The 56,179-nt window shown below is 54.4% G+C and carries 53 protein-coding genes and 2 pseudogenes; 23 read left to right on the plus strand and 32 right to left on the minus strand.

All coding sequences use genetic code 11. From position 1 onward, the window contains the following. Nucleotides 1–202, plus strand: a pseudogene (locus ACWR1S_RS23515) (alpha/beta hydrolase); the annotation flags it as partial. A 115-nt stretch (nt 203–317) separates the two neighbouring features. Here the strand turns inward: ACWR1S_RS23515 and ACWR1S_RS23520 are convergent. The 3 genes from ACWR1S_RS23520 to ACWR1S_RS23530 form a co-directional block, all read right to left on the minus strand. Next, nucleotides 318–911: an HAD family hydrolase gene (locus ACWR1S_RS23520; protein ID WP_454565183.1), complete on the minus strand. Its 594-nt coding sequence runs from the start codon at nt 909–911 to the stop codon at nt 318–320. Beyond that, nucleotides 908–1,777 carry an acyl-CoA thioesterase II gene (gene tesB, locus ACWR1S_RS23525; RefSeq protein ID WP_277759395.1) on the minus strand — a complete coding sequence of 290 codons (870 nt, stop codon included), beginning with the start codon at nt 1,775–1,777 and terminating at the stop codon, nt 908–910. The genes ACWR1S_RS23520 and tesB overlap by 4 nt, the downstream gene beginning before the upstream one ends. Nucleotides 1,778–1,888: 111 nt before the next feature. Continuing rightward, complete coding sequence (locus ACWR1S_RS23530; RefSeq protein WP_454565184.1) at nt 1,889–2,458, minus strand: GNAT family N-acetyltransferase; 570 nt, start codon at nt 2,456–2,458, stop codon at nt 1,889–1,891. A gap of 82 nt (nt 2,459–2,540) precedes the next feature. On the opposite strand from ACWR1S_RS23530, the gene ACWR1S_RS23535 reads away from it, so the two are divergent. Both ACWR1S_RS23535 and ACWR1S_RS23540 read left to right on the plus strand, forming a co-directional pair. Continuing rightward, nucleotides 2,541–3,461, plus strand: a complete 921-nt coding sequence (locus tag ACWR1S_RS23535) for a histone deacetylase family protein (protein WP_454565185.1) — start codon at nt 2,541–2,543, stop codon at nt 3,459–3,461. Nucleotides 3,462–3,740: 279 nt separating this feature from the next. After that, complete coding sequence (locus tag ACWR1S_RS23540; protein ID WP_454565186.1) at nt 3,741–4,976, plus strand: TIGR03862 family flavoprotein; 1,236 nt, start codon at nt 3,741–3,743, stop codon at nt 4,974–4,976. A 187-nt stretch (nt 4,977–5,163) separates the two neighbouring features. Here ACWR1S_RS23540 and ACWR1S_RS23545 read toward each other — a convergent pair whose 3' ends face one another. Continuing rightward, a complete protein-coding gene (locus ACWR1S_RS23545; RefSeq protein WP_093434676.1) occupies nt 5,164–6,501 on the minus strand; it encodes a DEAD/DEAH box helicase in 1,338 nt (445 codons plus the stop codon). Between the two features lie 52 nt (nt 6,502–6,553). After that, entirely contained in the window at nt 6,554–7,489 is a 936-nt protein-coding gene (gene yedA, locus ACWR1S_RS23550; RefSeq protein ID WP_454565187.1) for a drug/metabolite exporter YedA, read from the minus strand. A 163-nt stretch (nt 7,490–7,652) separates the two neighbouring features. Here yedA and ACWR1S_RS23555 point away from each other — a divergent pair, with 163 nt between their 5' ends. Beyond that, nucleotides 7,653–8,105, plus strand: coding sequence for an Lrp/AsnC family transcriptional regulator (locus tag ACWR1S_RS23555; RefSeq protein ID WP_454565188.1), 453 nt, complete (start codon nt 7,653–7,655; stop codon nt 8,103–8,105). A 133-nt stretch (nt 8,106–8,238) separates the two neighbouring features. Here the strand turns inward: ACWR1S_RS23555 and ACWR1S_RS23560 are convergent, their stop codons facing one another. From ACWR1S_RS23560 to ACWR1S_RS23570, 3 genes are all read right to left on the minus strand, one after another. After that, complete coding sequence (locus tag ACWR1S_RS23560) at nt 8,239–8,844, minus strand: 3'-5' exonuclease (protein WP_454565189.1); 606 nt, start codon at nt 8,842–8,844, stop codon at nt 8,239–8,241. Nucleotides 8,845–8,879: 35 nt separating this feature from the next. Then, a complete protein-coding gene (locus tag ACWR1S_RS23565) occupies nt 8,880–9,359 on the minus strand; it encodes a LabA-like NYN domain-containing protein (RefSeq protein WP_454565190.1) in 480 nt (159 codons plus the stop codon). Nucleotides 9,360–9,497: 138 nt separating this feature from the next. After that, on the minus strand, nt 9,498–10,256 hold the full coding sequence (locus ACWR1S_RS23570; protein ID WP_454565227.1) for a DUF2076 domain-containing protein: 759 nt from the start codon (nt 10,254–10,256) through the stop codon (nt 9,498–9,500). A 178-nt stretch (nt 10,257–10,434) separates the two neighbouring features. Here ACWR1S_RS23570 and ACWR1S_RS23575 point away from each other — a divergent pair, with 178 nt between their 5' ends. From ACWR1S_RS23575 to ACWR1S_RS23585, 3 genes are all read left to right on the plus strand, one after another. Then, complete coding sequence (locus ACWR1S_RS23575; RefSeq protein ID WP_454565191.1) at nt 10,435–11,109, plus strand: YciC family protein; 675 nt, start codon at nt 10,435–10,437, stop codon at nt 11,107–11,109. 75 nt (nt 11,110–11,184) lie between these two features. Beyond that, the gene (locus ACWR1S_RS23580) at nt 11,185–12,264 is read left to right on the plus strand and encodes an endonuclease/exonuclease/phosphatase family protein (protein ID WP_454565192.1); all 1,080 of its coding nucleotides are present in this window, start codon (nt 11,185–11,187) and stop codon (nt 12,262–12,264) included. A gap of 51 nt (nt 12,265–12,315) precedes the next feature. Next, nucleotides 12,316–13,236 carry a hypothetical protein gene (locus ACWR1S_RS23585; RefSeq protein ID WP_454565193.1) on the plus strand — a complete coding sequence of 307 codons (921 nt, stop codon included), beginning with the start codon at nt 12,316–12,318 and terminating at the stop codon, nt 13,234–13,236. Between the two features lie 148 nt (nt 13,237–13,384). On the opposite strand, the gene ACWR1S_RS23590 is transcribed toward ACWR1S_RS23585, so the two are convergent. The 4 genes from ACWR1S_RS23590 to ACWR1S_RS23605 all read right to left on the minus strand — a co-directional run bounded on the left by ACWR1S_RS23590 (nt 13,385) and on the right by ACWR1S_RS23605 (nt 18,016). Further along, nucleotides 13,385–14,221 (minus strand): ABC transporter ATP-binding protein, encoded by an 837-nt coding sequence (locus ACWR1S_RS23590; RefSeq protein ID WP_454565194.1) that lies wholly within the window; start codon nt 14,219–14,221, stop codon nt 13,385–13,387. Further along, nucleotides 14,209–15,012 (minus strand): ABC transporter permease, encoded by an 804-nt coding sequence (locus ACWR1S_RS23595; RefSeq protein ID WP_454565195.1) that lies wholly within the window; start codon nt 15,010–15,012, stop codon nt 14,209–14,211. The genes ACWR1S_RS23590 and ACWR1S_RS23595 overlap by 13 nt, the downstream gene beginning before the upstream one ends. A gap of 10 nt (nt 15,013–15,022) precedes the next feature. Then, nucleotides 15,023–16,009, minus strand: a complete 987-nt coding sequence (locus ACWR1S_RS23600) for an ABC transporter substrate-binding protein (RefSeq protein ID WP_454565196.1) — start codon at nt 16,007–16,009, stop codon at nt 15,023–15,025. Nucleotides 16,010–16,525: 516 nt separating this feature from the next. Beyond that, a complete protein-coding gene (locus tag ACWR1S_RS23605) occupies nt 16,526–18,016 on the minus strand; it encodes an aldehyde dehydrogenase (RefSeq protein ID WP_454565197.1) in 1,491 nt (496 codons plus the stop codon). Between the two features lie 221 nt (nt 18,017–18,237). On the opposite strand from ACWR1S_RS23605, the gene ACWR1S_RS23610 reads away from it, so the two are divergent. Next, nucleotides 18,238–19,152 carry a LysR family transcriptional regulator gene (locus ACWR1S_RS23610; RefSeq protein WP_454565198.1) on the plus strand — a complete coding sequence of 305 codons (915 nt, stop codon included), beginning with the start codon at nt 18,238–18,240 and terminating at the stop codon, nt 19,150–19,152. Between the two features lie 52 nt (nt 19,153–19,204). On the opposite strand, the gene ACWR1S_RS23615 is transcribed toward ACWR1S_RS23610, so the two are convergent. The 3 genes and pseudogenes from ACWR1S_RS23615 to hrpB form a co-directional block, all read right to left on the minus strand. Next, the gene (locus tag ACWR1S_RS23615) at nt 19,205–19,981 is read right to left on the minus strand and encodes a hypothetical protein (RefSeq protein WP_454565199.1); all 777 of its coding nucleotides are present in this window, start codon (nt 19,979–19,981) and stop codon (nt 19,205–19,207) included. Further along, entirely contained in the window at nt 19,971–20,381 is a 411-nt protein-coding gene (locus ACWR1S_RS23620; protein WP_454565200.1) for a hypothetical protein, read from the minus strand. The genes ACWR1S_RS23615 and ACWR1S_RS23620 overlap by 11 nt, the downstream gene beginning before the upstream one ends. Before the next feature lie 465 nt (nt 20,382–20,846). Further along, nucleotides 20,847–22,985: pseudogene (gene hrpB / locus ACWR1S_RS23625) on the minus strand (ATP-dependent helicase HrpB); the annotation flags it as partial. Between the two features lie 89 nt (nt 22,986–23,074). Between hrpB and ACWR1S_RS23630 the strand changes: the two are divergent. The 9 genes from ACWR1S_RS23630 to ACWR1S_RS23670 all read left to right on the plus strand — a co-directional run bounded on the left by ACWR1S_RS23630 (nt 23,075) and on the right by ACWR1S_RS23670 (nt 34,848). Next, nucleotides 23,075–25,363, plus strand: a complete 2,289-nt coding sequence (locus tag ACWR1S_RS23630; RefSeq protein ID WP_454565201.1) for a hypothetical protein — start codon at nt 23,075–23,077, stop codon at nt 25,361–25,363. Further along, nucleotides 25,347–27,422 carry an integrase gene (locus tag ACWR1S_RS23635; protein WP_454565202.1) on the plus strand — a complete coding sequence of 692 codons (2,076 nt, stop codon included), beginning with the start codon at nt 25,347–25,349 and terminating at the stop codon, nt 27,420–27,422. Before ACWR1S_RS23630 ends, ACWR1S_RS23635 begins: the two co-directional genes overlap by 17 nt. After that, complete coding sequence (locus ACWR1S_RS23640) at nt 27,419–28,024, plus strand: hypothetical protein (RefSeq protein WP_454565203.1); 606 nt, start codon at nt 27,419–27,421, stop codon at nt 28,022–28,024. Before ACWR1S_RS23635 ends, ACWR1S_RS23640 begins: the two co-directional genes overlap by 4 nt. Beyond that, nucleotides 28,021–29,436, plus strand: a complete 1,416-nt coding sequence (locus ACWR1S_RS23645; protein WP_454565204.1) for a tyrosine-type recombinase/integrase — start codon at nt 28,021–28,023, stop codon at nt 29,434–29,436. Before ACWR1S_RS23640 ends, ACWR1S_RS23645 begins: the two co-directional genes overlap by 4 nt. Before the next feature lie 364 nt (nt 29,437–29,800). Beyond that, on the plus strand, nt 29,801–30,070 hold the full coding sequence (locus tag ACWR1S_RS23650; protein ID WP_145162332.1) for a hypothetical protein: 270 nt from the start codon (nt 29,801–29,803) through the stop codon (nt 30,068–30,070). A gap of 19 nt (nt 30,071–30,089) precedes the next feature. Beyond that, nucleotides 30,090–31,487, plus strand: coding sequence for a hypothetical protein (locus ACWR1S_RS23655; protein WP_145162335.1), 1,398 nt, complete (start codon nt 30,090–30,092; stop codon nt 31,485–31,487). 59 nt (nt 31,488–31,546) lie between these two features. Continuing rightward, nucleotides 31,547–32,353, plus strand: a complete 807-nt coding sequence (locus ACWR1S_RS23660; protein WP_181643721.1) for a DUF4238 domain-containing protein — start codon at nt 31,547–31,549, stop codon at nt 32,351–32,353. A 754-nt stretch (nt 32,354–33,107) separates the two neighbouring features. Next, a complete protein-coding gene (locus ACWR1S_RS23665; RefSeq protein ID WP_454565205.1) occupies nt 33,108–33,344 on the plus strand; it encodes a hypothetical protein in 237 nt (78 codons plus the stop codon). 40 nt (nt 33,345–33,384) lie between these two features. Continuing rightward, the gene (locus ACWR1S_RS23670; protein WP_454565206.1) at nt 33,385–34,848 is read left to right on the plus strand and encodes a YecA family protein; all 1,464 of its coding nucleotides are present in this window, start codon (nt 33,385–33,387) and stop codon (nt 34,846–34,848) included. A 333-nt stretch (nt 34,849–35,181) separates the two neighbouring features. Here the strand turns inward: ACWR1S_RS23670 and ACWR1S_RS23675 are convergent, their stop codons facing one another. Then, nucleotides 35,182–36,162, minus strand: a complete 981-nt coding sequence (locus ACWR1S_RS23675; RefSeq protein ID WP_454565207.1) for an Abi family protein — start codon at nt 36,160–36,162, stop codon at nt 35,182–35,184. Between the two features lie 892 nt (nt 36,163–37,054). Between ACWR1S_RS23675 and ACWR1S_RS23680 the strand changes: the two genes are divergently transcribed. After that, nucleotides 37,055–39,652 (plus strand): AAA family ATPase, encoded by a 2,598-nt coding sequence (locus tag ACWR1S_RS23680; protein ID WP_454565208.1) that lies wholly within the window; start codon nt 37,055–37,057, stop codon nt 39,650–39,652. Nucleotides 39,653–39,775: 123 nt separating this feature from the next. Here ACWR1S_RS23680 and ACWR1S_RS23685 read toward each other — a convergent pair whose 3' ends face one another. Next, nucleotides 39,776–40,072: a hypothetical protein gene (locus ACWR1S_RS23685; protein WP_454565209.1), complete on the minus strand. Its 297-nt coding sequence runs from the start codon at nt 40,070–40,072 to the stop codon at nt 39,776–39,778. An 87-nt stretch (nt 40,073–40,159) separates the two neighbouring features. Here ACWR1S_RS23685 and ACWR1S_RS23690 point away from each other — a divergent pair, with 87 nt between their 5' ends. Continuing rightward, nucleotides 40,160–41,209: a hypothetical protein gene (locus ACWR1S_RS23690; protein WP_454565210.1), complete on the plus strand. Its 1,050-nt coding sequence runs from the start codon at nt 40,160–40,162 to the stop codon at nt 41,207–41,209. Nucleotides 41,210–41,211: 2 nt separating this feature from the next. Here ACWR1S_RS23690 and ACWR1S_RS23695 read toward each other — a convergent pair whose 3' ends face one another. Further along, nucleotides 41,212–41,568, minus strand: coding sequence for a hypothetical protein (locus tag ACWR1S_RS23695; RefSeq protein ID WP_217384357.1), 357 nt, complete (start codon nt 41,566–41,568; stop codon nt 41,212–41,214). Between the two features lie 272 nt (nt 41,569–41,840). Here ACWR1S_RS23695 and ACWR1S_RS23700 point away from each other — a divergent pair, with 272 nt between their 5' ends. Next, nucleotides 41,841–42,605 (plus strand): SIR2 family NAD-dependent protein deacylase, encoded by a 765-nt coding sequence (locus ACWR1S_RS23700; RefSeq protein WP_454565211.1) that lies wholly within the window; start codon nt 41,841–41,843, stop codon nt 42,603–42,605. Between the two features lie 422 nt (nt 42,606–43,027). Then, nucleotides 43,028–44,821: a retron Ec67 family RNA-directed DNA polymerase/endonuclease gene (locus tag ACWR1S_RS23705; protein ID WP_454565212.1), complete on the plus strand. Its 1,794-nt coding sequence runs from the start codon at nt 43,028–43,030 to the stop codon at nt 44,819–44,821. Nucleotides 44,822–45,129: 308 nt separating this feature from the next. Here ACWR1S_RS23705 and ACWR1S_RS23710 read toward each other — a convergent pair whose 3' ends face one another. From ACWR1S_RS23710 to ACWR1S_RS23725, 4 genes are all read right to left on the minus strand, one after another. Then, nucleotides 45,130–45,666, minus strand: coding sequence for a hypothetical protein (locus tag ACWR1S_RS23710; protein WP_454565213.1), 537 nt, complete (start codon nt 45,664–45,666; stop codon nt 45,130–45,132). Continuing rightward, a complete protein-coding gene (locus ACWR1S_RS23715) occupies nt 45,659–46,831 on the minus strand; it encodes a DUF3800 domain-containing protein (protein WP_454565214.1) in 1,173 nt (390 codons plus the stop codon). The genes ACWR1S_RS23710 and ACWR1S_RS23715 overlap by 8 nt, the downstream gene beginning before the upstream one ends. Before the next feature lie 61 nt (nt 46,832–46,892). After that, nucleotides 46,893–47,261: a hypothetical protein gene (locus ACWR1S_RS23720; RefSeq protein WP_086792951.1), complete on the minus strand. Its 369-nt coding sequence runs from the start codon at nt 47,259–47,261 to the stop codon at nt 46,893–46,895. 101 nt (nt 47,262–47,362) lie between these two features. Then, nucleotides 47,363–47,698: a hypothetical protein gene (locus tag ACWR1S_RS23725; RefSeq protein WP_454565215.1), complete on the minus strand. Its 336-nt coding sequence runs from the start codon at nt 47,696–47,698 to the stop codon at nt 47,363–47,365. Nucleotides 47,699–48,165: 467 nt separating this feature from the next. On the opposite strand from ACWR1S_RS23725, the gene ACWR1S_RS23730 reads away from it, so the two are divergent. Then, complete coding sequence (locus tag ACWR1S_RS23730; protein WP_454565216.1) at nt 48,166–48,606, plus strand: hypothetical protein; 441 nt, start codon at nt 48,166–48,168, stop codon at nt 48,604–48,606. A 542-nt stretch (nt 48,607–49,148) separates the two neighbouring features. On the opposite strand, the gene ACWR1S_RS23735 is transcribed toward ACWR1S_RS23730, so the two are convergent. The 4 genes from ACWR1S_RS23735 to ACWR1S_RS23750 all read right to left on the minus strand — a co-directional run bounded on the left by ACWR1S_RS23735 (nt 49,149) and on the right by ACWR1S_RS23750 (nt 51,578). After that, complete coding sequence (locus ACWR1S_RS23735) at nt 49,149–49,955, minus strand: hypothetical protein (RefSeq protein ID WP_454565217.1); 807 nt, start codon at nt 49,953–49,955, stop codon at nt 49,149–49,151. 324 nt (nt 49,956–50,279) lie between these two features. Next, nucleotides 50,280–50,669, minus strand: a complete 390-nt coding sequence (locus tag ACWR1S_RS23740) for a hypothetical protein (RefSeq protein WP_454565218.1) — start codon at nt 50,667–50,669, stop codon at nt 50,280–50,282. A gap of 2 nt (nt 50,670–50,671) precedes the next feature. Further along, nucleotides 50,672–51,142 carry a hypothetical protein gene (locus ACWR1S_RS23745; RefSeq protein ID WP_454565219.1) on the minus strand — a complete coding sequence of 157 codons (471 nt, stop codon included), beginning with the start codon at nt 51,140–51,142 and terminating at the stop codon, nt 50,672–50,674. A gap of 40 nt (nt 51,143–51,182) precedes the next feature. Next, a complete protein-coding gene (locus tag ACWR1S_RS23750) occupies nt 51,183–51,578 on the minus strand; it encodes a DUF6957 family protein (protein WP_454565220.1) in 396 nt (131 codons plus the stop codon). Between the two features lie 157 nt (nt 51,579–51,735). Between ACWR1S_RS23750 and ACWR1S_RS23755 the strand changes: the two genes are divergently transcribed. Continuing rightward, complete coding sequence (locus ACWR1S_RS23755) at nt 51,736–52,191, plus strand: helix-turn-helix domain-containing protein (protein WP_454565221.1); 456 nt, start codon at nt 51,736–51,738, stop codon at nt 52,189–52,191. Between the two features lie 43 nt (nt 52,192–52,234). Here ACWR1S_RS23755 and ACWR1S_RS23760 read toward each other — a convergent pair whose 3' ends face one another. From ACWR1S_RS23760 to ACWR1S_RS23785, 6 genes are all read right to left on the minus strand, one after another. Then, nucleotides 52,235–53,275 (minus strand): DUF4062 domain-containing protein, encoded by a 1,041-nt coding sequence (locus ACWR1S_RS23760; protein WP_454565222.1) that lies wholly within the window; start codon nt 53,273–53,275, stop codon nt 52,235–52,237. An 89-nt stretch (nt 53,276–53,364) separates the two neighbouring features. Then, nucleotides 53,365–53,913, minus strand: coding sequence for an SH3 domain-containing protein (locus tag ACWR1S_RS23765; RefSeq protein ID WP_454565223.1), 549 nt, complete (start codon nt 53,911–53,913; stop codon nt 53,365–53,367). 50 nt (nt 53,914–53,963) lie between these two features. Then, nucleotides 53,964–54,437: a hypothetical protein gene (locus ACWR1S_RS23770; protein ID WP_454565224.1), complete on the minus strand. Its 474-nt coding sequence runs from the start codon at nt 54,435–54,437 to the stop codon at nt 53,964–53,966. Then, entirely contained in the window at nt 54,434–54,643 is a 210-nt protein-coding gene (locus ACWR1S_RS23775) for a hypothetical protein (protein WP_127649286.1), read from the minus strand. Before ACWR1S_RS23775 ends, ACWR1S_RS23770 begins: the two co-directional genes overlap by 4 nt. A gap of 477 nt (nt 54,644–55,120) precedes the next feature. Next, nucleotides 55,121–55,363, minus strand: coding sequence for a hypothetical protein (locus ACWR1S_RS23780; RefSeq protein WP_454565225.1), 243 nt, complete (start codon nt 55,361–55,363; stop codon nt 55,121–55,123). Nucleotides 55,364–55,799: 436 nt separating this feature from the next. Then, the coding region (locus tag ACWR1S_RS23785; RefSeq protein WP_454565226.1) for a helix-turn-helix domain-containing protein at nt 55,800–56,179 on the minus strand (380 nt) is incomplete at its 5' end.

Consider the following 56,179-nt stretch of genomic DNA (forward strand, 5'->3'; position numbering starts at 1 on the left):
CAACCATCCGGCGCTGGACAAGCGTTGTGAAGCCGAGGCGCAAGGTGCGTATCGCCTGGAGCGTGGCAAGTTTTACTTCGGCTATTTGCTCCGTCGGCATCCGGAAGGGGTGAATCAGCGGCTGGTCGAGGTGCCCGGGGTCGGGCATAACGGCGATGGGATGCTGACCTCGCCGGAGGGGCAGAAGGCGTTGTTCGAATAAGTTTTGTGCTGATTGATCTGACGCCATCGCGAGCAGGCTCACTCCTACAGGGGAACGCATTCCAATTGTAGGAGTGAGCCTGCTCGCGATGAGGCCCGCTAAAGCACCCAAGATTTCAGGCCAGAAGCATCCGCCGCAACTCGACACAATCCTTCGCATGCCAATCGGTCAGTTCGGGCCACGGGTTATCCGGCAGGTTCACCAACACCGTCCGCGCCCCCGCCGCCCGCCCGCAATCCAGATCAAAGCGGTAATCACCGACCATCACCATCGCGCTCGCCGGCACGTCCCAGGCCTCAGCCAGCTTCAGCAAACCACCCGGGTGCGGTTTCGGCGGTGCTTCATCGCGGCCCAACACATCGTCTACCGCAAAGCAGTCGGCCAGGCCAATCGCTTCCAGCGTCACGTGCGCCAGTTCCCGCGCGTTGCGGGTCAGAATGCCGAGGCGATAACCGCGCGCATGCAGGTCACGCACCAGCTCCACCGCCCCGGCGGCCGGGGTCGAGCCCAACGCTAGATCGCGCTCGTGCTCCAGCAACCAGGCATGTTTCGCCGCTGCCTCATCCGCCGGCAATGCCGCAAGATGAGTGAGGATGTCGTCCTCCGGCGGAATCGCCAGCGCCACGCGAATCGCCGCAAAATCATGCACGGCAACGGTCAGCGTGCCGTCCATGTCGAACACCCAGTGCTTTACCGCTTTCAGGCTCATGCCCAGTCCTTGCGATGACGGATCAAGCCTTCCTGCGTCACCGAAGCGACCAGTTGTCCGGCGCGGTTGTACACGCTGCCACGGGAGAATCCGCGAGAATTGCCAGCCCACGGACTGTCCATCGCGTAGAGCAACCAGTCATCGGCGCGCAGATCGTTGTGGAACCACAGCGCGTGATCGAGGCTGGCGACCTGCATGTCTTTCTGCCAGACCGATTTGCCATGGGGCAGCATCGAGGTGGTCAGCAGGCCAAAGTCCGAGGCGTAGGCCAGCAAGTATTTGTGCAGCGCCGGAATATCAGCCAATGCGCCGTCGGCACGGAACCACACGTACTTCACCGGATCGGCCGGTTGCGGGTTGTACGGGTCTTTTTCAGTGACCGGGCGCACTTCGATCGGTTTCGGGCACAGCAGTTTTTCACGCATGTGTTCGGGGATCAGGTGCGCGCGTTGCTGGGTCAATTCCAGCTCCGACGGCAGGTTTTCTGGGCCGACCACCACCGGCATCTGGCTCTGGTGCTCAAAGCCTGCCTCGTCGTATTGAAACGAAGCGCTGCAGGTGAAAATCGGATGGCCCTTCTGGATCGCCGTGACCCGACGGGTACTGAAGCTGCCGCCATCGCGCACGCGATCAACCGAATAAACCACCGGCAACTTGGCATCGCCCGGACGCAGGAAATAGCCGTGCATCGAGTGCACATGGCGCGTTTCTTCAACGGTCTGACTGGCCGCCGACAGCGACTGACCGAGCACCTGACCACCGAACAACTGACGGAAACCCAGGTCCTGGCTACGGCCACGGAACAGGTTTTCTTCGATCGGTTCCAGGGTCAGCAGGTCGACCAGATCTTCCAACACTTGGCTCATTCAGACTCTCCTCACACAAAGCACTATGCCGCGCAGTCTTGGCTGCGGCGGCCGATTCAGATTCTGGCGCGGGCCAATGATATGGCGGCCATTGTAAACGTCCGTGTCGGCTTATCCATGCAAGGTTTGCAGCCATTGCTCCCGAGTGATGCGGTACAGCACATGCCGGCGTAACGGATGATCGACGGCCAGCTTCGGGTGATCGAAATCATCTTCCGGGGCGTGATGCATGCCGATCGCCTGCATGACTTTCTCCGACGGCAGATTGGATTGCGCGGTGAAGGAGACGATCTCCTTGAGCGCCAAGCGATCAAAGCCGCAGCGTAGAGCGGTCCACGCCGCTTCACTGGCGTAACCCAGCCCCCAATGTTCCTTGGCCAGGCGCCAGCCGATTTCCACCGCAGGGGTGAACGACGCATCGAAACCGACCACGCCGAGCCCGGTGAAACCGATGAATTCGCCGCTGTCCTTGCGCTCCAGCGCCCAAAGGCCAAAACCGTGCTCGGCAAAATGCCCGCGAATCCGACCGATCAGCGAAGCGCTTTCCAGTCGGCTCAACGGCGCCGGAAAATAACGCATGACTTGAGGATCGGCGCACATCGCGGCAAATGCCGGCAAATCCTCGTCCTGCCACTGGCGCATCAGCAAGCGCGCGCTCTCGAGTTCCAGTATCGGCTCCATCGTGCCCCTCCGTTTCCATGCCGCAAGTCTACATCGCTGGTAGGATCCTTCACTCTTTCCTACGTTCCTACATGAAACCGCCATGCCACTGCCGCTGATCTACCACGAAGACTACAGCCCCGAGTTTCCGGCGGATCACCGCTTCCCGATGGACAAGTTTCGCCTGCTGCGCGATCACCTGGTCGACAGCGGCCTGACCCGTGATGCCGATTTGCTGCGCCCGGAAATCTGCCCCAACGACATCCTCGCCCTCGCCCATGACCGTGCGTATATCGAACGCTACATGAGCGGCGAGTTGTCCCGCGAAGACCAGCGGCGTCTTGGCCTGCCGTGGAACGAAGCGCTGGCGCGGCGTACGGTGCGCGCGGTCGGCGGCTCGATTCTGGCGGCGGAAAAAGCCCTGGAGCATGGACTGGCCTGTCACTTGGCGGGCGGCACTCATCACGCGCATTACGACTACCCGGCGGGGTTCTGCATTTTCAATGACCTGGCGATCATCAGCCATTACCTGCTGCAAAGCGGTCGCGTGAATCGGGTGCTGATCTTCGATTGCGATGTGCATCAGGGCGACGGCACCGCGCGGATTCTCCATGACACACCGGAGGCGATTACCGTTTCCCTGCACTGCGAGAAGAATTTTCCTGCACGCAAAGCCGAAAGTGACTGGGACATTCCACTGCCCAAAGGCATGGGCGACACTGACTATTTGAAAGTGGTCGACGACACACTCAATTATTTGCTGCCGCTGTATCAACCGGACCTGGTGCTGTACGACGCCGGCGTTGATGTGCACAAAGACGACGCCCTCGGTTATCTGCAGCTCACCGACGAAGGCGTCGCCGCCCGCGATGAAAGCGTGATGCGCCATTGCCTGGGGCGCGATATTCCGGTGATGGGCGTGATTGGCGGCGGCTACAGCAAGGATCGCCACGCCCTCGCCCGCCGCCATGGCATCCTCCATCACAGCGCGCAGCGCGTGTGGCGTTCACACGGATGTCATTGAGTTGTGCTGCGTTACCCACAATCGCTGTGGAACGGCCTGTGGATAACCTGAGTGAAAGGGACTACAGGCCATACCGCTCATGGCCTGCAGCGCACTGATCATTTTTCAACCAACATTCTGAGCCAACACAAATCCTGTAGGAGTGAGCCTGCTCGCGATAGCGTCAGCACCTTCAACATTTTCTTGGCTGACACACCGCTATCGCGAGCAGGCTCACTCCTACAAAAGATCTGCGCTGTTAGAATGCGCGGCTTATCCCGCCATACCGCAGCGCATGCCATGACCCAGAATTCCGCCTCCTCCCCCGCTCACGTCGTCATCATCGGCGGTGGCCCCGCCGGCCTGATGGCTGCCGAAGTGCTGAGCCAGGCCGGAATCCGCGTCGATCTTTACGACGGCATGCCCTCGGTGGGCCGCAAATTCCTGCTGGCCGGCGTCGGCGGCATGAACATTACCCACTCCGAAGCCTACCCGGCGTTCCTCTCGCGTTACGCCGAGCGCGCCCCGCAGATCGCACCACTGCTGCGCGGGTTCGACGCTGATGCGTTGTGCACGTGGATTCATGATCTCGGGATCGAAACCTTTATCGGCAGCTCCGGCCGCGTATTCCCCACCGACATGAAAGCCGCCCCGCTACTGCGCGCCTGGCTCAAACGCCTGCGCGACAGCGGCGTAGTTATCCACACCCGCCACCGCTGGCTCGGCTGGGATGAACACGGTGCGCTGCGCATCGCCAGCCCGGAAGGCGAAATCACCGTCAAGCCCGACGCCACGCTGCTTGCCCTCGGCGGCGGCAGTTGGTCGCGCCTCGGTTCCGACGGTGCGTGGATGCTCGCACTGGAGCAACGCGGTGTAGGACTGGCGCCGTTGCAGCCGAGTAATTGCGGCTTCGAGGTGCAGGCCTGGAGCGATTTGATGGTCAGCAAATTCGCCGGCGCACCGCTGAAAAACATCGCCATCGGTTTGAACGACGACGTTCCGCGTTTGGGCGAATGCGTGATCACCGCGAGCGGGATTGAGGGCAGTCTGATTTATGCACTGTCGGCGCCGATTCGTGAGGCGATCAACCAATATGGCGCGGCGGTTATTCACATCGATCTGCTGCCCGGCCGACCTGTGGATAAATTGCAGACGGCGTTGAGCAAGCCACGTGGCTCGCGGTCGATGGCCAAGCATCTGCACAGTCAGGTCGGGATTGATGGGGTGAAGGCAGCGTTGTTGCGTGAACTGACGGATGCGGCGACCTTCGCCGATCCGGCGCTGTTGGCGCGGGCGATCAAGGCGCTACCGCTGACGTTGCTAAAAACCCGACCATTGGAGGAGGCGATCAGCAGTGCTGGCGGCGTGACGTTTGAGGCGATGGATGAGCGCTTGATGCTCAAGGCGTTGCCGGGGGTGTTTTGTGCAGGCGAGATGCTTGACTGGGAAGCGCCGACGGGTGGCTATTTGCTGACGGGGTGTTTTGCCAGTGGGCGGGCGGCGGGGTTGGGTATTGTGCAGTGGCTCGAGAGCTAAACCCTCACCCCAGCCCTCTCCCAGAGGGAGAGGGGGCCGACCGAGGTGTCTGCCGCTATACATCGACCTGAAAAAACGAGTCGATTATGGATTCGGTAAAGCTCTCTCAGGTCGGCGTAACTTCAAAGCATCCCCCAATCAGTCCCCTCTCCCTCCGGGAGAGGGCTAGGGTGAGGGGCTTTTGACCTTAAGGCTTACGCTTACGCGGCCCGGTATTAAACACCGGCACTTTACGCACAGGCTTGACCGAAGGCTCCGGCGCCTGCGTCTCGCCGCTGTCGACCCACTTGCCCAGATTGCGCTTGCCGCCACCACCCGAAGCTTTCGGCTTCTTGGGTTTCTTCGGCTTCTTGATCACCTGACCACTGGCATCGGTGTCCGGCACACGATGCTCAGGCTCAAAGTCCGGCTCGTTCTGACGCTTCAAGGTCTGGCGCGTCAGCATTTCAATCGCCGACAACATGTTCACTTCATCCGCACAGACCAGCGAGATCGCCTCGCCCGTCGCGCCCGCACGGCCGGTACGGCCGATACGGTGAATGTAATCCTCAGCCACAATCGGCAGATCGAAGTTGATCACCAACGGCAGATCTTCAATATCCAGACCCCGCGCCGCCACATCAGTCGCGACCAAAATCTGCACTTCACTGAGTTTGAAACGGTCCAGCGCACGCTGACGGGTTGCTTGCGGCTTGTCGCCGTGAATACCGTCGGCATTCACACCGAGGCCCTGGAGTTTTTCCACCAGCGCATCGACACCGTTGCGGGTTTTGGCAAACACCAGCACCTGCTTCCACTTGTTCTTGCGCATCAGGTGCACGAACAGTTCGGCCTTGCGTTTCTTGTCTACCGTCACGATCCACTGCTTTACGGTGTTGGCAGCAACGTTACGCGGGCTGACTTCGACGGTCAGCGGATCGTTGAGCATCTGCCCGGCCAGCAGGCGGATGTCATCGGAGAAGGTCGCGGAGAACAGCAGGGTCTGGCGCTTTTTCGGCAGCATGCGATAAATGTTCGCCAGTTCTTCGGAGAAGCCCAGGTCGAGCATACGATCGGCTTCATCCAGCACCAGAGTCTGCAACTGATCGAGTTTCAGCGCGTTCTGACGGAACAGGTCGATCAGACGACCAGGCGTGGCGACCAGCACATCGACGCCGCCGCGCAGCTTCATCATTTGTGGGTTGATGCTGACGCCGCCGTACACCGCGTACGTGCGCAGCGGCAGGTTTTCAGCGTACTGGCGCACAGACTCATGAACCTGCTCGGCCAGCTCGCGGGTCGGCACCAGAATCAGCGCACGCGCCGAATTGGCGGCGACTTTCGGCCCTTCCATGGCGAGCAACTGCAGCAGTGGCAAGGCGAAACCGGCGGTTTTGCCGGTACCGGTCTGGGCCGCTGCCATCAGGTCACGACCGGCCAGCACGGCCGGAATGGCTTGCGCCTGAACCGGCGTCGGGGTCTGGTAGCCGAGCGTCTCGAGAGAGCGCAGCAAGGGTTCGATCAGGCCAAGGGTGGCGAAAGTCATGGGAGTACCGTAGGAAAAAATGACGCGGGCATGCAATGCCGCGCAGTTTACCCTAATTCGTACGCGTTTCTTTAGGAACGGCGGTCGGCGCCACGACTGGCGGCTGTGCCGGACGGCGCCACTGCGGCAAGCCAATCAACACCACCGCGCTGATGATTACCAGCATCGCCAGCGCTTCTTCGATACCGATGGTCTCGCCAACAAACACGATCCCCAGCAACACCGCCACCGCCGGGTTGACATAGGCATAACTGGTCGCGGCTGCCGGACGCACATGCTTGAGCAGGTACATGTAGGAATTGAAGGCGATGATCGAGCCGAAGAAGATCAGATAGGCCAGCGCCAGCCAGCCTTCAACCGGCGGCACGGCTTGCAGGTGCTCGCCGCTGACAGCGCTGCCGATCAGCAACACCACACCGCCGACCAGCATTTCCACCGCGCTGGCCATCGCGCCCTGCGGCAACGGCAGATGTCTGCTCCACACCGAACCGAACGCCCAGGTTGCCGCCGCGAAAATCAGCAATGCTGCGCCCATCGGACTCGATTGCAGGTTGGAACCCATATTGAGCATGGCGATGCCGATAATTCCCAACGCCACCCCGGCCCATTCCAGACGGGTATTGCGCGCACCCCAGAAATATCCACAGAGCAACGTAAACAACGGCACCGTCGCCACCGCCAATGCCGCTACCCCCGAAGCCACGCCGGTATGCTCGGCCACACTCACCGCGCCGTTACCGAAACTGAGCAGCAAAATCCCGATGATCCCCGCCGCTTTCCACTGCGCCCAGGTCGGCGCCGGTGCCCCGCGCCAGCGCAGGAAGGCGTACATCAGGCTGCCGGCAATCACAAAGCGCACCCCGCCGAGCATCAGCGGCGGCCAGTATTCGACGCCGATGCGGATCACCAGATAGGTCGATCCCCAAATCACGTACAACGCAAAAAACGCGGCGATCAGCGGCAAGGAAAAACGGCGCAAGGCAGGCATGGGCAGCTCGAAAGTCAGGCTTAGGGGATGGATTATTCTAGAAAGGCTGACGAGCAAAAATAAGTTACAAAACCTGTTTATAGCGCCGGTACACTTTGGAAATCACGGAGATCGGTGGAATAAACCACGATTTCGAAAGTCTGGCATTTTCAGGAAATTTCCCTTGGACAAATACGACCGCATGCTGCTCAGCGCGCTTCTCGAAAACGGTCGTGCGTCCTACGCCGATCTGGCGCGCAAAGTGAACCTCTCCGCCCCCGCCGTCGCCGAGCGCGTGGCCAAGCTCGAGGCAGCCGGGGTGATCACCGGGTATGAAGCGAAAATCGACCTGTCGAAAATCGGCCTGCCGATCCAGTGCATGATCGAATTGCGTCTGCACCAGAATGGCAGTCAGAAGGTCTACGACGAACTGGTAAAAATCCCGCAACTGACCGAGTGCTTTCGAGTCACGGGCGATCCGTGCGTGATGATGAAGGGCGCAGTGGGCTCGATGACGGAGCTGGAGGAGTTGATCAATCGGGTGGCGAAGTTTGGCTTCAGCAAGACATCCATCGTGCTGTCGAGCGCCATCGAAAAGCGCGTGCCGTTAGGCCATATCGAAAGCAACGGCAAATAGTTCGGATCAACACAGATCCAATGTAGGAGTGAGCCTGCTCGCGATGGCGGCGCATCAGTCGAAACAAATGTTGACTGACACACCGTCATCGCGAGCAGGCTCACTCCTACAGGGTTCTGTGTTGGGCTGGGGATCAGCGATAGCGTTGCAGGTGTTCGCTGACTTTCGCGGCAGGGACTTTCTGCAGTTTGCACAGCAGATCATGCGATAGCTCGCGTACGCCGTGCTTGTCGCGCAATTGCTCAGCCAGATGCGCCATCAGGTTGGCCGCCATCTCGGCATCGGCCATCGCCCGGTGAGCCTGGCCGGTGTGCGGCAGGTGCGCAAACGTGGTGAGCGTACCGAGCTTGTGATTCGGCGCCGCCGGCATCAAGCGCCGCGCCAGCAACAGCGAGCAGGCAAAATTCTGCAACCGCGTACGTTTGATCCGCCCCAGCTCAAAATCCCAGAACTTCTGGTCGAACGAGGCATTGTGTGCGACCAGCGGCGTGCAGCCGACAAACTCATTCACCTCGTTCATCACCTGCTCTGCCGATGGCGCGTTGCGTAGCATGGCGTTGCTGATGCCGGTCAGTTGTTCGATGAACGCGGGGACGCGCACGCCGGCGTTCATCAGGCTCTGGTAACGCTCGACGATGCGGCCGTTTTCCAGCATGACCACGGCAATTTCCGTAGCGCGGCAGCTGCTGTTCGGCGAGAGGCCGGTGGTTTCAAAGTCGATGACTGCAATGCGTTCCAAACCGGGTTCAACTCCGTACAAATCAATTCTTCAGCTTAATTTTTTAACAGCAGCGCGCCTTCGATCGGCACGTAACGGCTGGCGGCGCGAATCAGCGAGTTGGCGGTCAGGCCGAGCACGCCGTAGGCGACGGCTTGAACCCCGTGTTTGCTGATGATGCGTTCCAGCAGCATGTCGAAATCACCGTCACCGGAAGCCAGGACGATTTCGTCGACGTGGTCGGCGGCGTCCATGATGTCGAGGGTGATGCCCACGTCCCAGTCGCCCTTGGCCGAGCCGTCGCTGCGCTGGATATAGGGTTTGAGTTTCACGGTGAAACCGAGGTTGCGCAGGATCTGCTGGAACTGCTGCTGCTTGCTGTCGCCACGGTCGATCGCATAGGCGTAGGCCTCGACGATCTGCCCGTCCTTGCTGATGTCCGCCCACAATGCGGCGTAGTTGAAGTGACAACCATAGGCCTGACGCACGGTGTAGTAGAGGTTCTGCACGTCGGCGAACACTGCGATTTTTTTCACCGGAGTTCCTGTGGGCGCGCAAGCGCACGAAGCGGGATCAGGCGCAGGGCCCGAAAAAGGCGCTCAGTATGCCAGTCCGAAGGAAGGTTCCGCGAATAATCGGCCCGAAGCCCCAAAGGACTCCGGACGAATGGTGAATCAGACGAAGGAATCGTCGTCATCAAAGAACGATGAGTTGTCGTCGCTGTAGTCGGTGTCGGTGAACCCGCCCTGATCATTGCCAGAGACGCCGCTATCGGCCACACGCTGATCATCGCCCCAGCCACTGTTGCTCTGGTCGGCGACCTGCGCCGGCTCTTCCTTGATCACTTCAACGATTTCTTCCGGCTGCTGATTGTGATGAAAGAGGCTGCTGATGCCTTGCGCCAGCATCACGCCACCGGCCACACCCGCGGCGGTTTTCAAGGCGCCACCGAGGAAGCTGCTGCCGGCCGCCGGAGCAGCTTGCTGCGCATAGTTAGGCGGCGCTGCGCCGAAGTTCTGTTGGGGTGCTGGAGCGCCGAAGCTCTGCTGCGGGGCCGGTTCGCGCCAGCCGCCAGTGGACGATGGGGCCGCGCTCTGGGTCGGCGCCGGACGCGGGCTGCCACCAAAAATGCTCGACAGGAAACCACCGCCGCCGCTTGGCGCCGGGGCGGCACTCTGCGCCTTGGCCGCTTGCAGTTCGGCCTGCAACTGCTGGACTTGTTGCGTCAGTTGCTTGTTCTGCTCATCGAGGCTCTTGAGCGCAGCCTCTTGCACCAGAATCGCCTGGGTCATGAAATAACCTGCCGCCGGCTGGCGGGTCAGGTGTTCCTTGATCCGCGCCTCAGCCTGGGCATCACGCGGGGCTGCCTCCGTTTCGGCCTGTTGCAGCCGGGAAAACAGTCCATCGATCAGGGTTTGCTCTTCGCTGTTCATGGCGACCTCGTAGATTGCCGGGGATAACATTGCCCTCGTCCACGTTGGCCGAGGTGCTCTCCTGTAATGGAGACGGTGACAAAACGTTTCAATGACCTTTACCGAATGTTTACGTTTGTGTCGCGCCAGCCATCATCGGTTAAAGTGAGCCACTGTTTTCGACCTGCGATACCGACTGATGAATGCCCTCGAAGTGCTGCGCGACTCTTTGTATTTTTTCAAACGCCATTTGGGCAGCATCGTGCAGTTGTGCCTGCCGCTGGTGATTTTCGAAGCGTTCCTGCAACAAGTGGTCGATCACGCCACCGGGCCGGAAAATTTCTCGGCCATCAGCGTTGTCGTCGGCCTGCTGGTGTATCCGCTGTACACCGCCGCCCTGATCCTGTTCCTCGATGCGCGCAGCCGTGGCGAGTCGCCGCGCAACCGAGATCTGCTGGCGATGGCCGCGACCCTGTGGCCACGCTTCGCTCTGCTCACGGCGCTCAATACTTTGTTGATTCTGCTGGGCCTGTCGCTGTACTTCCTGCCGGGCCTGATGCTGATGGTGATGCTCGCGTTCGGCGAATACCTGCTGGTGCTGCGCGGCATGGGGCCATTGCAGGCGATGAAAGAAAGCCTGCGCCTGACCCGTGGGCATTTCTGGCGAATCCTGCTGTGCATTCTCTGTGTGATGACGCCACTGTGGTTGCTCAAGGGCGCAACGCTGGCGGTGTACCCCGAGCCGCAAAACCCTGTGATCGCGATATTGATCGACAGCGCTCACAGCTTCCTGCAACTGTTTACCAGTGTGGTGTTGTTCCGCCTGTTCATGCTGATCAGCGAATTGCCCGACAAACGTGACAGAGTAATCTGACCGCTCTGCGCTTGGGCTTCGAGACGACCGTCAGGTATGCTCGGGGCCACTTTCTGTAACGCTATAAGCCGAGCCATGACCCGTCTACTGCGCTACACCCTGTTGCTTTTCGTGCTCGCCATCGCCCTGATCGGCGGGCTGCTGTTCAGCCTGACCTGGCGCCCCGACACTCGCGAAACATTGCCGGTCAGTTGCACCGGAACGCCACCGACGCTGGTGCCGGGCCAGGCGCTGAAGGTCATGACCTGGAACGTGCAGTACCTGGCCGGCAAGCGTTACGTGTTCTGGAATGATCTGGCCCAGGGCAACGATGAAGCGCCGACCCCGGAAGACATGGCCTTCAGCCTCGACGAAGTGGCGCGGGTGATCCGCGATGAGCAGCCCGATGTGGTGCTGCTGCAGGAGCTCGATGACGGCGCCAAGGCCAGCGATTATCAGGACCAGCTCAAGCTCTTGCAGGAACGGGTCGCCGACCTGTACCCATGCAACGCCAGTGCGTTTGACTGGAAAGCCGAATTCGTCCCTGATCGACACATCTTTGGCAGCGTCGGCCGGCAACTGGCGACGTTGAGCCGCTATCGCATAGAGCACGCCGAGCGCCTGCAATTGCCAGTGGCTGCCGCCAACTTCATCAGCCGCCAATTCCAACCGAAAGACGCCCTGCTCGCCACCAAACTGCCCCTGAGTGACGGCGGGCAACTGACCGTGTTCAACACCCACCTTGAACGCGCCAGCCAACCCGATGACACCGCGCAGGCACAAGTGACCGCCGTGGCCAAAGTGCTCGACAAGTACGAGAGCCAAGGCCTGCCGTGGTTGATCGGCGGTGACTTCAATCTATTGCCGCTCGGTCAGTACCGCCGCCTGCCTGCCGAACAGCGCACGCCCTACTCCGCCGACAGCGAACTGCATCTGCTGTGGGACAAATACCCGATGATCCCGACCAACAACGAAGCCAGCGGCATCGACCGGGCGCAATGGCTGACCCACTACCCCAACGATCCTGGCCTGAACGGCCCGGATCGCACGGTCGACTATCTGTTTTACAGCCCGAAGATCAAGCGGGTGGAAGCGATGGTGCGCCAGGACGATACCTTGCGCATCTCCGATCACTTGCCGGTGATTGCGCGCTTCCTGCTGCCGGCGGCGCTCTAGGCAGGGCCAAGGAATATCGACCCGTTGCCCGAATTGACGATATGGAATCCCATGAAAATCTTATTGGTGTGCAAGGACATTGGTGGTTACGCGCGCAAACTGGCGGACTATCTGATGATCGACAACGACGTGTGTTTTATCGATACGTCATCGATGCAGAACAGTTTTGAGCGGGCGCCGAAGATCCTGCGCCGCCCGCTGAAACGCTGGGCGCAGTTACGCCAGTTCAACAAAGCCATCGCTGCGCATGGACGTTTCGACGTCGCACTCATCATCAACCCGGCCCAGATCGATGCAAACCAGTTGGCCGCCGGACTCAAGGTCTCCGACCACAAGATCGCCTACCTCTACGACAGCTTCAGTCGCTGGCCGATGACCCGCGAAGCGCTTGCCGGTTATGACGAGGTGTTTTCCTTCGACCCGGAAAATGCCGAAAGCTACGGGCTGAAAAAACTCTACAACTTCATTTACGACGACTACATCGCGGACGGAGAGCCCGGTGAGTACTCGGCGTTTGTGGTGATGGCGGGCAAGGATCGGGTGCCGGCACTTGCCGGTCTGGCAGAGGAATTCGATCGCCTCGGGGTGACCGATTACAAGTTTCTGGTCCAGTCCAAACCAGTTCCGGGGGCGCATCCGGGCATCACCTTTTTCGAGCAGAGAATGTCACTGGAGTCCGTCGGCGAGCTGGTCAAGCGCTCGCGGATCATTCTCGACATTGCCAAGCCCGGTCAGGCGGGATTGAGTTTCCGGTTCTTCGAAGCCATGGCCTCACGCAAAAAAGTCATCACCACCAACAAGAGCGTGGTCGACTATGACTTTTTCAACCCGGCGAACATTCTGGTGATCGATGAGGCCAATCCGGTGATTCCGGAACGGTTCATTACGGATCCGTATGTCGACGTGCCTGAACACATCTACCAGAAATACACCCTGCAGGGATGGGTCAAAACCGTGTTTGCCCAGCAGTGAAATCACATCGCCGGCTGCCCCACCACGCAACCCTGTGGGAGCGAGCCTGCTCGCGAAAGCGGTGTGTCAGGCACCCTATTTATCGACTGACACTACGCCATCGCGAGCAGGCTCGCTCCCACAATGGTCAGGTGATATGACCGTTGGATCAATGCACCTCTTCCAGGTCGTCATGCAGCAACCCGAAGATCTGTCGTTTCATGTCGATGAACGAGCGGTCCATGACCATGTCCAGTGAGCGTGGACGTTCGATCGGTACGTCGAGAATCTGTTTGATCCGCCCCGGTTTGGCGCCCATCACATAGACCCGGTCGCCGAGCAGAATGGCTTCGTCGATGTCATGGGTGACGAACAACACGGTTTTCTTGCTGTTGCCCCAGACGCGCAGCAACAACTGCTGCATCTGCAAACGTGTCTGGCTGTCGAGGGCGCCGAACGGTTCGTCCATCAGCAGAATCTGCGGGTCATTGGCCAGTGCGCGGGCAATCGCCACGCGCTGCATCATCCCGCCCGACAGTTGCTTGGCGTAGTTGTCGGCGAACCCGGCGAGGCCGACTTCGTTGACGTAGTAATCGACAATTTCCTTGCGCCGCGCCGCCGGCATGCCACGGCGCTTAAGGCCGAACTCAACGTTTTGGCGCACGGTCAGCCACGGGAACAGCGTGTAGCTCTGAAAGACCATGCCGCGATCCGCACCGGGGCCCTGCACCTGCTGGCCACCGACGTATATTTCACCGGAAGTCGGCTCGGCCAGACCAGCGGTCAGGTACAACAGGCTCGATTTACCGCACCCCGAAGGTCCGACCAGCACCGCAAACTGCTGATCCGGCACCTCGAACGACACTTCTTCAAGCGCAGTGAATGTGCCGCCGTCAGGCTTCTTGTAACGCAGGCTGACTTTGTCCACCTGCAAGCGTGGCGCTGCTTGCGCCGGTGCCGCGACAGGTTCGATAAAACGATGATTGGCAGCAGTCACTGAGCCCATGCGGCAACCCTCAAACGAAGAAAGCGGAACAGTTGATCGGTGACCAGCCCGAGCAGGCCGATGATCGCGATGGCGAGAAAAATCACATCCACCTGAAAGCCGCGCATAGCCTTCAGGCTCAAGTAGCCCAAACCACTGGAAGCGGCGACCAGTTCAGCCACCACCAGATACGTCCAGGCCCAGCCCATCGTTACCCGTAGGGTATCGAGCACACCCGGCACCGAGGCCGGCGCGATCACATGCAACACCGCATCGCGGCGGTTCGAACCCAAGGTGTAAGAGGCGTTGATCAGATCCTTGGAAATGCCCTTGGACACGTCGGCGATCATCACCAGTTGCTGGAAGAACACGCCGAAGATAATCACCGAAACACGCTGCTCCAGACCGATACCGATCCACAGGATGAACAACGGCACAAACGAGGTCACCGGCAGGTAACGAATGAAATTCACCAGCGGCTCAAGGAACGCCTGGACAATACGGAAACTGCCCATCAGCAACCCCAACGGCACCGCCACCAGCGACGACACGATGAAGCCGACCATCACCACTTCGACACTCGCCCAGACATGCGTGCCGAGGGTGCCGTCGCGGCCCAGGCGCACGGCGGCTTCAACCACCGCGCCCGGCGTCGGCAAAAACATCCCCGGCACGATGCCGCCGTAAGACAACCCGGCCCATAAGCCGACCAACAAGACCCAGGCCAGAGCGCTGGCGCTCCATACCACTTGCACCGGCAAAGCGGTTTTTGGCGTAAGGCTGCGGCTCAGCCATGAATTGCGCTTGAACATGGCAAACCTCCTAGAGCGGGCTGACGAAACGGTTGTCGACCAGCTCGTCGTTGCTGACGTTGTAGGGTTTGCCCTGCAGTTCGCTGGCGGTTTCGTTGGCCAGTTTGATCAGTGGTGCGCTGTCACCCGGTTTGCCCGGCGAGCCGAGCAGTTTCTCGCTCATGGCTTGATCGTAGAAACGCACGCCTTGTGCGGCGGCGGCCAGTTCCTTCGGATCGGACAGGTAACCGCCGACGCCTTTGGCCATGATTTTGTAAGCGTCTTCCGGATGATCCTTGGTGTACTGCACGGCTTTGTACAAACCGGCGACCAGCGCTTTGACGTCTTCCGGTTGCTTCTCGATAACGCTGCAATTAAGCGCGACCACGTCGACGATCACACCGGGGGTGCTGCTGCTGTCAATCAGCACTTTGCCTTGCTGCTTGTCGCGGACCATCGACAGATGCGGTTCCCAGGTCACGGCGGCGGGCACGCGACCGGCGATGAACGCGGTGGCGGCATCGTCAGCGGTCATGTTCTGCACGGTGATGTCGCTCATCTTCATGCCGTTCTTTTTCAGCAGGTACGAGAGCCAGAATTGGGAAGTCGAGCCCTCGTTGACCGCGACGGATTTGCCCTTGAGCTCTTGCAGGCTCTTCACATCCTTGCCGACCAGTACACCGTCGCCGCCATGGCTGTCATCCAGCGCCGCGACCGCTTTGAAGCAGAACTGCGGACGGTACTTGAGCACCTCATCGATGGTCGACGCCGAGCCGGACAATTGCCCGGAGGCCTGCGCGGCCATGTACATCGAGGCCTCTTCGACCACTGGCAATTCGACGGTCAGGCCGTTTTCCTTGAAGTAGCCCAAGTCCTGAGCCAGATAGAGGGTGCCGTAGCCGACCCACGTGGTGTGGCCGATGGACAGGGTGCCGGCCTGGGCGCTGGTCGCGACCGTGGCGGCAAGGGCGGTGATTGCCAGAGGATGAGTGAGACGAATACACAAGGACTTGATCATGGAGCACTCCCGACGCTGTTGATTTAGTTTTGTCATGGGCAGTACGGTCGCCGGCCGTTGTGCAGTTGCTGCCGTTGGTCTCTCGCGGACGCTTGGGCGGACAACATTCGGCTGGCGGGCAAGATCGATGGTGGCCCATGTGCGCGGTGAGGAAAATCAGGAAATTGTTGGCTGCAAATGATGAAAAAACTGGCTAGTGCGCACTGCTAAAGGGCGGGGTTGGCGGGGATGCTCAAGGAGGGTGCAGAGCGGGGATTTTCGGTGACTGGGCGAATGTCATCGCTGGCAAGCCAGCTCCCACAGGGATATCCGGTGTACTTCGGATTTTTGGGCAACACTGAACCTGTAGGAGTGAGCCTGCTCGCGATAGCGTCAGGTAAGTCGATAATTTGTTGACAGACCCACCGCTATCGCGAGCAGGCTCACTCCTACAATGATCTCGGATTTGCCCCGTATTTTGTGAACACCGCGGAAACCTGTGGGAGCTGGCTTGCCAGCGATGGGGGCGACTCGGTGTTAGCGCAACTGGAACCAGGTGGTTTTCAGTTGGGTGTATTTGTCGAACGAGTGCAGTGACAAATCGCGGCCAAACCCCGATTGCTTGCCGCCGCCGAAAGGCACTGTGACATCCAGCGCATCCACCGTGTTGACCGATACCGTACCCGCGCGCAACTGCCGCGCCACTCGATGGGCGCGGTTAAGGTCATCGGTCCACAGCGACGCCGCCAGCCCGTAGACACTGTCGTTTGCCAACCGCACCGCTTCCTCTTCACTGTCGAACGGCACGACCGCCAACACCGGGCCAAACACCTCTTCGCGAAACAGCGGCATGTCAGCTGTCACACCGGTAAAAATCGTCGGTTCAATAAAGTTGTCCGACCCGTTAAACCGCCACTGCTGCCCACCACAAACCCGCGTTGCCCCCGACTGCTCGGCACTGCGAATGAAGTGCATGATGCTCGCCGTCTGCTTGTGATCGACAATCGCGCCAGCGCTGCTCTGCGGATCCAGCGGATCGCCCGGCAACCAGCGTTCAGCCTGCGCTTTCAACCGCTCGACAAACTCATCATGAATCGAGCGCTCCACCAGCAACCGCGAATTGGCCGAGCAGACGTCACCCTGATTGAAGAAAATCCCGAACGCGGCTTTCTCCGCCGCCAGATCGAGATCCTGACAATCGGCGAACACCAGATTGGCGCTCTTGCCACCGCACTCCAGCCACACTTGCTTTAGGTTGGATCGAGCTGAATATTCCATGAAATATTTACCGACCTGGGTCGAGCCGGTGAACACCAGACAATCGACATCCGCGTGCAAGCCCAACGCCTTGCCAGTCTGTTCGCCAAGCCCAGGCAACACGTTCAGCCCCCCCGGCGGCAGACCCGCCTCCAGCGCCAGCTCGGCCAGGCGCAACGCCGAGAATGGCGACTGCTCGGCCGGTTTGAGGATCACTGAATTGCCCGCCGCCAACGCGGGCGCGAGCTTCCACGCGGCCATGTCCAACGGAAAATTCCACGGCACTACCGCCGCGACTACACCGAGCGCTTCACGGCTGATGGTCGCCAGCACATTCGGCGCACTGGGCGCGACTTGATCGTAGAGTTTGTCGATGGCTTCGGCGTACCAACGGAACACCCCGGCAGCGCCCGGCACGTCGATGTTGTAGGCATCCATCACCGGTTTGCCCATGTTCAGCGAGTCGAGCAACGCCAGTTCTTCGCGGTGCGTCATCAACAAATCGGCCAGACGCAGCAGCACTTGCTTGCGCTCGGCTGGCGAACGCTGCGACCAGGTGCCAGCCTCGAACACCTGCCGCGCATTGCGCACCGCCGCGTCGACATCCTCCTCGCCACACGCCGCTACATTGGCCAGACACTCGCCTGTCGCCGGGTTGATCGCGGCAAAAGTCTGCCCCGATTGCGCAGCGCAATGTTGGCCGTCGATCACGGCCTGATCGGGAAACTTCAATGCAACGGCGCGGCGCTGCCACTCTGCAAGCTCGAACACGACGGATGCTCCTGAGACGTTATTGTGCCTCGATGGTCGCTCAGGCCCGCACGGGCTAAAAATAGTAAAAATATCTTCGCAGGCAATAAAAACACTGGGCAATGACTTCCCCCAAATACCGCGCAGGTGGCTATGGTTGAGGGATAACAACATCGTCGCGCAACGGACGTGGCGGCGCACAAATTGCTTGGAAGTCGAGTCCGCTCGTCCTGAGGTTTGCCGTGGCCGCCTACAATTTGCGTCAGTTGAAATACTTCATCACCACCGTCGAATGCGGCAGCGTTGCCGAGGCCTCGCGCAAGCTGTACATCGCACAGCCGGCGATCTCCACCGCGATCAAAGGCCTGGAAGACAGCTTCGGCGTCCAACTACTGATCCGTCACCACGCCCAAGGTGTGTCGCTGACGCCAAGCGGTGCGCGGTTTTTTCGCAAGGCTCAAGAGTTGCTGCGCATGGCCAAGGAGTTCGAACAGAACGCCCTCGCCGACAACGACGTAGTCGCCGGGCAGATCGATATCGGTTGTTTCGAAACGGTTGCGCCGCTGTACCTGCCGCAGTTGATTGCCGGATTCTCGGCGCTGTATCCGGGGGTAAAAATCCGCATCCGCGACGGCGAGCAGCAGGAGTTGGTGCAAGGCCTGACTTCGGGTTCGTTTGATCTGGTCATCCTCTATGAACACGAACTCGACGCGACCATTCAGACCGAACCGCTGATGCCGGCGCAACGGCCGTATGCGCTATTGCCGGCGGATCATCGTTTTGCCCAGTACAAGCAGGTTTCGCTAAGGGATCTGTGTCTGGACCCGATGATCCTGCTTGATGTGCAGCCGAGCCGAACCTACTTCGTCAGTCTGTTTGAAGAGCTGGGCCTGACGCCGCGCATCGAATTCAGCTCACCGTCGATCGAGATGGTGCGGGGCATGGTCGGCCAGGGTTTCGGCTTTTCGATCCTGGTCACCCGGCCGCATTCGGAATGCACCTATGATGGGAAGAAAGTCGTGTGTGTGGACATCGTCGAAGATGTCACCGGTTCGGGTTTGGTCGCTGCATGGCTCAAGCGCGGGCAACTGACCAAACCGGCGCAGTTGTTCGCTGATTATTGCCGCGAACAACTGACGAGCAAGACCCACGCCTGATTTACAAAAGCCGCGCGATTTGGCCTAGGCTGTAAACTTCCGAGGCATTTCGCTAAATCAGTTGATCATCCGTTTTAGCTGGAGTCGAAACTTTCGCTTTCGCGGACAAGAGCTTCGTATAATAAACATACAGCTTTACATTTAATTCCTCATGATTTCTATACGTTAGTATCCTCTCGCTTTGAAGATCAAACGCTACATTCTCGAGCGTTTCCGACACCAACACTATATTTTTACCTAAGCTATGAGCGATCCCCAACTCATAGTGCACATTTGGATTTCTACCATTAATATTTGCAATTACAAAAGGCGAAACAAGCATTTGCTCAATAATATGCTTTAAAATATTACCAGACTTAAACACTTCATCCCCTCGCACAGCGACAAGATGATTAAGAGCACACGCGGACTTAATAGCGAGATATGTAGACTCATACATATCATGAAACGGAGTCAATACAAAAACTTGATTAGGCACAACCCTTAAGTTTTCAACCTCAATACCTAATTCTTCCAGAAAATGATACGGATTTATTTTTGGCGAACCACTGGACCTATCGTATTCCGCAGGCAATCGTGAATTCCCATCCAACACTAAGTGGTTAACTTCCTTCCACCTATCAGAGTTGGACTGCATCCTTTGTGTTAACTGATATATTTTTTCTTCAAAGGACCGTCGCATGATATCCATCTCAACCCTTCTAGTATCCTCATTATAGAAAGACTTACTGCGTCTAAAATACAGTATGCAGAACAGGGAAATAATAGAAATCAAAACAGATGCGATTGCAGCATACAAAACTGCTTCCGGTACAAAATCAGCCGACATTTTGTTTACCCACCAGTAGTGAAACTGCGAAAATCGCCATGAGAATAGTAAAAAAGAAATTCAAAATCGTACCAAACGTAATTCCTAACAAATCCCAACCATCAAGATTACCTCGATCCAAAACTAGCATCGACTTTCTCCAAACCGCGATAGCTACGACTTTCAACAAAAAAAACAAGAGAAGAAAAAACATCAGCTTCGATAAGCTACCGCCCTCTCCCACCAAGATCATGAAGCTAATTAAAGTGGAAACTCCGAAAATAGAAATATCAACAGGAACCTCCATTGCCGCCCGCCACACATCCAACAAGTTGCATGCTCTACCTATTACTAATTTCAAAACAAAAACTATAAACAACAAAGCGATGGGGAGTATCGCCGTGTAAGTAGCGGGGGTCATCCGAGGTTTCCCTATCCGATGTTAAACCAACTCAAGAAAGTCCTAAACAATCCATTTGGCCATCACCCTAAATGGGAAACAGGCATAGCATTGTGCCACCAAACGTACCGAAACGCTCGTTTGATGTGGGTAGCGAATCCAAGGGTCGACAAGCCCTCACACTTTTCCCACCACAATCTTCATTTTTTCCCCACACCAGTTGGCTGGCCCCAATAGTGATATCTCTCTAGCTAAAGAAGAAAAACCAAGGACTTCTTTAAGGCACACAATCAAAGGCGTCTGATAAGGGCGGGAAATCAGCACAACAGACCGTAGAGGGCCAAGGCGAAAACGTTGCCGGCACGAAAGCTTGGAAATCCATCAACACAGCCCAACTAGCCTTTGCGCTTGGCTGAGCGTCGCGCCGTCACCATCTGTACCAACTGACCATTTCTTGGATCAGGGATCACAAACCGCTTTGACTTATTATGTGCCGCGCGGTTTGGCCCGCGCAGTTGCCTCCGCCACCAACGGATCATCCGGCCAATAATGCTTCGGATAGCGGCCCTTCAAATCCTTCTTCACCTCGGCATAGGTGCTGCGCCAGAAGTTGGCCAGATCCTGCGTCACCTGTACCGGCCGCCGCGCCGGCGACAGCAGATGCAACTTGACCACCTGCCGCCCGCCGGCAATTCGTGGCGTATCGGCAAGCCCGAACAACTCCTGCAAACGCACGGCGAGAATCGGTGGGAACTCACTGTAATCCAGACGAATCGACGAGCCCGACGGCACGCTCAAATGATGCGGTGCCAGCTCATCAAGCTTCTGCGGCAACGGCCACGGCAGCAGATTACGGACGATGCTCGACAGATCCAGATTGGCAAAATGACTGAGCCGCGAGACCTTGCCCAGATAAGGCATCAGCCAATCCTCGAGTGTATTGAGCAACGTTGCATCGCTGACATCCGGCCACTGACTGTCATCCTGAGTGTTCAATTCCAACTGGCGCAACAACGCCACCCGCGCCTGCCACTGACGCAGCTCCGGCGTCCATGGCAGCAGCTCCAGACCTTTGCGCCGCACCAGATTCACCAGCGCCTGACTGCGCGCATTTTCGTCGAGACCGGTCAGCGGTTCACGGCTGAGAATCAGCTCGCCAACCTTGCGTTGCCGCTCGGCACGCAGCACGCCTTCGCGCTCGTCCCAGTCCAATTGATCGACATTGCGCACCTGTTCAGCGAGCACCGAATCGAACAGCGCCGGATCGAAATCCGCCGCCAGATAAATCCGTTCTTCGCGCTGACCCTGGCGGCTGCCGAGGTCGGCGATGACGATCCACGGCTCTTTCATCAGGCTGTCAGCTTCGGCAAACAGCGCCGCGCGACCGTTGGCCAAGCGATACTCGGCGCCACCGGCTCGTCGCTGTTGCGCGACACGATCCGGATAGGCCAGCGCCAGCAGGGCACCGAGCCAGCGCGGATGATCAGGATCGCTGACCGGCTCGCTGGCCTTGCCACGCAGGTAACCGCGATATTGCCGGGCGAGTTGCTTAGCCCGTTGCACGCCGCCCTGCGCACCTCGGGCGGCACGCTCTTCACCAGAGAGCAGCACCAATCGACTGTGCAGATCCGCCCCGGCACCTCTCAAGATATCGCGCTCGCCGAGCAACGCGGCGACATCGCACGCCATGCTCGCCAGCCCCAACGCCTGACCCCGCAGCAACAAATGGCCGATACGCGGATGCGCCGGCAGTTCGGCCATGGCCTGACCGTGATGGGTCAGCGCTTCACCTTCCAGCGCGCCGAGCCGTTGCAGCAAATCCTGAGCCTGTGCATAAGCCGCCGCCGGTGGAACATCCAGCCAGACCAGTTCGCCCGGCGTGACACCCCAGCGTCCCAGTTGCAGGGCGAGACTGGCGAGATCCGCCGAAAGAATTTCCGCACTGCCATAAGCGGCGAGTTGTTCGTGCTGATCCTGCGACCACAAGCGATAACAAACGCCCGGCTCGAGTCGCCCTGCCCGGCCCGCACGCTGGGTGGCGCTGGCCTTGGAAATCCGCTGGGTATCGAGGCGTGTCATGCCGCTGCCCGGATCGAAACGCGGCACCCGCGCCAGCCCGGCGTCGATCACCACGCGCACGCCGTTGATGGTCAGACTGGTCTCGGCAATGTTGGTCGCCAGCACCACTTTGCGCTGGCCGGCTGGGGCCGGATCGATCGCCGCGCGTTGCGCATTGAGGTCGAGTTCACCGTGCAACGGGCACAGCAGGACGTCGCTGCGCTCACCAATGGCGTCGGCCAATTGTTGATGCACGCGACGGATTTCCGCCTGTCCCGGCAGGAATACCAACAGGCTGCCGGTTTCATCGCGCAGTGCTTCGAGCACGGTTTGCGTGACGCGTTGATCGATGTATTCGCCGGGCTGAAACGGCCGGCCCCAGCGCATCGTCACCGGATACATGCGGCCTTCACTGCGCAGGATCGGCGCATCATCCAGCAACCCGGCCAGACGCTCGCCCTCCAGGGTGGCCGACATCAGCAGAATCTTCAGCGGCTGTTCAGCTCGGAACAGCTCGCGACCGTTCAGACTTAAGGCCAGCGCCAGATCGGCGTCGAGGCTGCGTTGGGGCACTTGACCGATTGCACATACCTGTCAAAATCTACAAAACGCCTTAAAAACATACACTTAAGGCACACCGAGCCGAGAAAATCATTTTGACAATCATCAGAAAAACCGCACCTCTAGCCAACTATCCTTTCAGAGTGCTGTCGCCCGAGGTAGTGGCGCTGATGGAGCGAGCGGCGAAGGATTTTCCAAGCATCCCGTCAGTGATTCCGATCAAGCTATTCGAGTGCTATTGCGATCTCATGGGCGCAAAGGTCTCGTATCTCACGCTGTCTAGCCCGTCGTACTTTAAGCTGGCTAGAGGCTTCCTGGGGGCGCTGAGGAGCACCTCATTCCTCGACAACGATCCGACTTCACGTCAATCGTTTGTTCGCCTGTTCGCGGGTATGCATAACGTCATGCGGGCAGAAGTCCCGGCTATTGAAGAGCTGCGGGCTGATCCGGCAAGCATGCGGGATAACGTATCCCTGTGGGACGAATGCCGCTCGGAACTGAATGAAGAAAGCCTCCGGTATTGGAATGGCTGGGGAGTCACATCTCCGAAGGGTCGAGAATACTTTCTCAGCCTCCCCTGCCTGTGGTTGAGCCACGGCAAAGACTTCACTGAGGACTTCTACAACCATTGGGTGCTTTTTTTTAAGAAGCAGGCCCGCCCTGCGTACACAGAGGTGAACAAAATGGCGAAATTCCTTGCTGAACATCGCGAGGATTGGCCCGCTGTAACCTTCCAGCACCCTCAAATGATCAAGGCTTTCTTCCTAGCTTTCATGAAGGATTTTTTCCTCAAGGCTCATGAAGAAAAGAAGAACATTAATGGCCAGATCAAAAGCTGGAGACGGTTTATCGCCAACTGTGAGGAAATTTTCGTCGAAACCGGAGTTTGGGCCTTGCCGTACCAAGGTGGACTTCCTAAGCCGCTGGAGAGGCCAGATCTAGGCTTGGGAACGAGGAAAAAAACTCGTGAGGACGGTGTGGTTGTGCATGAAAAGCTGATCACGCCTGTGCCACTTCACGTTACAGATGAAGAGGCGATTGAGATCATCTTCCATAACATCGAGACAGATGTGTCGGTGATTAAACTGTGGGCGACTGAGCAATGTCGACAGCTTCTCGCAAAGGTTAGGGCGCGCAAGGCAATGGCCAAAATGGGCCGGCCTATCGTCAGGGGTGGTTCCTTGAAATCGATTGAGCAGCTCGGTATTGAAAACATCTGCGCGACCTTTGAAGCTGATGGGTTTCGAGCCGAGAGAAACTATCTGAACTCTCATTTCGGCAACGGCAATCTAGTGAGGGTTTCTGGCTTACTCGGCTTGCCGACTGCCGACAAGCTCTATCCATATCAATGCCTGCTGGTAACCGAGCACCCGGAAATTACCCACGGCTTTCTTGATAAGCTCATGCTCCTTGATGACAACGGGGATTCGATTGGCTACATCAAGGATGACAGCGGGGCCAAGCTCATTGGCTTTAAGGATCGTAGGGGCAAGAAACTAAGCGAGCAGGTTATCCAGTTGACCGCTCAATCCCAGCAGTGGATCGAAGAAATTCTCGAGATTACCGAGCCGTTGAGAGAAGCGCTGCGTCTAGCGGGAAAGCCTGCGTTCAAGGAACTGTTTATCACTTGTGGATACGGTTTTTCGACGCCGAGTAGCGTCACTCAACCCGCGTGGAATCGCTCCAAATTCAATTCGATGCCCAAATCGCTCGACGTGCTTCTCAACCAGTTCGCCCCCTATCAGCACATGCTGCAATGTGACCTGCGCCAGTTTCTGGAACGGGTAACGCTTACTTCAATTCGGTCATCCTGTGGCGTGATGGTTTATCTACAAACAAAAAGCGTTACTGAAATGGCCAAAGCCCTGGGTCACGTTCGTTACGATGCGGTACTGCTTCGCCGGTATCTCCCAGAGGCAATCCTGTCTTTCTTCCAAACACGTTGGATCCGAATATTCCAGCGCAGCTTCATCTGCGAAGCGATGAAAGACAGCCCTTATTTGCTCGAGGCAACGGATTTTTCGAGCATGGATGAACTTCACGGATTCCTGAAAAACCATGCGCTGAAAGATATCCCGAGTCACCTAAGAAATCCGGAAAACAAGCCTACCGCTGAACAAATCGAGTCTCGCAGCAGCCAGATCTACATTTCGATTGATGTCGGGATCATGACTGCCTTGCTTTCCTTGGAGGCCGCCGTCACAAGTTCTGAAAATTCCCATGAGGTATGTGGCAGAGCCAAGTATTGGGCAGATGTATCTAAAGCTGTCAGCGACGAAATCGTACGGGGCAACGATACGCTACTTAAAGAACACCTCAATGTAGCCAGAGCTCATTGCAACCCGTCTCGCATGGAGAAGATTATTTATGTCGCTGCCGCCTGAATTAGATTTCCTTGAACCATACTTCATGGACTCTTACCAAACCTTGAGGTCTACCGATTGGCTAATTAGCGACTTTGACGCCAACGTGTGGATGTATAGTTTTGGCTTCAAGAAGCCGAAACGTATCGAGTGGGATGTAGAGCTTAACGACGGCAGTCGTTTGATCGATAAAAAAAATAAAGAACTGCTCGTTGGATTGAAATATTTTCTGACGGGCTCAACCCAGGCTAATTCCGTCAGCAATTCGACTGGAGTGAGGTCAAGCGAGCTCGCACGCGCAATTCATGTCGTCGACTTCCTGCTACTTAATGCCGAACAATTCAAACTCGCCCAATATGGCTTGGCAGGCCTAGGCAGAGACAACTTAAAACTAATACTTTCAGAAATCGGCTCTAGCAGCGACACTTCAGAGTCTATTTATGGTTGGTCGAAGCGGATGTCACTTTATTGCCTCAAGCTCGTACTGGAAACCAACCAGATTGAAATTGATCTTGCGATCAAAGAATGGCCAGACCTCGCGATTATTACTCCAGAGCAAATAGACGATAACGTCCTGGATATTCCATTAGATCTGATACCTAAAATCAGAGCCGCTCTGCACCTGAAGGGATTGTATCGAATTTCTCGCGACAAGGGATACAACCCTAACTCCGTGACGGTATCGGGCGAGATTTACAGAAACACACTCGCTGGTAGGTTCGATGATAAGCCGATCATCGGCATCCTGTCCGTCCAAAGCGGTGATGATTTTGTACGAGAGCTCCTTCCAATACCTGTGGCAACAGGTACAAGGGAAAAGATGGGCGAAGCTAACTTTAGCGAGTATAGAAGGACACTTTACAGTCTCGGAAATCTTCACGATCTTGGTTTACCTGCGCCTTCAGCAGATGACTTAATTAGCGCCAAAAATTTTACGATTGAAACGGAGAGTGCTGGAAGATTCAGAACACTTCCTTCTCAAGTCGTATTTGGCGCCGTGCGGAACTCTATCGAGTTCTACCTGAAACATGGATCAGAGATCGTAAATGGGTTTTGCCGAGCAGCACTGTACTGCAAAAAACAAGGTATTTCTCTGAACGATCTGACTGACAGCGAGCTCCGGAAGGTGGTGGGTCAAAGCCTAACGTCAATTGGCGTAGAGAGCCTCGGACTGTCACGTCGAAGCGCAGGGACACAATACGCCAGCACCACGAAGGGCTTGAGATCCGAATACTTCACGAAGCTGCGCTCTAATCACGGACTGATTGAACTAATAAAGGTGCTTATCGGAAGCACCCAAGTCGTTGTTGGTGCATTGATGGGAAGACGCATCGGTGAGCTATTGGATCTGCACGCCACAGACTGTTTGGATGTGACGGAACAATGGCTTGTATTCGTGAACCGCAAAAGCACCTATCGGCTTTTCGGCACCCGTCAAATTGAAGCACGACCAATTGAACCAATTGCTGTGAAGATGATTAAAAATCTCATCAGGATGCAGAAAATCCTTAAACGTATCGGTTTCTTGAGCGAACTTAAGGGCCTGTTCGCCAGCCCATCCGGAAAGGGCAATGCTGATTTTTCCAAGGTTTCTGTTTACGGCTTTAATCAAAACCTCGACTTCTTTTGTGATTACTTTGAAACTGATACCAACGACGAAGGCCAACGGTACTACATCCGTCAACATCAGCTGCGCAGATTCTTCGCCATGCTTTTCTTTTACTCGAGCAGCTTTGGCGGACTTGAGACTTTGCAATGGATGCTTGGGCATACCGATGTGCAGCACGTCTGGCACTACATCACCGAATCTGTGGATGGTGCCACCCTCCGAGGGGCTAAAGCACAATTTGTGGCCGAAGCACTCCACAGTGGCGATGAAGCAAGCTTTGAAAGCCTAGCGGCCCTGTTGAAAACCCGCTATGGCACAGAAGATTTCACCATTGTCGATACCGAGGAGCTCGAAGATTACCTTTCGGATCTCATGGAAGAAGGCTCCGTGGAAATTGAACCGGAATTCATCCAGGACGATGAAGGCAAACGCTTCAGGGTAGTAGCTCGGGTCATGAAGGCAGCAGCATGAAGAAGACTGATGCTCGCGTAGAACGCAACACGTTGGCGCTTTGCACCCTGGTTGAGTGCCTGCAACAAATCCATCGGTCTCCCGACAGTTTTAGGGGCAACAAAGAATTGGTGGCGGCCCTGAAAAGCCAGGGTTCAACTGCAGCTCTGAGCCTCAGCTTCACCGTAGGCGGAGACACGAAGGCAACAACCCCGGTCAGCCTGAACACTCTGAAGACTTATGCAGAAAGTAACTTGCCTACAGGTTTCAACGGGCTAAACAATCTCCGAATCGCGGCCCTTGAAGCGCTGGAGGCCTCAGAGCGACGCGAAGAGCGCTCCAACAAGCGAACCAAGGTAGGTTTATCGCTGCGAGTCGCAGAGTTGGAACAGAAACTGGCCTTGCACCAAAAAACGAACCTTACATTGCTTCACGCTCTCGGCAATGCTCGCGATCACATCAAAAGTGTCAGGGATGCGCCGAACGCAGGTGTCAGATCATTACGGGCCCAGGAGGCCATAAAGGCGCTGACCGCGATGGCATCGCTGAACGCCCCACCTTACGACAAGATTCCTGCGCCCAATGGCCCTTCTGTTGTAAACCTTGATGAATACAGAAGATGACGAAGAAAAGCCAAAACCAGCTGTTCTCGGTCTTGGAAGAGACGACGCTATTTTCCCACATGGCGCTGGGAACGATTGAGACAAGGACATTCAACAATGTCCCATTTGTAACCTGGCCGAACGGTGCGCCCTGTGTGCCGGTGAATCAGTACATTCTGTCGATGATGGAACGGCCTGGTCGAAACGGCAACCGCAACCTATCTACACGCGGATCCAAAGGCGGAACCTTCGGCGAGTACGCCTCCAAGATAAGCCACTTGGTTCGTTATTGCTATCATGCCAACATCGACTTCATTCACCTGACTGACTCCAGTTTTACAGAGTTTATCGATTCCCTTAGAGACGAAAAGTCTCGAATTTACCCAACCGCGAATAAACGGACTGAGCCTACAATCCTGGGTATAGGTAGAGTTTGCCTAGCCTTTCTGGAGTTTGTTGGTAGGCTTCACGAGAATCCAAGTTTTGTCGCTGTCGGCGGGACAATCAGAATAACTATGCACGCCTTTACGATTAAATATCGGAATGGCCGCACGCTGAAAAAAGAGTTTGTACATCATCACTCGCTAAGCCTAGGCGGACGGGTTCGGTCGATATTCCCGATTTCAGACGAAAACATAAAGCGCCTGGTGGACGCGGTGGACAGGGATTCCAAATCACGATTTATTGACTCCAGAAGAAAGATCATGCTTCTCCTGTTGGAGCACACAGGTGCACGCAGGGGGGAAATCTCGAGAATATTGGTTAAAGACATCCTTAATGCACTGGAGATGGATGAGCCAATGCTTAGGCTAGAGACTTGGAAGCAAGGGGTATCTAGCCAGCGGTTCATTCCTGTTCACAAAATGGTTCTCAGCGACATCAAAAAATACATCGACTTCATGCGCAGGAAGATCGTCAAGGGGAAGGTAGACGACGGCTTTCTGTTCATATCACAAACTTTTGCAAAGGGGATATCTCCGGACACAATCACCTCGGAAATTTCTCTTCTGAAAAAGGCTGCAGGTATTAAAGAAAAAATATCTCCGCATATGTTCCGGCATGCCTTCATTACGAATAAATTTGTCCAGCTGATTAAACAGCATGAGCTAGAAAATCCTGATCAATTCAGGCAGTCCTTGCTGAGCAGCCAAACCTTCATTACCGAAGTAATGATGTGGACGGGACACAAGTCTGCAGAGGCTGTTGAGCGCTACATTCACCTGGCATTCAAGAAGGTCGCTAATTACGCTGCGACAGTATCGTCAGTGCACTTAGCATCAGCCATGCTGCTGTTCGACCGTAAACAGCGCGAATTACTCAATCGTCTCAAGGCCGGTCTCGCCGTTGAAGAATATGAAGCCGAGGTGTTAGAACTTCAGCGGCTAAGAGATGAAGACTTCGATATTGCTGGCAGGCGGGTAAGCTCCAACTAAATATCTCCCTGATTGTCGGACTTGCGGGGCTTGCCCCTTCGGGGACGGCTGTCGTAAACCAAAGCCGGGCTGCGCCAGGCTTTGGCCCTACGGGCTTTCATCCTCAAGCCTCTGGCCCATCGTGGGCCGGCGCGCTCCGCTTGCTCATTTGCCCACAAATATTAAGTGACGCTTCTGAAGATACCGAATGAGAAGCATGCGGTTCGAAGTGCAAAGGGGGCCCCGTAAAGGCCGGGGGGACAGGCGCTGATGCGGCGCTCGACACCGGCCCTAAAAATCAAATCGGATTCCTTGCTCGAAGGTGAATGGCGGTTCGAAGACACTGGCCTCGCAACTCCAATCAACCGAAACGCAGAGGCACTCCATGTTAAAGAAAGCCACATCCATCGCTTGGCAAGCAGGCAAAGACTCCTACCACTTGCAGCAGGCTCGCCTGAAACACTCTGAGCCCGACTACCTGAACGCGCTTGCCCAGGCGATCCAGGACGTGAAGCCGGGCACTTGTTTCCGTGACGCTATGCGTCAAGCCATCACCGTCGACGATTACACTGTCGGCGTACTCGGCGGCCAGGAGCTGGGCAGGCGTACTCGGGAAATCCTCGAAGCGCAGCCTGAAGCGATTCCGGCCTTGTAACCAAAAATGGTGAAGACAAATGCACGACAAGGGAACCCAGAAGCTCGCTGATGGAGAGCTGGCTCGAAAGAGCCGCGCTATCCAGAGCCTCAAAGAAATCCTTGGCCTTGATGAGGGCGCCTACCAGGCGCACCTCGACAGCCTGAATGAAGCTGAGCGAGCGACCTACGAAACTGAGCTCAAAGCGTACATCGAGACATGCACGATCATGTCCGGTGAATACCTGCAGTGGTCGAGCCAACTGCTGCTTGCCGCGCCAGAGGGCGTGGAGTCGGAAAGTAGCTACCAGTCGAGCCTGATCGCTCCGATGGGCGCCGTCCTGCTGAACGCCCTGGAGAAGAGCAATGCCATAGCGTTTCCGCAGCATCTTCGTGACGCAGCGGCCCAGATTGAGAGGCTGGCTGACGCCAAACGCCGGTTCCTCACCGAGCTATATGGACACTTGCGTGACGACGAGAGGGAGAGCTATGGCGACTTGCTGGAAGCCTGTGATCCCCTGCTCTGCTCGATGCCAGACCTCAAGCTTTATGAGACACACCAAAGGCTCATTCTGGCGTGGAAATTCCTATCACAACTTCTGATCAAGCCTCTGGACGGCGTTCCTGATAACTGGATCGAAGCTGCCGCCACCAAGGCACATAAACGTATTACCGAGCTTTCTAGCGGCGCCCTACGGCCTCTGCTTGAGGCTGCAGCAACCCCGAGAAAAGATTCGCTCTCTGCAGAGCTGCTGCTTGCCAGCATGGTGAATCGCTCTCACTGGGAGCTTCTCGAATACGAACGTTTGGAGCAGATAGCCACCCAGAGCCTTTCTAGGCTAACCCGTGGCCTTAAGCAGAAAGGGAACCATCACATTCCTGCTTACCTTGAAAAAGCAGCCTTCAAAGACTGGCTGTTAATGCAGCTCTCCCAGAACAGGTTCCCCGGCGAAGAAGCCTGGCGCACCTTGAAACGACAGCATCTGGAGCGCTTCTACTTTCAAGCCACCTGGGTACTCGATTGGGAAAAATTGAACGGCGTGGAGCACAGCGTGAAGGAGGATGCCCTTCTCAACATGTGCGCGCTGCACTTTGCTTGGAGCTACTGCACCTGCGAAAAGCATGACCTCAGAGTTCCAGACGTCAAAGATCTCGACCTTGTGAATGGACGCGAGATCGAGACCGATGAGCAGGTGCCTTTGACTCGCATCATGTACCAACAGCGTCAGCTAAATACGATGCTCTTGAGCTACCAACACGTCGAGCTCAACCCACAAAAGCTGGAGACGTACACCAAGTGCAACAGGGATGGTCGACGTCAACAAATGCAGTTCATCCGCTCGAATCTACACAACCTTTCCCTGGCGCAGTGGAAAAGCCTTACCAACAACGCATGGAACGTACTCGATGCCCTGCTGCAGAAGCATGGCGCGCTTTAATCACAATGCGGCGGGCGGATAGCTGCACGCCGGCTCCGAAAAAATAATGGGCCCATAGCATGTACCAAAAAGACCACTCTCCTCACGAAGCTCCCAGCGAAACTCTTGATGAAAACGGCAATCGCGTCAAAAATCCGAACAGGATCACAGTCAATCAGCACGTGATCCCCCAGGCACACCTGAAAGAATGGCTAAAGGACGACAATCTCCTCACCATACACAGAAAGCAGGGTGGCGCCCCCATAGAGCGCTCGCCCAAGAGTGCCTTTGTTGTAGCCAGGCTATGGGATCAGCAGGCTGAACAGGGGATGATCAAGTCGACTGAAGACAATTACCTAAAGCAGATAGATGGCTTCCGAAAGAACGGGAGCATCGAGAGATCCCCCATCGTCACCGAGTATTTCGTCATGTTGGCAGCACGGGCTTACTGCGTAGCCAAAGAAAGGCCGCTCTACGACTCGATCATGGAGCCGCCGCCATGCATACCCTCGCAAGCACAGCTTGAAAAAGATGAGGTTGAGCAGGTGAATGACACCGTCCGAATCTTCAACGGAACTGGTGATCCACATGCTACAGCTCGCATGATTGTAGGTATGGCGCTCACACAGTTTTTCATCAGGGGGCGCGAGCTCTTGAAGGACACTGCATGGGTGCCTTTTACGACGATGGGGGAGAAATTCATTCTTCCCGACTCAAACGTTGCACTTTACGAGCAAGGTTTCCCAGCACTGCCAGTGAGCCCGGAACTCGTGCTTCTTGACGAGAAGCTCCTTGCCAAACTCCAAAAGGCCGGCAGGCTCACGCCGGAGTATCTCAACAAGCGCTTCTTGGAGTCATCGGTTCGCTACTACGTTTCCCCCAAGTGAATCCTGCAGGCGCTCCGCGCTTTGCCCGCAGCCAGAACAGATGCGCTCTGCCTACTCGCTCCACCTCCGGCCTACTTCTGGCCTTCCGTATTCCTCCTGAAGACCTCCATGCGACGTTCATTCCCTGAGCATGAGCCGCTGAGCTCCCATCGAGATACACCTGATCAGCCAGGCTCCTGGGAGGATACTCGTGCCGAGCGTTTGGTCGAAGTTGCCAGAGATTATTGGCGCCCGGATTAATTTGGCAATCGGCCTGTTCCTGATTCCGCTCTTCTTCCTGCCTTTCTGTTCGGCTGGATCATGTGGGACTGGGCCTCGCCGGCAGCGATCTACTCGCTCATCTACGACAAGATATTCATGATCATCGTTGGGGTGGCCCTGCTACTGCTCCTGACCTAGACAGAAGGGTTTAAAGCTTCGCTGGATGAGGCCCCGGCCTTAGCCAAGTTCCAGTGCGAGACGCCGTACCCTTGCTGGCTATGGCGCTACTACCTTCGCCGGAACAAGGATCTCATCGAGGCCTACTGGCGCGTCTACAACTTCGAGGTGGCAGAAGACTCCCTTGCCGTTTATCTGCAGCAGCACATGCCAAGGTTTATCGGCGCCATACCCAGGCGATGTCGTTCATCGCCGAGTGGTTGACGCTTCAGCACGTCAGCGGCCACATTCGAAGCTGTCACCTACGCTACACCCGAAATTGGCCGGTAAGCGTGAGATCGCAGCACGTCAGCGGTCACTCGAGATCGAGACGTAGGTGACTTGGCAAAACAAAGGGGTCGAAATGAACGTACAGCTAGAACTTATGAATAAAAACATATCCATGCTCCAGGCAGAAATAAAATACCTGCAAATTAAAATCCAAGAATCCAGATACGCAGGTGACCAGGAAAAGCATAGCCAACTTTTAGAGCAGCAAAACAATGCAGCCCACTACCTCGAATATGCAACAGAGACGAAGGCCAAGATAATTATGAATATCCATAAAAGCTAGCAACTCACAACCGCTAATATTGGCAGAAAGGATATGCAGATTGTTAAAGCCAATCAACAAGGAAGCAAGTGTAAATGAAAGCGAGAAGATTCTTGCCACGATTGCTTCAAATACATTTTTTAGCCTGTGGTGCTACCCCAGCCTGTATCGGTCGTTAGGAAAAGGAAAAGAGCTTACCGACCTCACCGTGTACTTCAATAACACGGTTATACTATTTTCCGACAAGGGGCACGTTAAGTTCCAAGAGCAGAATGACCCCAAACTTGCTTGGAGCCGATGGTACAGAGCCGCAGTCAAGGAATCTGCAAAACAACTGCATGGAGCAGAAAGTTGCATTAGGAATCACCCGGACAAGATCTTCCTCAATAGTAAACTTGATGAGCCATTCCCTTTTGACTTGAGTAGGACTGATCTCAAAATACACCTGATAGCGGTAACCCGAGGAATAGGTAAACATGCCAAGCAGCATTTCGACGCCATAAGGCCCGGCAGCCGTGGTTCGCTCGGCTACCTTTATGGAGCGAATGAAGAACAGTTGCTCGATAAACCGTTCTTCGTCGGCGATGTAGACATAAGCAAAACCTTCGTTCACGTGCTAGATGAAGGGGGTATAAAACTTCTCCTAGAAGAGCTTTGCACACCTGCAGACTTCATCCGATACCTCGAGGTTAAAGAGGATGCAATCCGCAACAAAGACCTCCTGATCAGCGCTGGAGAAGAGGAAACACTTGCATGCTATCTTCAAGAGGATGGTGGCAACGGGTTCGGAAAAATTACCAACCCACCTCAAAACAAAGGCAATTTCCTAATGATACCCGAAGGAGAATGGAATCATTACAGGAAAACGGTAATATATGCCTTGAGGTATCAACAAAGAAAAGAAGCAAAGCTATGGAATGAAATCATTTCCCGCTTCGCGGACGGGATTGTGGATGCACAGGTAGGTGAAGCAAGTGACTTACCGTTCATAACGCATGCAAATGCTGTGCAGGTGTTGGCGTCGGAAAACCTTCTGTCGAGTAGCCTCCTTGCAACTACCCTATTTGACAAATTCCATACAGTTCCCAGCGGAACACGCTCAGCACGAACGACTTACTCTCTCTGTAATCCAGGCCGAGTGTACGTCTTCGTATTTTTCCCGTGGAGTCATAGATTCAACTCCTATGATGAATATAGACAGGAGCGAACTGCCTACATGCAGCTATACGCATGTGTAGCGCGGTACAAGTTCCAGAAAGCAAAAGAAATCGTAGTTCTTGGAGCCGACACCAAAGGCCATCAAGGGGGCTCTGAGACAATTTTTGCTATAGATGCATCTGTTCCGCTTACTGGCGATGAGCGAATGACTGCTCAACAAATCATGAAAACCTACAACATACTAGACAACATTTCTCAGAGAGCAATACCAGGGAACGGGGCGGCCAAGAAAGTTAGCCGAAATGCTCCGTGCCCGTGTGGCTCTAATAAGAAGTATAAGAAATGCTGCTTCAACCCAGAGCCATAACTTTTTTGTGGATGGGTGAGAGCTCCTCCAGTAGGCGGAAACCATCGCACAACGGAGAGTTATGGGCTCGCCCCCTGCTAGGGGACAGCTGTCGTGAACCGCAACCTGGCTGCACCAGGTTACGGCCCTATCGGGCTTCTATCTTCTCGCCTTTGGCCCATCGTGGGCCGGCGCGCTCCGCTTGCAGTTTTGCCCACAAACCAAAAATACCCACTAACCGACATACCGAGGGAAAGGCGCCTGCTAGCTTCTTTCTTTGCCATGCCCTAGCAATATGTTCATGAGCAGACCAGCGCTCTCTGGAAAGGCGTTTGCAGCGAAGACCGGAAAGCGTCAAGGAGTAGGATAGAAGTTGCCTATAACCTTTTGCTGATGGGAGATTTGGATTGGCTTGCGATCTTTGAGCACCAGCTTGAGACCCCAGGACTTAGTAAAGCTGCTGAGCTTGACGTCCGAATGGGTGTAGCCACGCTTAAAGCCGTCTAAGGCCTCTTGGGTCATCAGGTACAGAGTCTTCTGATGAAACTCTGACTGCACATGGTCACTGGCTCTGTCGCTCGACAGCCAATGGAGCGTCTGGGTTATTCGGCGGTAAAGCATGTTCAACCGGGCCAGCACTTCCGCCTCATTCGTGGGAGCCGGAAACTCGACATTTACGGTCACGCCTTTTGCCTCTTTTTTCTCTTCCTTGATGTCCGGAATTTTCCACAGGGGCTCGAAATGGGCAACCCGATTGCGCAGGGATCTGACGGTCTCAAGCCGGGCGTAAACAGTGCCAACGTTTTTCTGGTTGTTCCAATGACCCGCGTTACTCGCGTAACGATGATGAGGAAAGATCATCGGGATGATACTGTCCCAAGACAGCCTGAGATCCAGCAGAGGCGCCCAGAAGCCGAAGGTCATGTTCGCGATCACTTGGTTTGGACTTACGGGATGGTGTTTCCGGGTAAAGGAATGGCAATTTTGAGCCTTGTTCCACGACTTGTCATGAGTGACTGCCATCACCTTCGCCGAACTCTTCCCGCTGAGCTTCAAGACTTCGTACCAATTGTTTGCGTCAGCGTTGCCGATGATCCTCGAGGGATGCTGGGCCATCGCGTATCGGCTAAGTGCAAGGTGGAAGCGATTTCGCAGCGCCACTTCCACGATACCAGTCAGGCGCATGAAGTTCGTAGACAGAACCTCGTTCCAACAGTACAGGCCGTACAGTTCCGAGTCAGATGCCGGGTTAAAGAAACGTCTGTAGGAGGACAGTCGGGCAACCGAAATTGAGTCCAGCGAACTGAGAATGTTGAGCGGCGTCGGGTTGTACATGGTTGCTTCCACTGCGATATCAGCGCGAACTCTTTGCTGGCGTGCACTGAGATAGGCGTCGGTTATTGCCCGATACGGTTACGGGGTACTGGTCATAAGCGCGCTTTAATATCACATTTCTGCTCGGGGGGGATGGGGCTTTTGAGGGGAGACCGAGGTAATTTACGAGACCCACACCTCAGGCTCATCACTGGCTGAGCGAGAGGCTGTCACCCAATCGCGGGCATCTGTTCTGAAGGCGAGATGAACGTACAGAATGGGAATTGAAAAGACTAGAATCGAGAGCGCTTTAGCAGACGATGCTGGAAGCCAGATAACACAGGGGGGGCGGGAAAATTGTCGCGAAAAGACTGAACCAGGAGGGAGAAACCTTGCACCTGCCGTCGAAGCATCAGACTTTCAGCCTGTCAGATAAGGAAAAGGCCACCCTTTAGGGGTGGCCTTGTCACATGCTTCATTGCCCTTGGATCTTCAGTGGTGCTATTAACCTGCTGACGATTTAGCCCAAGCGCCTACACATCAATAGTACACAACGCACGGGTCGATTGTCTATCCCTAGCCTTGTTTTTTATGAATGGCAGCTAGAGTTGTCCTGAGGCGGCAAAAGGGGCTTACCGTTGCAGGCGGTCACCTGTACAGCCCATCGCGCCCGTTACCTCGAGGCGAGCGCGCTGGGTATCGGTCATCTGGGCCCAAAGCTCATACCAATCGCACTACTAGCTAGCGAAAATGTAGCTTTGATAAGGAAGCTATACATAGCAAATGCTATGCGCGCGGAGAGTTACCTTGGACGCATAAGGCCGCATCTTGCAATCATTATGGTGGCCAAACAATACTAAAAAGCCAGTTCGCGTCTACGCTCAAGGATCCCTCTATTTGAGATGAGCGCGCCATGACCAAGATTGAAGCCGGGCCGGTAGTAGCTGATGATTTTGAGACATGGCTGAGCACACGCCCTAAGTGGTTGCAGACAGCGGCTCGTATGATCATCGACTCGAAGCGGCAGCTAAACCAGCACGAAATTAGCTCGTTGGCCAGGTTGTGCAAGCTCGAAGCCAAGGATGAAGCTGATCCAGGATTTCTGACGGTAACCCCTGGCACCTTATCGCAGGTCGCCAATAGACCTTTGCTTCGAATCGAAGAAATCCTTGATGTGCACGGGCTGAACGCCATCAAAGCTGGTGCCAATCTTCCATTCGGCAAAAGCAATCTCTCGGTGATCTACGGACAGAATGGAACCGGCAAGAGCGGTTTTGCGCGGCTGCTAAAGGAGATCTGTGGATCACGATCCAAGGACGAAATACGCGGTAATGTCTTTGATCCAATGCCTACGCCCTGCCGCGCTCATTTCAAGGTGTCAATAGACGGTAAGCCGGCGGATGTTCACTGGGACGTCCCAAGCGGGCCTCACAAAGCTCTACGACATGCACAGGTGTTCGACAGCAAGGCTGCCCAGCAGTACATGACCAGGACTGAAGCATGCTATGAGCCCAGCCGGATGAAGTTTGTATCCGCACTGATCGTAACAGCGGACGCTGTTAGCGCGGAGCTTTCAAGAGAGAAGGCACTACTCAGCAAAGCGTTACCCGCCATCCCAGAAACGCTAGGTCACACCGCCGAAGCAAAATGGCTTCAGGGCCTGAAGAGTACGACCACGACCGCCAGTATTGATAAGGAATGTCTGTATACAGATCTGCTTGATCGGGAGCGCATTGAGAAGGAGGCCCTACTCGCAGAGAAAGACATTGCAGGCCGGCTGCTGAGCATTAACAAAGAAAAAACTGCGCTGAAGAGTATTGAAACAGCAATGTCGACTCTTCAACAAGGATTGAACGATGCGAAGGCAGGTACGCTAGAGACCCTGAAAAACGCCGCTGTTAAAGCCAGGAACTCGAGCGAAGAGGCAGCGGCAGCGATTTTCGGTAAAGCCGAGCTCGACGGTGTTGGCTCTGCGACCTGGCAGGATATGTGGGAATACGCACGCGCATACTCCAACGGCACGGCCTACACAGAATCCCAGTTTCCCAATATCGCGGCTGACTCACGCTGCGTACTTTGCCACCAAAGCCTTGATGAGGATGCCAAAGTCCGGCTGTCAGGGTTTGAAAAGTTTGTCACTGATGGCCTCGAGACAGCCGCCAAGAAGGCTGAAAAGAGCTTTACTGATCAAAAAAACTTCGTGCCAACTCTTCCAGGGCAAGCCGACTGGATCGTTCACATGTCCACTCTGGGCTTCGAGGAAGCCGATGCGATCACTTGGCTGGGCATGCTCAAAGCGAGGCGCGATCAAATCGTGTTGGGAAGTCCTGTCGGCACCTTGCCAGCTTTCGACTGGAAGGGCATCAGCGAGGCGGTTACAACTAAGTCAGCAGACTTGATTGCCGAAGAAGAGAGCCTTTCATCCCTGCTGAAGGATGAGCATCGTCAAGCAATGCATGAACGAGTTCAGCACCTTCAAGCCAAGCAGTGGCTCTCACAAAACAAGACCTCTATTAGCGCCGAAAGGGCTAGGCTGATAGCAGTCGCAGCAATAGACAAAGCCTCACGCTCAGCGGCCACCAATGCCCTGACTACCAAGAAAAACGACTTGGCCAAAACTGAACTGGATGCTGGCTACCAAGCTCGATTCATCGAAGAATTGAAGCTACTGGGCGGCCACCGCATTCCAATAGCGCCCCTAAGTAAATCGGGTGGCAAAGGCAAGATCACCTTTGGTTTGAATCTCGTGGGCGCGCACGGCACCCATGGCTTGGAATATATCTTGAGCGAGGGTGAAACCAGGATCGCCGCACTCGCCGCGTTCCTTGCGGACACGACAGGATCAAACCAGTTAGCTCCGTTCATTTTCGATGACCCGATATCTTCACTCGACCAAGACTTTGAAGAGAAGGTTGTCGAACGTCTCGTGTCTTTGTCACAGACCAGGCAGGTCATCATATTCACCCACCGACTTTCTCTTGTAGCTCAAGTAGAAGCTGTTACCAAGAAATGGGAGCAGACTCCAGGGATGCCCTCAATTAAGCCGACACTCACGTCACTCCAAAGGATGGCGAAGACTGCTGGTATCGTCGCCACTGCGAGCGCTCGAGACCTGAGACCAGAAAGTGCTGTCCGGGGGTTGATCGACAATACGATTACGCGGTTGAAAAAACACCAGGAGAAGGCGGAAGTCGAGGCTTATGAGTCGCTCGCCAAGAGCGCTTGCAGTGACTTCAGGATCATCGTCGAGAAGACGATTGAGTACGTTTTGCTGGCGGACGTCGTAGGCCGCTTCAGACGTGCAATCAACACTCAAGGCAAGCTACACAAGGTCGCCAAGGTAACAAATGACGACTGCGTATTCATTGATGACTTGATGACACGCTACTCGGTGTATGAGCATGCTCAGTCTGAGGAGATGCCCAGCAGCGCTCTTGAGCTGGATGTATTCGAAGCTGACGTGAGGGGCTTGCAACAATGGATCGCCGAGTTTGGATCTAGAACCTGCTGACAGGGGGATTGAGCTAGAGCCAGAATCAAGTCGAAACTCATGATTCTAGCCCGCGCCTTGACAGCAAGATGCATCGAGGAAAATCCCGCCTGTAAACCGGTACGAGATGTGTTTTGCCCCCAATCAACCTTCTTCTTCATGACTCAGAAAATCAAACGAGGTCAGCGTGTCGCAGTTCAGGCAATGGTACGTATACGACGCCTCTTGAAAGTGCATGCCGCAAAAGCTTCCGCAGAAGGGGCAGCACTTGCTCCACTCCAGGTTGCCCCAATTCCAAATGCCTATCCGCTGCACCAATGCCTTGTAGATGTCTTCATCCTTGGAAAACAGCTCGTAAGAGATGTTGAGCAGTACCAGAATTTTTGGCTCGATGAAAGGCTGTATGGTTGAAATATCAAGCATATCGATGCTGGAATTCAAGAGCTAGCCGTAAAAACCGGTCGAGCCAAGGCAGCACTCGACTAGCCCTATTACGACGATAATCACTTAAACCCTGAGGCCCAACCTGTGGATATAGACCCAGATCTCTTCAAAGACCCTGAAAATTTCAAAAAAATGCAAGATCTTCTATGGGATATCATTGAAAAGAACAACATTATCAATCAGCAAACTGATGGGAAAGTTATTATAGATCTTCAGCGATCAGACATAAAATATCTATTTTCGAAAATTAACGAGTGCGTAACCCAAGAATACTCCGATGAGGAGCTAGGTAAGATAATCAGCAAAAAAAGCCGCGCACTGCGGAGTTTCCATACAGAGCTCGCCCGCCTTACCGAAGCCACATTCAAACTTTACAAAGATTTAATTTTGGACACATTACCAGAGGTCTTTCTTAAAATACTAAAAACCAAAAGCAACGACACTATAGACGAATTCCTCTCCATCCACTTCAACCACATAACAATACCAGCACTAAAAGATGAAAAGCACCCCGGCGATGATATATTTCTTTTCATACGTCACATTATGAGCATTAACGATGAGAAGGAAATGAATAGCATAATTGCCGAAAAACTATCCACCCCTGCTCAATCGTTAGAGGCTGTATATGGCATGTGCGGACTATTAATCCAAGCTTCAAGAGCAGAGCAAGAGGGCCGTATAGGTGAGGCTTATAGCTATTTAATTGACGCAAGCAATATGATAGGAATGTGCCAGGCAACAGCATTCATAATGCCTCGTATTGAGTCAGTTGCCAATAAGCGCTTCGCAAAAAAAAATGCACAACGAAAACATATGTCACCGAGCCCTCTTAACGCGGCAAAAAGTAAAGTTGGAGAGCTCTTTGTTAGCCTAAAGCCACTTGTCGAACCTAATAACCCTAACTCCGCTCGCAAGTGGGACAATGCAAACCATGCACACGAAATCATTTACGATGCAATGAGAGAGGAAGTTGATACCAAAACAATTGGAGACACGACCATTCTCAGTATTTGTCGAAAGCTCTATAAACAGGAAAAAAACCACGCACATAAACAAGGCCGTCCCACCGTCAACGTTTACATCAAGCAAACGCTGGCGGATGGAACGGTTGTGTCCAAGCAGATACTTTAACGCTAGTCTTCAATTTGATGAGAGCTGGCGTCTGAAATGTCTATCAGCCAGTTCTCGGTAGTAACGGAGCCAACCAGTCGGTAAGCGTCGTACTGATCTACACCGAGGTAGGTGGGATAGCCACGACCAGTCAAGTAGTTGACCGAACGCACGTTTACCTCCTGACCGGCAGGCAACCGGGTGTAGCTATAGAGAATCTCGAGTAGATTATTCACAAACTCTTGGTGTTCCGGGTAAAGGGAGTAGTACACCGCATCACTATTAACGGGATAGCCTTCATTGTCTCCGTAGGGGCGAGGTATGTCGTCAAGCTGCTTCAGCATGCGGCAAACGTCGTTCAGGGTTGGGGTGTAGAGCATCGTGATGTCCTCATTGATTGATGTGGACACATCGTGCCCACTTTTGAGTACAGGTACGATTCGGGTGCTAGCACATCAACTTTTGAGGAAGGTATGCCATCGTTCCTAGAGCCTATTTTTCAATACATCGTCCAAAGCTCATTGACCCGCGTCGTGTAGCTCTGACTCTTCGTTGCCCAGTGCCCTCCCCGCTAGGGTCGACTGGGGGTACTTGCTGAATCCAGCGCTCATAATGTCGGCACCTCAACTGAAATCCACCCCAAGGAATGCTCATGATCACCAGTGCCCTAGCTCAGCAATTGAGGGAGGCTCAGCATGTCGTAGTTTTCACTGGGGCGGGTGCATCAGCGGAGAGTGGCATCCCTACATTTAGAGACGCGCTGACAGGTCTTTGGGAGCGCTTCGATCCTGCACAACTTGCGACAAGCGAAGCATTCAGAACTGACCCAGCGCTTTGTTGGGGATGGTATGAATGGCGTCGCAGTAAGGTCATCCAGGCCCAGCCAAATGAGGCACATCGCGCTATCGCTGAGCTTGCCAGCCATGTGCCCAAGCTGACTGTCGTCACGCAGAATGTTGATGACCTTCATGAGCGAGCCGGCAACCATGATGTGATTCATCTGCATGGAAGCCTGCATTCGCCCCGCTGTATCGATTGTGGGCAGGCGTATACCTTGCCTCTCACGTCTGCCCTCCTGCATGAGGATGGAGGTCGGATTGAGCCGCCGAGATGCAGTGCGTGCAATGAGTATGTTCGGCCAGGCGTTGTTTGGTTTGGTGAGATGCTGCCCGAGGATGCATGGAGCGCCGGGCTCGCCGCTGCTCAGGAGTGCGATGTGTTCCTGTCGATTGGTACATCTGGGATTGTTTACCCTGCTGCAGAGCTACCGCTACGTGCTTTGGGGCATAGGGCGACTGTCGTTCACATCAATCCTGAGCGGTTCGATATCAGCAGTCAGGAGCACTTTCTCGAAGGCGCTGCCTCGGTAATGATGCAAAAGCTACTACGCGAGAGCTTCGGCGACCTTCCTGCCTAGTAGTCAGAAGTAGATTCACATTACTTCTGCTTTGGGCTTGCCCCCTTCGGAGGGGCGGTTGGCGTGAACCAAACCCTGACTGAGCCAGGTTTTGGCCCTCCGGGCTTTCATCCTCAAGCCTTTGGCCCGTCGTGGGCCGGCGCGCTTCGCTTGCGCAGCTATCCTTTCCAAGGCTCAACCAGTCAATTTATGCCAGACGGATGTGCACCGCTGGTAAGGCAGGTAGCTATTGACAATGGCAATATGGCAGCACAATACTTTTAATGTGAAGCTTACAGGCAGATTTTTTGCCGCGTTTCGCGGCATTTGAAACCATCGTGTCGGAGATTGCTTCTACGCGACTCACAACTTGGCGCTTCGGAATACCCTGCCGGGACGCATATGAGTGCCTGTAAGCTTCCGCCCTCAAACAAGGATGCTGCATGTCGGAATTACATCAGCTTCGGAAAGCCACCTCTCTACATGACCTGGCTGCCATCCTTAACTACACTCCAAGCGCTTTATCCTACCTAGTGTACAAGAGACCTGCGAAATACACACAGTTCTCAATCCCTAAAAGCAATGGTTCAACACGCCAAATCTGTGCGCCTTGTGATGAGTTAAAAGCCCTTCAGCGCCGAGTAAAAATTCTCTTAGATGAATGCTTAGCCACCATCGAGAATTCAAGTCTAGCTCGCGGGGCAATTTCTCACGGTTTTAAACAAGGTCACTCCATCATTACAAATGCGGAAACTCATAAAAAAAGAAGATACGTATTTAACGTAGATCTTAAAGGTTTTTTCGACTCTATTCATATGGGTAGAGTTCGCGGCTACTTAATCAGCAACAATGATTTCAAGCTCAACCCTAATGTGGCAACTGTCATGGCACAGATCATGTGCCATGACAACAAACTTCCCCAAGGTAGCCCTACCTCACCAGTCGCCTCTAATCTCATTGGTCACCTTTTAGATTTAAGGCTAGTGCAGTTAGCCAAGAGAAATGGTTGTTCATACTCTCGCTATGCGGATGACTTGACGTTCTCAACCAACAAGAAGACGTTTCCTAAAGAGATTGCCTTATCTGACGAGAACGATAATTCTTGGGTGGCAGGCCCCGCGCTTGCAAAAATAATACAAAAAAGCGGATTTGAGCTAAATCACGAAAAGACTCGCATGCAGTACAAAACCAATAGGCAATCGGTGACGGGCCTTGTTGTGAACCAGATAACAAATACTCCTGCGGAGGTTCGACGAAATGCTAGAGCCATGGCTTTTCACCTATTTAATAAAGGCCATTATTTAGTCAAGGGCGAAGTGACAGGATCTGAGACATCGAAACCACTGGTGGTTAAAGACTATACCCAGCTAGCATCGCTTGAAGGGCTGTTTAGTTTTATATACATGGTTAATAATTTTAACCGTAAGAAAATTGTTGAAAATAGCAGCATAAAAATAGAATCCTTTAAAAAGACCAGCCTTGAAATAACTCATGGCGACTTCTTGTTTTACAAGAACTTCTACGCCTCGCCCCTGCCGACAATCATGTGCGAAGGTAAAACAGACAACGTTTATCTTACATGCGCCATGAAGTCTCTGATGGATAAATTTCCGCGACTTTGCAAACCGAATAAAGATGGGAAGCCAGCTTTAAAAGTCCGTTTCATTAACTACTCGGAGCTGACCCATAGGGTACTAGACCTGAATGGAGGCTCGGCTGACCTCGCTGCATTTATCCGCTCGTATGCAAAAAGCTGTGGCAAATATAAAGCGCACCCTCCGTTGAACCCAACCATTATAGTTTTAGATAACGACAGCGGTTCTGATCCAATATTCAAAGCGATCAAAGATGTCACCGGGAATCGTTACTCTATCCCCAATGGGAAGGGGACAATCTTAGACAAGTCTAAAACCACTTACTATATTGCTCAAAACCTATCTGTAGTTCTGACCCCGTTGAAAAAAGATGGCCAACCAACAATGATGGAAAATTTTTTTCCAGCTAACGTATTAAAATCCGTTTGGGATAACAAAACTTTTGAAATTTTGAGCAAGTCCCCTTCGAAGAATACGTATAATAAAAACACTTTCGCACAGAGAATCGTGAAGGCTGACCGCCCCAATATTGATTTTAAAAGGTTTGCCCCAATTCTTAGATCGATAAGTGATGTAATTAAGGGGTATCACGTAGAAAAGTCCGTGATTGAGCAAAATTTGCCGAAGCCAGCTAAGGACTAGGTAACAGAGTTCATCCTGACACGTGCAGTTTGTGCGGTATGTGTTGAGGTCTAGTTCTCGCATTTCAGGGGTTCAGCTGACCAGACCATCAGTTAGCGTGGAATATTCAGCGCCAAATCTCTGATCTAGGGCGTGGTATCAAGTTACGCTTTCGTGGCCGTGCTGCAGCAATAGTCATTGGTCGGCGCAATCTGTCTCTCATCGTAATGTACCCAAATAGGGCTATTAAGCCTAAAAATGATGGCTAATGTGCCGTATTGGGGACGTTAAATATGTATCTCAGAGCAACGTACTGCTAGCGTTCGATTCTAGGAGGGTAGTTGACTCTCAGATTCTCTAGCCTCATGGCGAGCCCAGCGTAAAACAGCTATCGACATGAATTGCCTAATCGCCAGCGCTCCTCGCTCATTTCTGGCTTTCGAGCCAGGCAGGGTCAGTGCTGCCTCTACCTTGGCACGACTCGCTTCGTACATTGCAAATGCGTTGAACTCAGAATCAAGCAGCACCAAGAGCACAGTATCGAAGGGTTGTCGTAGATCAATTGCACCCATACGGCCCGTAATCTTTTGCGGGTTCAGGATACATCGCCCCTTGATCTGGATTCTCGCGACGCCATCTTCCAGCTTCTCTGTAGCGTCGTAACCTGCCTGCCTTGCAGGATGTAGTAACAGGCCGAGCCTAGTAGCAGCTTCGTACTCTGCGACCTCGCCGGTCACGCCCAGCGGCTTGCCGGTCAAGCGATAGAATCTACGAGCAAGCACCTTGGCTTCTTTCAAGATCTCTAGGATTTCATCCTGGATCAATGCAGCCTGCTGAGGTTCCTGGCCATGACTGAGTTCAGTCATCTGCAAATGCCTCGAGCGCAGCGAGCAGCTTGGCTAGCTCAGCCAGATTGGCTGCCGTCACGATGTCATATTCTCCTCGACTACTCAGCCGATATACCTCTCGAGCCTTTTTGACCCGTTCCAGTAAAGGAACAACAATGCCTGACGCTCTTTCAAGAAATTCGTTAATGTCTGCCCGTGTTTGAGGGATCTTGTAGCCTTTGGCCGCACTTGTGATAATGACGTCCGCATCCCGAAGCTTGGCAATGCCACTGGATCGGATTCTCTGGCCGTTGACCTCTCCCAATCCGCTGTCTTTAAGATGGGCCATGATCTCCGTAGTCAGCACGTAATCCTTGGTGACGAATTCGCTTTGAAATCTTAAGAACCGCAGAATACTCAATTGCAGGCGCTCATCTTCATCAGGGTGTTCGCCAGCCCGCTCGCTAAAACGATCAGCCTGGCGGAGAGCTTCTTGGTGTACCTGGTAGTCTGCATACCCAGACTCATCCGTCGGCGGTGGCAGAAGAGACTGGTACTTGGATGGCCACTCAAGCATTCCAAGAGTCAGGCTGCGTAGGATCTTTTTGTAGGCAAGAACTGCTTCTTCCGATGCTTTCTCTTCGTAGATCTGAGCGACTGAGCCAGCGACGAAATCCGCAACCTGAACCAAAACATTGTCCTTACTGGCCATCGTCTGGAAGGCATCTTTATCGCCAAATAGGTCGTCGACGAACCGTTCTGAAACGTAGTTTTTGAGGCTCTGCTGAAATTCCTGGCCACCATGCTCGTCTACGATCATCTGGAGGTCGGGGTATACGCGGAACAAACGTTCATAGAGCAACCCGTTCACGTATTTTATGAACGAGGTCTTGATACGGAGGCCGCCGTCTTGGTGAATTCGGGACTTATCAACGACGGTGAAATAGAGCTTGAAAGGCAGCTCAGCTAGCTCATTGAGGATTCGGGCACGGCGATCTGAATCCTTCGGCTTTAGATTGCTAGATTTGATCTCACCTGTTTGAAAGTGACGCATGCGGAGTGCTTCAGCTTGGGCATAAGCAGCTTCCAGGTCTTTCTCTGCCACCAGAATGGAGCACACTATGAAGAAGCCCGAGCTTCCTCCCTTTGACGTATCAAGGTCGGAATTCCCGGACTCATCCACGAAGGCATATGTTCTGTCCATAAGCTTGCTCCATCAACAACGTGCTGAGCGCAGTGGGTCGCCCAATGGCAAGGTGGCGAACTTAGTTCGTCGCAGTGGTAGTGCCTGGAGCGGGGCCTTCGCTGAACGTGTAGTTGATGACCACGTCATTACGGATCAAAACGTCGAGCGTTTTCTGAGTGCCCGTAGTCGTCACCTTCATGGTGACCACATAGCTCTGGGCATGGGCTGAGCCGTTGGTGTAGGTGTAGATCCACTTCTCGTCAGTCTCGCTGACGGCGCTCTTGGCGTAGGGCTCGCCAAATAGCGACTTCAGTTCTGAAGTGGTGGTTTTGCCTTTGGTGATGCTCGCTACACTGGCTGACGGAAAGTCTCGTCCTGCGGTGTAGTGGGACGTAGCGCAACCGCCTAGTGCAACACAGATCCCCATTACTGCGATGAGCTTTTTCATATCCTTCCTTGATCGTAGAAAGCTCCAAATCTAGCCGGCATCGAGGCTAAAAGCCATCATCAAGGTGATCAGCTACTTTCGCGCACTCGTAGATAGGGCCTCTACATCGATTTGACCGAGACTACGTCCACATACTTGTACTTCTTCCGGGCGGCCTTTACAGCATCTTGTTCGGCAAGCAACGAGCTCAACGTGTCAGCCTCGTGAATCAACTCGGTCATTTTCCCCTCAAATTCGTTCCCGACCCGGAGCGTGACCCTTAGTTTGGGCGTAAATGTTTTCGCCACTTTCTTCTTGGCTGCTGGAGCGACAACCGGTTTCGCGAGCACAACTTCTTCCACAGGCTCCTGCACTAGCGGAGTGGAAACCTGCTCCTCTGGCGGAGGCGAACCGAATAGGGCACGACGCATTTCTTCTTCAGTTAAATCACCGTTCATAAAACATCTCAATGGAGAAGCAATTAGCTCAACAAATTCTACAGGGTGGCTACGCTAAGGTACGCTGTGGAGCATGATCAGACTTCAGATACCTAAGTCTATTTCTAGACAGGAACCCCTCCAGGCTCGCGAAAGCTGCGCCTTCGGTAATAGCGTGATGAACCTTTCCGCTAGGTCACTGGCGTGCCGGGAGTACAGCATTACGGTGTCTGGAACCGGTGCCCGATCCGGAACGAATGCACCCACTCGCTCCTGGGCAATTTTCAGTATATTCAGGATTTCTTGACTCACCTGTTTGGTGGACAGGTATTCCACGACTGGCTTGGGCGGAGGAGCAGCGTGACTCCACATTTCTATGACTACCTTGAGGAGCCCGTCTGATCCAAAATGCTTGAGAGCCATTTCCCACAGCTGACCTTCCTGCACCATATCCAGGCGAGGCCTAGTCATAACGGAGTTCCAGCAACATGATGGTCTTTCTTGATTGCGAGTTTACCGAGCTCTCGGCGGCAGCGAAGCTGATATCACTGGCGCTAGTCGGTGAGGATGGGCACGAATTCTACGTGGAATTGCTCGATGCTTGGCAAGAAGAAGACTGCAGTGATTTCGTAAAGGAAACCGTGCTTCCACAGCTGTGGGGTGGGAGCTACGCGTTGCCCATTGTTGAAGCCAGGATGTCGCTGCTCAGATTTCTGACGTCGTTCAAAAAGGAGGTCGAGATCGTCACTGATGCTCCTCAGTACGATTGGGAGCTTTTTTGCGACCTGGTATATGAGGACGGACGATGGCCAAGAATCGTTCGTAATTTTCCTACCGACGCGACGACACTTGCTCCGACCAGCGAGGGAAAAGAGTTACCCCATCACGCATTACTTGACGCCAGGATTATCGCCGGCATGTTCAGTTAAAGCATGAACGACTGGGAGCTTTCGTAGTGTTATACCGCTCACCAGTCAAGCGTCCCATCAATCCCTTCTCCAGAACACCATCGACTCGCTAGACTCGCATTCGCCCCGCCAGTGCGTGGGCAAGTAGAAACCATATCTCGATCAAGGACGAAAGCACATGCCCCCTATCCGCCCCTCACAGTGCGCCATGCAACAGCGCGCGGATGGCGGCCCATTCCTTCGTTTCGACAATAGCGAAGCCAGAGGATTAAGCGAGGGAGAACTCGAAGCACTGGAGTCGGGCGAATACGACGAAATGACTTCTATGACCCCACACTCGTTTTCTACAGCGATGTACCTCTGCCGGACAATGGGGCAGGCTGGCATCTCCTATCGACGGTCGCCGTTGAGCAACACTTCCCAATCATCTTGCGTATGCATCAGATCCCCCCAAACTTTAGATCAAGATGCTAGCAAAAAAGTCAGTCAGTAACCGCCCCCTTGGGCGCCCAAGGTTATCCGTAGCTGGCAAGCCTCCAATTTATACCTTTAGGCCGGATGATTTAATACTTCGGCCCGTACCCACTAGGCTTGGTATTGGACGACGGCTCAGACGGCGAATCAGGTGCAGCTGAAGGATTGAGCGCTGCCTTATATTTCGCAATGAACGGCTCGGCCCACGCGTCTAGCTGCTGAAAGTTCGCAAATTCACGACTTTTTATCCCGCCAGCAAACGACGTGCCGAATAGCGTGATGGGCATTGCTCTGCTTATTTCGTAGCTGCCAGTCTCTCCTCTGGCCCACAGCAACCAGTCGAGATATCTTAAAAAATCGTGACGTTCTAGACCTGCCTGACCGGTCGCTACGCCAACTGCGAGCTGCTCACCGCTAACCTCTTCTGGGCCATCATAATCAAGGCGTCTGTGCGCAGGTTTTGTACGTACTGCACCACATGAGGGGAGAATTTTCGGGCGACACACCAAGTCCTCATAAACGCCAAAAAAGGTGTCTAGGCCTCCGTTATATTTTTTCTTTCCCCATGCAGCGAAGTGGCACTGCTGGTGAAGTTCCAGTGCTTCCCGATATTTGAATAGTCCCTCACATAAAAGACAGGCTGACTCCTTGTGATCCTCGCTTCGAAGATCTCCCCTGCTCGATTTAAACTCGACGAGAAAAAATCGACCGTCGCTTGAGAACATATTGTCGGCGTTGAATACTCTGTCTGCGCCATTCAGCGGGATATTCAGATCTACAGCGCCGTGAGACACACACGCCTGCCATAACTCAAAATGGAAGGTAAGACTTACACTTGGTTCTCTTCCCGACACCGACACATCTCCACAGACCAACCTAACGTGAAAGAAAGCCAAAGACCTTCTCCGGTAACTTGCCCGAATGCTATCACCGTGCCAGTTCAGGAATAAAGCCAGCGTCCCATCAGAGACTGCGTCTGTCTAGGAAGGTAAGAACAGTTCAGCCTGAGCAAGTTACCTAAAGCCCCAGACCTGTTAATTACGAGTTCTCGAACGCCACCGCGTGAGCCTAGTGATCAAGATGGCAAGCGGAGCGCGCCGGCCATAGATGGGCCAGAGGCTTGAGGGAGGGAGCCCGCTATGGCCAAAACTAGGCTCGTTCGGGGTTTGGTTTACGACACCCACCACCCAGGCGGACAACCCCAAAATAACGATCAGCGACTACTGGAGGCGATCAGGCGTTGGCAGATACCTGTCTCCCGCTATGCGCATGAACTCACGCAAGCTATGCCGTCCGACGTCCCGCCTGAACGTCGCAATGACGTACTTCGAGTTGACCGTATTGATCACCCAAAACCTGCCTTCCTTCGTTACGGACTGAATGTCGGATGTCCGAATCAGCCGACCATCTGCGAATCGTTGGAACGGCCCAGGGCAAATGTGACTGAACACCACGCCAACGGCACTGCACGCATGAATATGGACATTCACCAGGTAGGCCGTAACCAGCCCGTCGTAGTCTTGATTCACTGCTTTGGCGATGCGAAAAAGGTCGAAGTCCGAGTAGCGCTTTTCGTGTAAATCGACTGCGACGGTATTGATGTCGTCCATGGCTACACGGCCTCCGACGCTGAGGCTACGCCGGTGGTTGCGGCACTGCGCCGATATAGCTCCCTGACCCCAACCAAGGCATCAACATCCAGGTCGCGCTGATGGGTATTGACGTACACATCACCACTCTCGACCTGCAGAACACAGATTGGCACTTCTGCCTGGTTGAACCCCATGGAAAGTGAATTCAGCTTTTCCATCTTCCAGCCTGACCCTTTGTTCATCCATGCCGGGGTAACGACCTGCACATCTTGAATGACCATGCTCTCGTCTTGTGAGACCAGCAGCTCCACCAAGCGAGGCTCATCGTTCAGCATCTCTTCATAAGCTACGAATCGCCCCTCATGCCGGCGCTTGAGGCTCACGTGATACCAATGGGTAACCAAGGATCGCGACATGGCGTGAAAGTGAGCGAGACCGTCCCCGAACATACCCATCGGGCCGGCCTGGTCTTGCATGCTAATCCTGAACATCGCGTATCTCGTGTGGAGCAGGCCTGCTTAGCGCCTGCGATTAACATAAGCCGAATATTGTCTTGAGCGATGCGGTCATCTCACGCCCCTTGCCCACTAGGGCATACACCGTGTTACGGGTCTCGAACAAGCAAACGCCGTCGAACGACTTGCACAGGGTCGAGCGTACCCAGCCCCCTGGAGGGAACCGGCCCTGGCTGTCGTAGGTGACGCAATGGGAATAAAGGAACATTGTCTGCAGGCCTATGGCGCGCACCCTGGCGAGCGATTCAGGAGGCTCGTCCACATGAAAGATCAGCCAATCCTCGACCAAACAGTACGGTTTCCGACCGAAACGATCCGACACCAATGCCTCTATTTCGGCTTGAGGTAGCTCTGTTCCAAAGGACGATGTCTCACCCTCGCGGAGCAACTCATGCTCCGAAGAATTACCCATAAATTGATGATCCTCATGGTGCGAACCCAAAAATCAGGCTCTGCGAACACGTAAAATACCGGGCAACAACCTAGAAATCCCGTCGATATGATTATATGCATTTGTGTGGGATCTATCAAACGCGTCATACCGTCTCTTTTTGGGAGAGGTAAGTTGGATGTCCCTGCGGAAGGCTTATGCGGCGACGCTACAGTGGCTGAGGATTCGAAATGGCTTATCGCAAGCAGACCTCCAGCATCAAGCTGACCAGGCTCACATAAGTCGCTTGGAGGCTGCGACGACGACACCGACTATTGATCTGAGTGCGGATCTGGCTCATGCGCTGGGCCTAACGCCTTTGTCGCTGCTCACACTGGTGGCCGCAGCCGATGAGTGCAAGACAGCACGCTCTGTGTTGAATGAATCGATGATAGAACTCATGCGGCTAGGAGTTCTTGATGAAGCGCTGCCTGCCGAGCCGCAGAAGATCACCACACCACAGAGAATCGCAGCCGCAGAAAGGCTCGAGGCAGTACGCAAACTAAAGGCAGAAGGTCTTTCTCAGGCAGAGATCTGCCGGCTCCTGGAATTACCCAGAAGCACTGTTGGGCGCCTGTGGCACGTTGACGATTAAAAGCCCCCTTGGCTCAAAATGACAGAGGTAGGGGTGCCACTGATCAATAAGCCAAACTTCTGGCCATTCTCACGATGCTTTCCTGTATCCATTGCTCCACGATGGGCCGTGTGGCAGGGATGAAAAGTCGTGACTCACTAACGAGCTTTTCACGGCGCATAGGCATCGAATAGCTGCTGGGGGCAGTCGCTGGCGGCTCTTCTATCTTCGCCATGTCTAAATTCTTCAAGGTAATGCGATACCAACCACTGTTGAATTCGGACACCTCGAAGCAGGACATAATTAGCTTTGATAGGTTGGTCGGAGACACGAAATAGAGACCAGCCGTACGCCCCTCGACCGGCACACTTGCGTCAGTTTCCAAAAGGACGAGCCCGTCGTCAAAAACGCGCCAAGACGTATCTCTGGACTTCAGTCCTGTGAACAACTTGTCATCCCAGTCTTCGTAACCTTGCTTGAACTTCGCTAAGCCCAGGTTATGGAAGCTATGGAAAATCTCATCACGGCGTTGGGCCGCTCCGTGCACAGCGTGCTGCTCAACGGGCTGTGGTAGAAACGCGAACTCAAGCTGTGGCGCATAGGAGTGACCGCCGTAGGAGCGAGAGCTTGATGCCTCTGTAATACGCTCGTGAAAGGCTTTCTCAGAAATTGCGCTTTTGGATTTCTCCATTCTACTCAGGCCCTGGACAATAGCTTTCAACAGCTCTTGGGGATCAGAGAATGAGGCTCTGAAAAAACCTTGTTTGTAGTCAGACACCTCGTTGACGAACACGGCCTGCTTCTCGTCAAAGTCAGTCTGCTGGATGAAGACCAAAATCGGTTTACGCTTGCTCACTGCCTGGTGGAATTCTTGCTGCGTAACCGAGAGGCCTGGCTGAGGTTCATAGCCGTAGTTAGCGCCAAGAATCAGAATGTAAACGTCGCACTGGTCGACCTCTGTCAGGCAGGCCTGCTCCGAGGAATAGGTTCGCGCTCCGAAGTGCTCGCTCATGACCGGCTTCATGTCCAGTGTCTCCACCGCGTCTTTGGCGGCGGCTCTGAACTGCTCGAATCCTCTTACTACTGAGCTTATGAACACCTTCATCAGTGCATCCTCTGAACGCTGGCGTATGTGTCCTTTTGGACTGTAACTAGGTGTGATCGTTGCAGATTGTCTCAACGGTGAACAGCAGATCAGACACCGTATCGTTTGTTACCGCCAGAGGTAATGCAATAACGACCACCGCGAGGCCCGATACACACGTTTCCTGAGGAACAGGGGCACGAGGAACCGTAAGCTGGAGTCTGTTGGCGAGCGGGCAGTGGAAGCTGGGCCGACGGTCTGGGCTTCGGAACAACGTAGCAGCCAGGCCCACTGCATAGACTCTTGGACGAAAGCCATTTCGAAGATTGACCATCAATGCTGATGCGCGCCCATTCATTCCTCGTCTCGAAGACCTGAACCTTTTCCCCGCGCTTCAGCTTCGAGACGACCTTACCGCCTGGTTGATCTCGGACATTGAGATTATCAGCACTCACAAAATGCTCAGTCGCAGAGACGGGGGCCGGAGCTGAGGACGGAGTTGGCGAAATCGACCCTAGCGTACTGGGCGTGCTTAAGGCGCTTGGTTGTACTGGGGCAGGAGGAGTGTCTTTCTTCCCCATTGCCCACAGAACGGCACAAAGAATCAGGAGCGGGACAAACCATGACTGGGACTTCTTGCGCATATCCATTGCTCTCATTCGTCACGCACTACAACGGCTGTCTTCCTGACCAACCTGACGTCATTCACCTACTGCGAGCTTAGCCAAGCTTCCATTTTTTGCAGCTTGAGATCTAAAAGTTTGGTCTTTCCCGAGTTGAGCATCTCAAACAGCCGCTGCTTGGTTTCGGAAGAGGGAAACCATTCAGCGACCTCGACGTTGCAGTGCTTAGAATCACTTAGCACCCATTTCATCACCATGTCAGCTGCAGCTCTGTAGTGATCCGCCATGAACAGCCTTTTGCCGTCTTCTGAACAGCCTCGCATCGCCAGCTTGTCGGTTACGTCGTTGACCCCATCGTCTCCAAAGAACTCGGTGGTATCAGGATAATGAATACCTGCAAGCGACACTTTTGCCACGCCCGAATCCTGGTCGAAGTAGGACAGGAAATGCCATCCGCCAGTGATGCTTCCAGGGTGCGGAAAGTTGATCGCAGCCTTGCCGGTGATGAAATGCGTGCGGGAAACGCGTTTGAGATCAAAATCGAAAAGCGGCTGGGTCATGGGAGTTTTTTGAGCCGGGCCAGCCCCTGTTTGATATGGCCAGCGTTCTCACCAATTGTGTAAAGCGCACCACGGACGTTGTCGCCGACTTCCGCATGTCCTTGGGCTTCCACCTGGAGGGTCAGCTCCATGAGCGCAGCTTCGAGAGCGAGCTGATTTTGGTACATCCTTTCCAAAACATCTGACAGCGAGTATTCACTGGGCATTTGTGGCCTCCTTAAGGGAAACTCAGCATAGCGCAGCCAAAGGAATGAACTAGCGCTTTACAGAGAGACCGATTCGATAGCCGATGGTGTTATAAGCTTCAATAAGGCATCTCCCGACTTCATAGTGATCCTGGTTTGACTGTGTTTAAAGTCCGTGCAGCCAGCACCAGGTTGCGCTTCTAGAAAATGCGTTCCGAACGTCGTTCCCAAGTAGGCGATCTCCCCAGCGTGCAAATCAACCGCAGGCTTACCATCTAACATAAACCTAACACTGCAAGCTGCTTCGAGTCGCGACTCGAGCATTACGACGAGCTGGGCATCAGATTTTTTTGTGTAATTGTAGATTCGGGATGCGGGAACCCGATTAGCACCCTCATGCGATGTCTGCATGGAGGTACAGCCAAATAGTGAGGTAACCGCCACAAGGAAAATGAATTTCTTCACTCTGTTCCCTCGTTTGATCTGAACTGCCATGCCTTAGAACAAACCCAAGGCGAGCGTCTTGAGTCTTTTTTCAGTCGCTTGGTCGAAATGCTCATACAGCGCTTCGCCCTGATCTGCGCTTATTCCGCCTGCACAGATCAGTCCCAGGACAAACCCATTAGCTCGTGCGCCACTTTTGACGGCCAGGATCATTGATCCCGCGCGTTCAATATCAGCAATAATCTTTTCAGCTTGGCGTCGGATGACTTCAGGCAAATCCTCGGTCGCATCGTTCATAGCCGGCTCCGCTTGCTTTGCTACCGCACCCCTTTGGCGGTTTCAGTTTGAATATCACGTGAAACACATGACCGGGGTGGCGGAGCAGAGGTTCAAAAGAGTAGCCACGAGCGGGAAGAAGTCGCCTTCCTTCCTCAATGGCCACCTACCAAGACCAAGCCCGTATTTTCCACCCGACTGCTCCTTCCAACAGAAGACAGACAGGATGACTACACTCCATTGCGCAGTGCTGAGGTATCCCTGGAGTATCTTCCATCGATGGAAATAACTAGAGCAAGCGGAGCGCGCAGGCCAGTAAGGCCGGAGGCGCGAGGATGGAAGCCCAAAGGGCCATGACTTGGCCTCAGCCATGGCTTGGTTTACGACAGCCGACCCGATAGGGCGCGCCACAAACCGCGATTTGTCTAGATTGCAGGATTACTGATGTTCTACAGCCTTATGTATTCCAATATTTTTGGACAGTGCTTCGCGCAACGCCGAGCTTTTCGGCAATGGTTTTCCTGTCGAGACCTTGCGCTTTCAGTGCTCGAATAGAATCTGCATTAAGCGGTTGCTTGGGCTTACCTTGGGAGCGTTTGATGAGCTTTCCGCCACTGAACTGCTCCTCCACCAACTGCCATCCCCCAGACATCTCGAATTCCCTGACACGCAAGGCAGTACGCTGTAAAGCCTCTGACGGCAGTTCTTCACCCTGCGCAGCAATTGCGAGAGTGACCATCGTCAAAAGGTCGAGCCCTAGGTAGTCAGCGATCTCGTCCAGTTTCTCCAGCGTCGGCGTCGTCCTGGCCTGCTCAAGCTTCCCTAAATTCGTTCTGT

The organism is Pseudomonas sp. AIG, assembly GCF_977020205.1.

What these genes read in the sequence shown, in the direction of transcription:
- ACWR1S_RS23570 (WP_454565227.1), bottom strand. Translation starts at nt 10,256, where the DNA reads ATGAACAGCGAAGAGCAAACCCTGATCGATGGACTGTTTTCCCGGCTG.
- ACWR1S_RS23680 (WP_454565208.1), top strand. Translation starts at nt 37,055, where the DNA reads ATGACCAAGATTGAAGCCGGGCCGGTAGTAGCTGATGATTTTGAGACA.
- ACWR1S_RS23745 (WP_454565219.1), bottom strand. Translation starts at nt 51,142, where the DNA reads ATGTTCAGGATTAGCATGCAAGACCAGGCCGGCCCGATGGGTATGTTC.
- ACWR1S_RS23620 (WP_454565200.1), bottom strand. Translation starts at nt 20,381, where the DNA reads ATGACCCCCGCTACTTACACGGCGATACTCCCCATCGCTTTGTTGTTT.
- ACWR1S_RS23520 (WP_454565183.1), bottom strand. Translation starts at nt 911, where the DNA reads ATGAGCCTGAAAGCGGTAAAGCACTGGGTGTTCGACATGGACGGCACG.
- ACWR1S_RS23600 (WP_454565196.1), bottom strand. Translation starts at nt 16,009, where the DNA reads ATGATCAAGTCCTTGTGTATTCGTCTCACTCATCCTCTGGCAATCACC.
- ACWR1S_RS23765 (WP_454565223.1), bottom strand. Translation starts at nt 53,913, where the DNA reads ATGAGAGCAATGGATATGCGCAAGAAGTCCCAGTCATGGTTTGTCCCG.
- ACWR1S_RS23575 (WP_454565191.1), top strand. Translation starts at nt 10,435, where the DNA reads ATGAATGCCCTCGAAGTGCTGCGCGACTCTTTGTATTTTTTCAAACGC.
- ACWR1S_RS23615 (WP_454565199.1), bottom strand. Translation starts at nt 19,981, where the DNA reads ATGTCGGCTGATTTTGTACCGGAAGCAGTTTTGTATGCTGCAATCGCA.
- ACWR1S_RS23720 (WP_086792951.1), bottom strand. Translation starts at nt 47,261, where the DNA reads ATGAAAAAGCTCATCGCAGTAATGGGGATCTGTGTTGCACTAGGCGGT.
- ACWR1S_RS23655 (WP_145162335.1), top strand. Translation starts at nt 30,090, where the DNA reads ATGCACGACAAGGGAACCCAGAAGCTCGCTGATGGAGAGCTGGCTCGA.
- ACWR1S_RS23580 (WP_454565192.1), top strand. Translation starts at nt 11,185, where the DNA reads ATGACCCGTCTACTGCGCTACACCCTGTTGCTTTTCGTGCTCGCCATC.
- ACWR1S_RS23755 (WP_454565221.1), top strand. Translation starts at nt 51,736, where the DNA reads ATGTCCCTGCGGAAGGCTTATGCGGCGACGCTACAGTGGCTGAGGATT.
- ACWR1S_RS23715 (WP_454565214.1), bottom strand. Translation starts at nt 46,831, where the DNA reads ATGGACAGAACATATGCCTTCGTGGATGAGTCCGGGAATTCCGACCTT.
- ACWR1S_RS23710 (WP_454565213.1), bottom strand. Translation starts at nt 45,666, where the DNA reads ATGACTGAACTCAGTCATGGCCAGGAACCTCAGCAGGCTGCATTGATC.
- ACWR1S_RS23595 (WP_454565195.1), bottom strand. Translation starts at nt 15,012, where the DNA reads ATGTTCAAGCGCAATTCATGGCTGAGCCGCAGCCTTACGCCAAAAACC.
- ACWR1S_RS23585 (WP_454565193.1), top strand. Translation starts at nt 12,316, where the DNA reads ATGAAAATCTTATTGGTGTGCAAGGACATTGGTGGTTACGCGCGCAAA.
- tesB (WP_277759395.1), bottom strand. Translation starts at nt 1,777, where the DNA reads ATGAGCCAAGTGTTGGAAGATCTGGTCGACCTGCTGACCCTGGAACCG.
- ACWR1S_RS23640 (WP_454565203.1), top strand. Translation starts at nt 27,419, where the DNA reads ATGAAGAAGACTGATGCTCGCGTAGAACGCAACACGTTGGCGCTTTGC.
- ACWR1S_RS23590 (WP_454565194.1), bottom strand. Translation starts at nt 14,221, where the DNA reads ATGGGCTCAGTGACTGCTGCCAATCATCGTTTTATCGAACCTGTCGCG.
- ACWR1S_RS23700 (WP_454565211.1), top strand. Translation starts at nt 41,841, where the DNA reads ATGATCACCAGTGCCCTAGCTCAGCAATTGAGGGAGGCTCAGCATGTC.
- ACWR1S_RS23775 (WP_127649286.1), bottom strand. Translation starts at nt 54,643, where the DNA reads ATGCCCAGTGAATACTCGCTGTCAGATGTTTTGGAAAGGATGTACCAA.
- ACWR1S_RS23635 (WP_454565202.1), top strand. Translation starts at nt 25,347, where the DNA reads ATGTCGCTGCCGCCTGAATTAGATTTCCTTGAACCATACTTCATGGAC.
- ACWR1S_RS23750 (WP_454565220.1), bottom strand. Translation starts at nt 51,578, where the DNA reads ATGGGTAATTCTTCGGAGCATGAGTTGCTCCGCGAGGGTGAGACATCG.
- ACWR1S_RS23705 (WP_454565212.1), top strand. Translation starts at nt 43,028, where the DNA reads ATGTCGGAATTACATCAGCTTCGGAAAGCCACCTCTCTACATGACCTG.
- ACWR1S_RS23730 (WP_454565216.1), top strand. Translation starts at nt 48,166, where the DNA reads ATGATGGTCTTTCTTGATTGCGAGTTTACCGAGCTCTCGGCGGCAGCG.
- ACWR1S_RS23645 (WP_454565204.1), top strand. Translation starts at nt 28,021, where the DNA reads ATGACGAAGAAAAGCCAAAACCAGCTGTTCTCGGTCTTGGAAGAGACG.
- ACWR1S_RS23530 (WP_454565184.1), bottom strand. Translation starts at nt 2,458, where the DNA reads ATGGAGCCGATACTGGAACTCGAGAGCGCGCGCTTGCTGATGCGCCAG.
- ACWR1S_RS23760 (WP_454565222.1), bottom strand. Translation starts at nt 53,275, where the DNA reads ATGAAGGTGTTCATAAGCTCAGTAGTAAGAGGATTCGAGCAGTTCAGA.
- ACWR1S_RS23780 (WP_454565225.1), bottom strand. Translation starts at nt 55,363, where the DNA reads ATGAACGATGCGACCGAGGATTTGCCTGAAGTCATCCGACGCCAAGCT.
- ACWR1S_RS23770 (WP_454565224.1), bottom strand. Translation starts at nt 54,437, where the DNA reads ATGACCCAGCCGCTTTTCGATTTTGATCTCAAACGCGTTTCCCGCACG.
- ACWR1S_RS23660 (WP_181643721.1), top strand. Translation starts at nt 31,547, where the DNA reads ATGTACCAAAAAGACCACTCTCCTCACGAAGCTCCCAGCGAAACTCTT.
- ACWR1S_RS23540 (WP_454565186.1), top strand. Translation starts at nt 3,741, where the DNA reads ATGACCCAGAATTCCGCCTCCTCCCCCGCTCACGTCGTCATCATCGGC.
- yedA (WP_454565187.1), bottom strand. Translation starts at nt 7,489, where the DNA reads ATGCCTGCCTTGCGCCGTTTTTCCTTGCCGCTGATCGCCGCGTTTTTT.
- ACWR1S_RS23675 (WP_454565207.1), bottom strand. Translation starts at nt 36,162, where the DNA reads ATGTACAACCCGACGCCGCTCAACATTCTCAGTTCGCTGGACTCAATT.
- ACWR1S_RS23740 (WP_454565218.1), bottom strand. Translation starts at nt 50,669, where the DNA reads ATGGACGACATCAATACCGTCGCAGTCGATTTACACGAAAAGCGCTAC.
- ACWR1S_RS23535 (WP_454565185.1), top strand. Translation starts at nt 2,541, where the DNA reads ATGCCACTGCCGCTGATCTACCACGAAGACTACAGCCCCGAGTTTCCG.
- ACWR1S_RS23695 (WP_217384357.1), bottom strand. Translation starts at nt 41,568, where the DNA reads ATGCTCTACACCCCAACCCTGAACGACGTTTGCCGCATGCTGAAGCAG.
- ACWR1S_RS23725 (WP_454565215.1), bottom strand. Translation starts at nt 47,698, where the DNA reads ATGAACGGTGATTTAACTGAAGAAGAAATGCGTCGTGCCCTATTCGGT.
- ACWR1S_RS23650 (WP_145162332.1), top strand. Translation starts at nt 29,801, where the DNA reads ATGTTAAAGAAAGCCACATCCATCGCTTGGCAAGCAGGCAAAGACTCC.
- ACWR1S_RS23545 (WP_093434676.1), bottom strand. Translation starts at nt 6,501, where the DNA reads ATGACTTTCGCCACCCTTGGCCTGATCGAACCCTTGCTGCGCTCTCTC.